35 protein-coding genes and 1 other RNA gene are annotated in these 41,019 nt (G+C 66.0%); 6 read left to right on the forward strand and 30 right to left on the reverse strand.

Going from position 1 to position 41,019, the window contains the following annotated elements; all coding sequences use genetic code 11:
• The 19 genes from XF30_RS30055 to rsmH all read right to left on the reverse strand — a co-directional run.
• A partial coding sequence (locus tag XF30_RS30055) for a DNA repair protein RecN (RefSeq protein WP_109144667.1) occupies positions 1–1,293 on the reverse strand: 1,293 nt, incomplete at its 3' end.
• 13 nt (positions 1,294–1,306) lie between these two features.
• A complete protein-coding gene (locus XF30_RS30060; RefSeq protein ID WP_036003576.1) occupies positions 1,307–2,197 on the reverse strand; it encodes an outer membrane protein assembly factor BamD in 891 nt (296 codons plus the stop codon).
• A gap of 241 nt (positions 2,198–2,438) precedes the next feature.
• Positions 2,439–3,401, reverse strand: coding sequence for a UDP-3-O-acyl-N-acetylglucosamine deacetylase (gene lpxC, locus XF30_RS30065; protein WP_109144668.1), 963 nt, complete (start codon positions 3,399–3,401; stop codon positions 2,439–2,441).
• Between the two features lie 363 nt (positions 3,402–3,764).
• The gene (gene ftsZ / locus XF30_RS30070; protein WP_074447532.1) at positions 3,765–5,552 is read right to left on the reverse strand and encodes a cell division protein FtsZ; all 1,788 of its coding nucleotides are present in this window, start codon (positions 5,550–5,552) and stop codon (positions 3,765–3,767) included.
• Positions 5,553–5,639: 87 nt separating this feature from the next.
• Complete coding sequence (gene ftsA / locus XF30_RS30075) at positions 5,640–6,962, reverse strand: cell division protein FtsA (protein WP_036003557.1); 1,323 nt, start codon at positions 6,960–6,962, stop codon at positions 5,640–5,642.
• Positions 6,959–7,987, reverse strand: coding sequence for a cell division protein FtsQ/DivIB (locus tag XF30_RS30080; protein WP_109144669.1), 1,029 nt, complete (start codon positions 7,985–7,987; stop codon positions 6,959–6,961). The genes ftsA and XF30_RS30080 overlap by 4 nt, the downstream gene beginning before the upstream one ends.
• A 350-nt stretch (positions 7,988–8,337) precedes the next feature.
• Complete coding sequence (locus XF30_RS30085; RefSeq protein ID WP_109144670.1) at positions 8,338–9,324, reverse strand: D-alanine--D-alanine ligase family protein; 987 nt, start codon at positions 9,322–9,324, stop codon at positions 8,338–8,340.
• Positions 9,325–9,471: 147 nt separating this feature from the next.
• Complete coding sequence (gene murB, locus XF30_RS30090; RefSeq protein WP_109144671.1) at positions 9,472–10,389, reverse strand: UDP-N-acetylmuramate dehydrogenase; 918 nt, start codon at positions 10,387–10,389, stop codon at positions 9,472–9,474.
• Between the two features lie 5 nt (positions 10,390–10,394).
• Positions 10,395–11,798, reverse strand: a complete 1,404-nt coding sequence (gene murC, locus XF30_RS30095; RefSeq protein WP_109144672.1) for a UDP-N-acetylmuramate--L-alanine ligase — start codon at positions 11,796–11,798, stop codon at positions 10,395–10,397.
• A 149-nt stretch (positions 11,799–11,947) separates the two neighbouring features.
• The gene (gene murG / locus XF30_RS30100) at positions 11,948–13,048 is read right to left on the reverse strand and encodes an undecaprenyldiphospho-muramoylpentapeptide beta-N-acetylglucosaminyltransferase (RefSeq protein ID WP_109144673.1); all 1,101 of its coding nucleotides are present in this window, start codon (positions 13,046–13,048) and stop codon (positions 11,948–11,950) included.
• Positions 13,049–13,164: 116 nt separating this feature from the next.
• Positions 13,165–14,316, reverse strand: coding sequence for a putative lipid II flippase FtsW (gene ftsW / locus XF30_RS30105; RefSeq protein ID WP_036003534.1), 1,152 nt, complete (start codon positions 14,314–14,316; stop codon positions 13,165–13,167).
• Positions 14,317–14,417: 101 nt separating this feature from the next.
• On the reverse strand, positions 14,418–14,711 hold the full coding sequence (locus XF30_RS30110; protein ID WP_036003531.1) for a hypothetical protein: 294 nt from the start codon (positions 14,709–14,711) through the stop codon (positions 14,418–14,420).
• A 30-nt stretch (positions 14,712–14,741) separates the two neighbouring features.
• Positions 14,742–16,142 carry a UDP-N-acetylmuramoyl-L-alanine--D-glutamate ligase gene (gene murD / locus XF30_RS30115; RefSeq protein WP_057026926.1) on the reverse strand — a complete coding sequence of 467 codons (1,401 nt, stop codon included), beginning with the start codon at positions 16,140–16,142 and terminating at the stop codon, positions 14,742–14,744.
• Between the two features lie 7 nt (positions 16,143–16,149).
• Positions 16,150–17,253: a phospho-N-acetylmuramoyl-pentapeptide-transferase gene (gene mraY, locus XF30_RS30120; RefSeq protein WP_036003524.1), complete on the reverse strand. Its 1,104-nt coding sequence runs from the start codon at positions 17,251–17,253 to the stop codon at positions 16,150–16,152.
• 139 nt (positions 17,254–17,392) lie between these two features.
• Complete coding sequence (locus tag XF30_RS30125) at positions 17,393–18,775, reverse strand: UDP-N-acetylmuramoyl-tripeptide--D-alanyl-D-alanine ligase (protein ID WP_109144674.1); 1,383 nt, start codon at positions 18,773–18,775, stop codon at positions 17,393–17,395.
• Positions 18,772–20,244: a UDP-N-acetylmuramoyl-L-alanyl-D-glutamate--2,6-diaminopimelate ligase gene (locus tag XF30_RS30130; RefSeq protein ID WP_109144675.1), complete on the reverse strand. Its 1,473-nt coding sequence runs from the start codon at positions 20,242–20,244 to the stop codon at positions 18,772–18,774. The genes XF30_RS30125 and XF30_RS30130 overlap by 4 nt, the downstream gene beginning before the upstream one ends.
• Positions 20,245–20,330: 86 nt before the next feature.
• On the reverse strand, positions 20,331–22,097 hold the full coding sequence (locus tag XF30_RS30135) for a peptidoglycan D,D-transpeptidase FtsI family protein (RefSeq protein WP_109144676.1): 1,767 nt from the start codon (positions 22,095–22,097) through the stop codon (positions 20,331–20,333).
• On the reverse strand, positions 22,094–22,486 hold the full coding sequence (ftsL, locus tag XF30_RS30140) for a cell division protein FtsL (RefSeq protein ID WP_109144677.1): 393 nt from the start codon (positions 22,484–22,486) through the stop codon (positions 22,094–22,096). The genes XF30_RS30135 and ftsL overlap by 4 nt, the downstream gene beginning before the upstream one ends.
• A 3-nt stretch (positions 22,487–22,489) precedes the next feature.
• Complete coding sequence (gene rsmH / locus XF30_RS30145; RefSeq protein WP_192893287.1) at positions 22,490–23,479, reverse strand: 16S rRNA (cytosine(1402)-N(4))-methyltransferase RsmH; 990 nt, start codon at positions 23,477–23,479, stop codon at positions 22,490–22,492.
• A 519-nt stretch (positions 23,480–23,998) separates the two neighbouring features.
• Between rsmH and XF30_RS30150 the strand changes: the two genes are divergently transcribed.
• Entirely contained in the window at positions 23,999–24,781 is a 783-nt protein-coding gene (locus tag XF30_RS30150) for an N-acetylmuramoyl-L-alanine amidase (protein WP_036028390.1), read from the forward strand.
• Positions 24,782–24,935: 154 nt separating this feature from the next.
• Here the strand turns inward: XF30_RS30150 and XF30_RS30155 are convergent, their stop codons facing one another.
• Positions 24,936–26,165 carry an RNA polymerase sigma factor gene (locus XF30_RS30155; protein WP_109144679.1) on the reverse strand — a complete coding sequence of 410 codons (1,230 nt, stop codon included), beginning with the start codon at positions 26,163–26,165 and terminating at the stop codon, positions 24,936–24,938.
• A gap of 138 nt (positions 26,166–26,303) precedes the next feature.
• Positions 26,304–26,657 carry a YciI family protein gene (locus tag XF30_RS30160; RefSeq protein WP_158284423.1) on the reverse strand — a complete coding sequence of 118 codons (354 nt, stop codon included), beginning with the start codon at positions 26,655–26,657 and terminating at the stop codon, positions 26,304–26,306.
• 149 nt (positions 26,658–26,806) lie between these two features.
• On the opposite strand from XF30_RS30160, the gene rnpB reads away from it, so the two are divergent.
• Positions 26,807–27,237, forward strand: an RNA gene (rnpB, locus tag XF30_RS30165) — RNase P RNA component class A.
• A 202-nt stretch (positions 27,238–27,439) separates the two neighbouring features.
• Here rnpB and XF30_RS30170 read toward each other — a convergent pair.
• Positions 27,440–28,153 carry an alpha/beta fold hydrolase gene (locus tag XF30_RS30170; RefSeq protein ID WP_192893289.1) on the reverse strand — a complete coding sequence of 238 codons (714 nt, stop codon included), beginning with the start codon at positions 28,151–28,153 and terminating at the stop codon, positions 27,440–27,442.
• Between the two features lie 68 nt (positions 28,154–28,221).
• Positions 28,222–28,659, reverse strand: coding sequence for a DUF983 domain-containing protein (locus XF30_RS30175; protein WP_225151439.1), 438 nt, complete (start codon positions 28,657–28,659; stop codon positions 28,222–28,224).
• Positions 28,660–28,738: 79 nt separating this feature from the next.
• On the opposite strand from XF30_RS30175, the gene XF30_RS30180 reads away from it, so the two are divergent.
• Both XF30_RS30180 and XF30_RS30185 read left to right on the forward strand, forming a co-directional pair.
• Complete coding sequence (locus XF30_RS30180) at positions 28,739–30,109, forward strand: aminotransferase-like domain-containing protein (RefSeq protein WP_192893290.1); 1,371 nt, start codon at positions 28,739–28,741, stop codon at positions 30,107–30,109.
• A 136-nt stretch (positions 30,110–30,245) separates the two neighbouring features.
• Positions 30,246–30,989 carry a sulfite exporter TauE/SafE family protein gene (locus XF30_RS30185; RefSeq protein ID WP_109145905.1) on the forward strand — a complete coding sequence of 248 codons (744 nt, stop codon included), beginning with the start codon at positions 30,246–30,248 and terminating at the stop codon, positions 30,987–30,989.
• 31 nt (positions 30,990–31,020) lie between these two features.
• Here the strand turns inward: XF30_RS30185 and XF30_RS30190 are convergent, their stop codons facing one another.
• From XF30_RS30190 to XF30_RS30205, 4 genes are all read right to left on the reverse strand, one after another.
• Complete coding sequence (locus XF30_RS30190) at positions 31,021–32,421, reverse strand: MATE family efflux transporter (RefSeq protein ID WP_109144683.1); 1,401 nt, start codon at positions 32,419–32,421, stop codon at positions 31,021–31,023.
• A gap of 55 nt (positions 32,422–32,476) precedes the next feature.
• Complete coding sequence (locus XF30_RS30195) at positions 32,477–34,276, reverse strand: ABC transporter ATP-binding protein (RefSeq protein WP_036003502.1); 1,800 nt, start codon at positions 34,274–34,276, stop codon at positions 32,477–32,479.
• A gap of 349 nt (positions 34,277–34,625) precedes the next feature.
• Positions 34,626–36,212: a DHA2 family efflux MFS transporter permease subunit gene (locus XF30_RS30200; RefSeq protein WP_109144684.1), complete on the reverse strand. Its 1,587-nt coding sequence runs from the start codon at positions 36,210–36,212 to the stop codon at positions 34,626–34,628.
• 26 nt (positions 36,213–36,238) lie between these two features.
• Positions 36,239–37,549, reverse strand: a complete 1,311-nt coding sequence (locus XF30_RS30205; protein WP_109144685.1) for an HlyD family secretion protein — start codon at positions 37,547–37,549, stop codon at positions 36,239–36,241.
• A 191-nt stretch (positions 37,550–37,740) separates the two neighbouring features.
• Between XF30_RS30205 and XF30_RS30210 the strand changes: the two genes are divergently transcribed.
• Positions 37,741–38,376, forward strand: a complete 636-nt coding sequence (locus XF30_RS30210; RefSeq protein WP_057026938.1) for a TetR/AcrR family transcriptional regulator — start codon at positions 37,741–37,743, stop codon at positions 38,374–38,376.
• A gap of 41 nt (positions 38,377–38,417) precedes the next feature.
• On the forward strand, positions 38,418–38,759 hold the full coding sequence (locus tag XF30_RS30215; RefSeq protein ID WP_109144686.1) for a DUF6665 family protein: 342 nt from the start codon (positions 38,418–38,420) through the stop codon (positions 38,757–38,759).
• Between the two features lie 18 nt (positions 38,760–38,777).
• Here the strand turns inward: XF30_RS30215 and XF30_RS30220 are convergent, their stop codons facing one another.
• The 3 genes from XF30_RS30220 to XF30_RS38925 form a co-directional block, all read right to left on the reverse strand.
• Complete coding sequence (locus XF30_RS30220; protein ID WP_109144687.1) at positions 38,778–39,359, reverse strand: histidine phosphatase family protein; 582 nt, start codon at positions 39,357–39,359, stop codon at positions 38,778–38,780.
• Positions 39,360–39,459: 100 nt separating this feature from the next.
• Positions 39,460–40,677: an extensin family protein gene (locus XF30_RS30225; RefSeq protein WP_109144688.1), complete on the reverse strand. Its 1,218-nt coding sequence runs from the start codon at positions 40,675–40,677 to the stop codon at positions 39,460–39,462.
• 23 nt (positions 40,678–40,700) lie between these two features.
• The coding region (locus XF30_RS38925; protein ID WP_204524530.1) for a hypothetical protein at positions 40,701–41,019 on the reverse strand (319 nt) is incomplete at its 5' end.

Here is a 41,019-nt window from a genome sequence, read left to right on the forward strand (position 1 = left end):
GGAGGCGACCTTCATCAAGGGCCCCGGTCTGGTGCCCGGATTGGTCTGCACCCAGAACTCGACGCGATCGAAACCTTGCGGCCCGGGCGCAGCCTCGTCGGTCTCAACCTGGGTCATGAACCTCGCGCGTTCGAGCTTGAGCGGGGCAAGCTCGGCATTGACCGCCTTGTTGAGCTTCTCGGCCGACTTCTGCCGCGCCAGCGACAGCTTCTTGGCGGCCGCCGCATAGCGGCTGTCCGCCTCGATCGCGGCCTGCTCCAGCTTCTTCAAGCGCGAGGCGCCGGCATCGATCAGGACGACGTCGGCGGCGTATTTGGCGGCCAGCGCGGCGAGGCCGTCAACCGGGGTCGAATATTTGCGAGACGCCGCACGCAAAGCAAAAAGCCGTTCCTCGATGCGCTCGAGCTCGGCCGGATCGAAATCAGTTGCGGCCAGCGCCGCCTGGAGATGCTGATCGGCCTCCTCCAGCGCGTTGATCGCCGCGTCGATTGCCTTTACCGCGGGCTCGACCAGCGCCGGCGAGTTGACGCCGCGGCGCTCCAGCCGGCGCACCGCCGCCGAGAGCGCGGCAACCGGCGAATGATTGCCGCCGACCGCCTCCTGCGCCTCGCGCAGGTCGGAGGCGATCTTCTCGCCCTGCATCATGGTGGTGCGGCGGGAGGCCAGTGCGGTTTCCTCGCCATCTTTGGGCGCGAGCTGCTTCAGCTCGTCGGAGGCGTGGCGCAGATAATCGGCCTCGCGCGCCGCGCGCTCCATGGCGGCGCGATGCTCCTCCAGCGCGGTGTTGGCGGTGCGGCGCGCATCCCAGAGCGCTTCGACGGCCGCGACGTCCTTCTCCAGGCCGGCAAAAGCGTCGAGCAGGCGGCGGTGGGTGGCGGCATCGACCAGCGCGCGCTCGTCGTGCTGGCCGTGGATCTCGACCAGGGCGGTGCCGACCGCCTTCAGCGTCTGCACGCTGATCGATTGGTCGTTGATGAAGGCGCGGGTGCGCCCGTCGGCGAGCTGCACGCGCCGGAGAATCATCTCGCCGGTGTCGTCGAGGCCATTCTCGGCCAGTATCTTCGTCGCAGGGTGATTCTTCGGGACATCGAACACGGCCGTGACCTGCCCCTGCTCCGCGCCGTGACGCACGAGGCCGGCGTCGCCGCGGCCGCCGAGCGCCAGCGCAAAGGCATCGAGCAGGATGGATTTGCCCGCACCGGTCTCGCCGGTCAAAACCGCGAGGCCGGAGGCGAATTCGATATCGAGCCGTTCGATCAGGACGATGTCACGGATCGACAGACGCGCCAGCATGGAACCAAATTTCCTAGCCGAGACCCATCTTCTTGAAGGTCCGGCTGATCCAGGACCCCTGATTCTCGCTCGGCTCGAGACCGCCGGATTTTACAAGATTATAGGCGTCCTTGTACCAGCGGCTGTCAGGAAAATTGTGCCCAAGCACCGCCGCCGCGGTCTGCGCTTCGCCAACGATGCCGATCGCCATATAGGCCTCGGTGAGCCGGAACAGCGCCTCCTCGACATGGCGAGTGGTCTGGTACTGCGTCACGACGGTCTTGTAACGATTGATGGCGGCCGTGTAGTCGCGCTTCTGGGCGTAGTAGCGGCCGACATTCATTTCCTTGCCGGCGAGCTGGTCGCGCGCGCCCTCGATCTTGGCCTTGGCCGAGGTCGCATATTCCGAGTTCGGATATTTGCGCACCACCTCTTCCAGTGCGGCGATCGCCTTTTCGGTGCGGGTCTGGTCGCGGCTGATGTCCGGGATCTGGTCGTAATGGGAGGCGGCGATCAGGTATTGCGCATAGGCCGCATCCGGGCTGCCGGGATGCAGCGTGACGTAGCGGGTGGCGGCACCGATGCAACCGTCATAATCGCCGCCCTGATAGGACGCATAGGCCGACATCAGCAGCGACTTGCGGGCCCAGTCGGAATAAGGATGCTGGCGGTCGACCTCTTCGAACTTCTTGTTCGCCGCCTTCATGTCCTTCTTCTCGTTCATGAGGTACAGGCCCTCATTGTAGATCTTGTCGGCGGGCTCCTCGACGAAGGTGTCATCCTTGGCGGTGAACTTGTCCCAGAGCGCGCCCGTGCCGCATCCGGCGAGCGGCAGCGCAAGAACGATGAAGGTGACGGCCTGAATCAGCCCCCGGGCTCGCGACGAGACCGAAAAAAATCCGCGCGTCATACGCTGTGCCGACATGAGTTTAAGCCCTGACGCCCTATGATGCGGTGTCCGCCAGCCCACGAACCCCTCATGGGCGCGAAATGTAACCGTGGTGCCTGCCACGCGACCACGCCGATGTATCCGAAAACGATCGTTAACGAACCGGATAGGGAGGCATTTCGCCCGGATTAAGGCGAACCTGCCGCAATGCTAGCCGATCATGGTTATCAGGAGTTTCCCGGGGCCGCCAACCACGTTCCGAAGGCGACAGGCCGCGTCAGGACACATCCGGTCCGAAGGCCGCAGCGACCCGGCCGCCGACGATGCCACGACCGACCTCGCCCACGGCACGCGTGGTGCGGCGGGCAGCCTCGCCCTCGACCACCCGCCAGGCGGTCCGGTCGGCGAGCAGCGCCGTCAAGACGGCGTGGTTGAGCTTATGACCGCCACGCACCGAGCGGTAGGCGCCAAGCAGCGGCAGGCCGGCCAGCGAAAGGTCGCCGATCACGTCCAGCACCTTGTGACGGGCGCATTCATCGGCGTAGCGCAGGCCCTCGGTGTTGAGCAGCCGCTCGTCGTCGAATACGACGGTGTTGTCGAAGGAGGCGCCGAGGGCATAGCCGGCGCTCCAGAGCCGCGCGACGTCGCACATCAGGCCGAAGGTCCGGGCCCGGCCGACTTCACGGCGGAAACCTTCCGGATTGAGGTCGAAGGCGTAAGCCTGCTGGCCGATGACGGGATTGGTGAAATCGATCTCGACCTCGACGCGGAACCCGTTGGTGTGGGGCCTGACCTCGCCGAAGGAGTCGCCGATCTTGACCGAGATCGGCTTCAGAACCTGGATGAAACGGCGCTGCGCCGGCTGGGTGACGATGCCGGCCTGGTCGATTGCCGCGATGAAGGCGGCGGCGCTGCCGTCCATGATCGGGACTTCGGGACCGTCGATCTCGATGGTGGCGTTGTCGACACCCATTCCCCGCAGTGCAGCAAGCACATGCTCGGCAGTGGACACCAGCGGACCGTTGCGGTCGCCGAGGACCGTGGCAAAGTCAGTCGCAATCACTTGCTCGGCGGTGGCCTGAACTTCGCGGTCACTTCCCTCAAGTCCGGTCCGGACAAAAATAAAACCCGCGTCGACAGGCGCAGGCCCAAGCGTGAGAGTGACGGGAAGACCGGAATGAACGCCCACGCCTGCCACAGAGGCTTGCGCACGAAGCGTTGTTTGCCGGCTAAACTTCATCAGGAACCGCCCCACTAAGACCCACTGCGACTTATACGAGACCTGCTTGGCCGGCCAGAGCCGACGCTACCGAATCTCCGTATCCCCAAGTCACGGCAAACCATAGTTGCAGCCTCAAACAGCGCCAACTCACGCTTTTTTACCGATTGTTACCCCAAACCTGCCGTATTCGCGCCAAGGCTTAACCAAATTGCGCCGGGTTTCGGGACCGCTATCGGCAGTTCTACTGAACCACCGAAGCCGTAATTAATCATTTAAAATCAGTTGTTTGGCTGCTCAATCCGGACATGCCCGGGACAAAACGAAAGGTCCCGGCGAGCTCCTCGCCGGGACCTTTTTTCGTCTGCCTTATTGTAACAATCCTCAGGTCGCCTGCCGCCGCAGGAAGGCCGGGATATCAAGATGGTCGTCACCCTGTGGCGCCGGCGCAACAGGCGCGGGGCGGCCATGGACATCCAGACCCTGCGGCGCGGGACGGCGGGCATACTCCGATACCGGCTCGTTGGACGCGATCTGCTGCGCCACGGTCTTCTGCGGCCGGCGTTCGGGCAGCGGCGGCATGGCGGGACCGGCGGTGCGGGCCGCGACCGGTGGCTCGCTTTCCTCGTCGCGACGGCCGAGGCCGACATTGGCGAGGCGCTGCAGCAGCGACAGGCGGGTCTTCTGCGGGGTCTCCTCCTCAGCCTCGCCGCGGGCCTGCCGAATCTCGGCTTGCGCCGGCATCGGCAGCTCCTCGATTCGCGGCATGCGCGGCGCGCGGGCCGGACGCTCGGCCTGCGGCGGGATGAAGGTATCAGGCGTCATCGGCTCCTGCACCGCGACCGGGGCCATGTCGGCCTCCGGGAACAGGGTCGGCTTCTGCGCGATCGGGCGCACGGTGACGTCGCCATAGGTCTGTGGCGCGGGCGGCTGCGGCACCTCGGAAACGGCAGCGGCGATCGCGGCGAGCGCAGCACGCTCGACGTTCGGACGGGGCGCGGCGGCAGCCGGAGCCGGCGCGGCGGCCGGGGTCTGGGCTTCCAGCTTCTGAGCGCGCTCGGCCAGACGCTGATTGTCGGCACGCAGCCGGGCGGTCAGGTCGGCGAGACGGCTCTCGGCGGCGGCGGCCGGGGCGGCAGCCTGCTGCATCTGCGGTGCCGGGTTGGCGACGGGCGCAGAGGTGGCCTGGCTGTTGCGGGCGATCGCGGCCTGCTCGATGCCGGTGGCGACCACCGAGACGCGGATCAGACCGTCGAGCGCTTCGTCGAAGGTGGCGCCGACGATGATGTTGGCGTCCTGGTCGACTTCCTCGCGGATGCGGGTCGCGGCTTCGTCGACCTCGAACAAAGTGAGGTCCTTGCCGCCGGTGATGGAGATGAGGAGGCCCTTGGCGCCCTTCATCGACGAGTCGTCGATCAGCGGGTTGGCGATCGCGGCTTCCGCGGCGGTCAGCGCGCGCTTGTCGCCGGAGGCTTCGCCGGTGCCCATCATCGCCTTGCCCATCTCGCGCATGACGGCGCGGACGTCGGCGAAGTCGAGGTTGATCAGGCCTTCCTTGACCATCAGGTCGGTGATGCAGGCGACGCCCGAATAGAGCACCTGGTCGGCCATCGCGAAGGCGTCGGCGAAGGTGGTCTTCTCGTTGGCGACCCGGAACAGGTTCTGGTTCGGGATGATCAGGAGCGTATCCACGACCTTGTGCAGCTCGGAGATGCCGGCTTCGGCCGTGCGCATGCGGCGCTGGCCCTCGAAGTGGAACGGCTTGGTCACCACGCCGACGGTGAGGATGCCCATGTCGCGCGCGGTCTTGGCGATGACGGGAGCTGCACCCGTGCCGGTGCCGCCGCCCATGCCTGCGGTGACGAACACCATGTTGGCGCCCGAGAGATGGTCGCGCAGCTCGTCGATCACCTCTTCCGCTGCCGCGGCGCCGACGTTCGGCTGCGAGCCGGCGCCGAGGCCTTGCGTGACGGCCGTGCCCATCTGCACGATGCGCTGCGCTTTCGACATCGTCAGCGCCTGCGCGTCGGTGTTGGCGACCACGAAGTCGACGCCCTGCAGGCCCGCCGTGATCATGTTGTTGACGGCGTTGCCGCCGGCGCCGCCGACGCCGAACACGGTGATCCGGGGCTTCAGTTCGTGAATATCAGGAACATTGATGCTGATGGTCATGGTTGCCTCTCGATCACGCGCGCGTGGGTTCGCCCCGGCCGGTGGCCGCGGGAGTTGGTGAAAATCGAAGATTGCGGAAAGCGGTCATCAGAAGCCCTCGCGTAGCCATCGTCCGACCTTTCCGAAATATCCGCCGGTCCCTGTCTTGATCTGCTGCCGCGTATGCCGCGGTTCGACATGTTCGAGGTGAACATATTGCGGGTAGACCAGAAGTCCGGCCGGCACCGCGAACGCGGCGTTCTTCGCCTCGTTGGGAAGCCGGCCGAAACCGAGCGGACGACCGACCCGCACGGGCCGGCCGAGAATCCGGGTGCCAAGATCGACGAGGCCGGTCAGCTGCGAGGCCCCGCCCGAGAGCACGACGCGGCCGTTCGGCTCTGCGGCGAAGGGCGAATCCTTCAGCTTGTCCCGAACCATTTCGAAGACTTCCTCGGCACGGTGCTTGACGATGTTCGCGATGGTGGCGCGGGAGACGATCTGCGGCAGATCCTGCTCGTCACCGGCTGTCGGCACAGACATCAGCTCACGCGAGTCCGATCCGCCGGTGATGACGGTACCGTATAAGGTCTTGATTCGCTCGGCATCGGCAATGGTCGCCGAGAGTCCGCGCGCAAGATCCATCGTGATGTGTTGCCCGCCGACCGCAAAACCCGCCGCATGCACGAAGCGGCCGCCCGAATAAACGGCAATCGTGGTGGTGCCGGCGCCCATCTCGACGACAGCGGCGCCGAGATCGGCCTCGTCGTCGGTCAGCACCGAGAGTCCGGCCACATAGGGGCTCGCTGCCATGGCTTCGACATTGATGTGGCAGCGCTCCACCGCCAGCATCAGGTTCCGCGCCACGGTGGCGTCGCAGGTGACGACGTTCATGTCGACGCCGAACTGGTGCGCGACCATGCCGCGGGGATCGCGGATTCCTTTGACACCATCGAGCGTGTAGCCGACCGGCAGGGCGTGCAGCACGGTCCGGCCTTCGCCGGTGGCGTGGCGCATGCCGGTGGAGGTGACGCGACTGACGTCGGCCGGCGTCACGGCGCCGCCACGAATGTCGGCGGCAGCCTCGACCAGCTGGCCGGCGAGCCGGCCGCCGGAGACCGACAACAGCACGGACTCGACCCGCACCTTGGCCATCTTCTCCGCGAGCCCGACGGCCTGGCGCACCGCCTGCTCGCATTCGCCGAGATCGATCACCGCGCCGGCCTTCATGCCGCGCGCCTGGATCTGGCTGTAGCCGATCAATTCCACCGCATGTGTGCGGCCGCGCAGCGCATCGCTCGGCGGCGACGGCTTCAGCCGCGCGATCATGCAGGCGATCTTGCTGGTGCCGATGTCGAGGCAGGCGACGATGCCGCCGCGCTTGTGCGGCATCGGGCGCGTCTTCGGCGTCTGGGTGCGATCGAGACCGGTCATGCGGAATCCCCGGCCTTCTTTTTCTTTTTGTCCTTGAACAGCTCCTCGCGCGCCTTGGCGGCGTCCTCGGAGAGCTGCACCACCAGCCGGTCCGGCAGGCGCATGTCGACGGCGACGATATCGCGCGAGAACAGCCTGTCCTCCTTGTCGAGCTTCGACAGCATCGCAAGCGCGTTGCCGACGTCCTGCTCGGGCAGGCGAATGTCGAGACCGTCCTTGAGCCGCAGGTTCCAGCGCCGCTCGCCGACGTAGATTGCGGCCTTGGTCACCGAATGGACCTGCGGGTAGCGCGCCAGCAGCGCCAGGAAATCGCGGGCCTGGGTCTCGGCGCCCTTGCCGACCACGAGCGGCAGCGACAGGAAGCGGCGCGAGACATAGGGCTCGAGCACGGCGCCGTCGTCGGCGATGACGGAGAGCCGGCCGGCCTCCTGCCACAGCGCGAACGCCTTGCGCTCGGTGAGCTCGATCATGAGCTGGCCCGGATAGAGCTTCAGCACGGTCGCATCCGCGATCCAGGGATTGGCCTTGAGCTTGTCGCGCACCGCCTCGGCATCGAGGAACAGCAGCGAGGAGCGGCCGCTGACGCCGCCGATCGCGAGGATCTCGTCCTGGGTCAGCTGCTTGCGGCCGTTGATGACGACGGAGGTGATGCGGAAGCCGGCGGAATTGGCCAGCGCATTGCGGGCATCGCTGACCGCGGTGACGAAATCCTGGAGGTGGCCGCCCATGACGATGCCGAAGCCGCAGCTGCCGATCAACAGCAGCACGGTCATGCTGAGGCCGACCCGGCGCGGCAGATAGCGCTCGACCAGCGCGACCAGGCGCGGCGGCGGCTCGCGTTCGACGGCGGCATTGGCCTGGGCTTTGGCTTTGGCCTTGTCCCTGGCGGCAGCGCGCGCCGCTTCGCGCTTGACCTGCACCCACTCGCGCAGAAGTACGACCGCTCCGATAGCGGCCGCCTTCAGGTCAGCTTGGGGCCTCAGCGATCTCAAAAGCGACCGGGTGAGGCGTCCTGCACCATCCATTGCACGAGCTCGTCAACAGTTTGCCCGCGACATCGCGCGGATCCTGGCGAACATGACGTCTCGGACCTGCCGGGCCGGGTGCTGGTCTTCAGCAGAAGAAAACCTCTCCCCTTCAAAGCGTTCGCTGGGGGTGACATCACCCGCGACAGCTCACGCGCCGGCAGCCAAAGCGCCATATGCGCCGCCAGCGTTAACCTTCGGACGTCCTGGTAAACAAAAGGTAAAATTCGTTAACGACCTGCGCATTTTGCCTCGCAATATCTGGCATTTGCGCCGCGATGTCCGGCATTTTACCGGTTTTGGCCACCAAACCGGCCCGTTTCGCCGGTCCGGCCGTTAACCAGTCCTGACTATTTCCGCACGCGCTGGCAGGCGAGCTCGACCAGGCCGCGCAGGAAGTCGACGAATTCGATGCCTTCGGCTTTCAGCGCCTTGGGGTAGAGCGAGGACTTGGTCAGCCCGGGCAGCGTGTTGGTCTCGAGATAGACGAGGCCCTTGTCCGAGACGATGAAGTCAGAGCGGGAATAGCCGGTGCAGGACATTGCGCGATGGGCCAGCATCGCCTGCGCCTGGAGCGCGGCGGTGATCTCGGGTGCGAAGCGGCCGGGGCAGATCTCCTCGGTCGACTTCAGAAGATATTTCGCCGCGTAGTCGAAATTGCCCTCGCCCGGAATGATCTCGATCGGCGGCAGCGAGATGATCGAGCCGTCGGTGCGCTCCAGCACGCCGCAGGTCGCCTCCACGCCGGCGATGTAGGGCTCGATGACGTACTCTTCATGCTTCGCTGCGTTGCGGACAGCGACGAGGTCCTGCTTGGCATTGACGAAGATCAGGCCGTAGCTCGACCCGTCGCGCGCGGGCTTTGCGATCAGCCTTCCATACTCGGCGAAAGCCTCGTCGATATCATCGAGCGCAAGATTTTCCGGCGGCGTCACGCCGCCGAGCGCGGCGAAGCGCTTGGCTGCGATCTTGTCGAAGGCCAGATGCGACGACGCCGAGCCCGAGCCGGTGAAGGGCACGCCGCGCGCCTCGCACATCACCTGCAATTCGCCGTTCTCGGCACGCCCGCCGTGCAGGCCGAGCACCAGCACGCGATCCTCAGCCTTGGCCCGGTCGAGCGCCTGCGCGAGCGGGACGCCGCGCGTGCCCGGCTTGAATTCGTCCTCGAACGGGCGGGCATGCTCGAGCAGCTGCTTCGACTGCACGACGTGCACCTTGTCCTCGACGTCCCACCACCAGAGGTCAGCCTCGGGCAGCGCCTGATGCAGCGCCTGGGCTGTGGCAACCGAGACGAGACGCTCGCGGTTGGAGCCGCCGAAGAGGATGGTGATGCGCATGTTTCTGTCACCCATGTGTATCGTCATTCCGGGATGCGCCGAAAGGCGCAGGCCCGGAATCCATAACCACGATCGTGAGTATGGATACTCGGGTGCGCAATTGCGCACCATAGCTCGCGACTTCGTCGCGCTCCGGAACGACGGTGATCATGAAACCCCGATCCGCTTGATTTCCCAGTGTAGCTCGATTCCGGAATTCGCCTTCACGCGTGCACGTACCGTCTCGCCCAGCGTCTCGATGTCGTGCGCGGTGGCCTCGCCGGTGTTGATCAGGAAGTTGCAATGCATCTCCGAGACCTGCGCGCCGCCGACGCGCAGGCCGCGGCAGCCGGCGGCGTCGATCAGCTTCCAGGCGGAATGGCCGGGCGGATTCTTGAAGGTCGAGCCGCCGGTTTTCTCGCGGATCGGCTGCGCGGTCTCGCGATGGCTCTGCACCTCCGCCATGCGCGCGCGGATCGCCTCCGCGTCCCTGATCTCGCCGCGAAAGCGCGCGGAGGTGAAGATGATGGAGGGATCGACGCCGCTGGAGCGGTAGACGAACTTCATGTCGGCGTTGGAGAAGACGTGCTTGGTGCCGTCGCGCCCGACGCCCCTCGCCTCGATCAGCACGTCCTTGGTCTCGCCGCCATTGGCGCCGGCATTCATGCGCAGCGCACCGCCGATCGTGCCGGGAATGCCGAAATAGAATTCGAGCCCACTGATATTGGCGGAGGCCGCAACTTCGGCCACGCGCTTGTCGAGCGCAGCCGTGCCCGCGGTGACGATGTCGCCGCTCGCAGTCGCCTCGCCGAAGGCGCGCGGCGCGAGACGAATGACGACGCCGGCAACGCCGCCGTCGCGCACTATGAGGTTGGAGCCGACGCCGATAACGTAGACCGGGATGTCGGGCGCAAGATGGGCAAGGAAGTAAGCGAGATCGTCCTCGTCCGCCGGCGTGAACAGCACCTGCGCCGGACCGCCGACGCGAAACCAGGTGAACTCGGCCAGCGACTGGCTCGCCAGCAGCCGCCCGCGCAGATCCGGCATCGCGGCTTTGAGAGCGGGCGTGATGTCGGGGAAACCCACCGCCCTTACCCCAGCGCCTTCAGCTGGTCCGGCAGCGCATACGCCCATTGCGTGATGTTGCCGGCGCCGAGACATACAACGAGATCGCCGCTCTTGGCGATGCCATGGACGATTTTGGCTAGTTCGCCGGCATTGGGCAGCGGGATCACCTCGCGATGGCCGTGGGCGCGCAGGCCGGCGACGAAATGATCGCGGTCGATGCCTTCGATCGGCGCTTCGCCGGCGGCATAGACGTCGGCGACGACGACCGCATCGGCATCGTTGAAGCAGGTGCAGAACTCCTCGAACAGCGATTGCAGGCGGGTGTAGCGATGCGGCTGCACCACCGCGATCACCTTGCCGGTGTAAGAATCGCGCGCGGCCTTCAGCACGGCTGCGATCTCCACGGGGTGATGGCCGTAATCATCGATCACGGTGACGCCGTTCCACTCGCCGGTCTTGGTGAAGCGGCGCTTGACGCCGCCGAAGCCGGCCAGCGCCTTGCGGATCGCCTCGTCCGACACGCCGAACTCGTGCGCGACCGCGATCGCCGCCGTCGCATTCGAGGCATTGTGCCGGCCCGGCATCGGCAGCGCGAGATCGGCGATCTCGTGCGTGGTGCCGTTCTTGCGGTCGCGGATCACGACCTTGAACTTCGAGCCGCCGCCGCCGGCGGTGAGATCGACCAGCCGCGCATCGGCCTGCGGATTCTCGCCATAAGTGATGATGCGGCGGTCCTCGATCTTGCCGACGAGGCTCTGCACGACGGGATGATCGATGCACATCACGGCAAAGCCGTAGAACGGCAGGTTCTCGACGAAGTGACGAAACGCGTCCTGCACCGCCTCGAAGGTCTTGAAGTGATCGAGATGCTCGGGGTCGACATTGGTGACGATCGCGACATCGGTCGGCAGCTTCAGGAACGTGCCGTCGCTCTCGTCGGCCTCGACCACCATCCAGTCGCCGGCGCCAAGCCGCGCGTTGGAGCCGTAGGCGTTGATGATGCCGCCGTTGATCACGGTCGGATCGAGCCCGCCGGCGTCGAGCAGCGTGGCGACCATCGTCGTCGTGGTGGTCTTGCCGTGGGTGCCGGCGATGGCGACGCAGCTCTTCAACCGCATCAGCTCGGCCAGCATCTCGGCGCGGCGCACCACGGGAATGCGCCTCTCGCGCGCCGCCATCAGTTCCGGATTGTCGCGCTTGATCGCGGAAGACACGACCACGACCTCGGCGCCGTCGATATTCTCGGCCTTGTGGCCGACCGAGACTTTCGCGCCCTTCTTGCGCAGCCGGTCGAGATTGTAATTGTCGGAGGCGTCCGAGCCCTGGACGGCATAGCCGAGATTGACCAGCACCTCGGCAATCCCGCTCATGCCGATCCCGCCGATCCCGACGAAGTGGATGGGTCCGATCTCGCGCGGCAGTCTCATTTGGTTTCCTTGGGGTCATCGTCCGCGAAGGCGGACGATCCAGTACTCCGCGACGCCAGAGATTCAAATCAACTGCGTCGGATATTGGATGCCCCGCTTTCGCGGGGCATGACAAGTGACTTTTTTGGCCATTCGGGCCGGAACAGGCGTCAGATTCCCGCGACCTTGACCACGAGATCCGCCAGCCGCTCGGCCGCATCGAGCCGCCCCGCCCCCTTCGCCGCCGCCGCCATGGCGGCAAGCCGTGCCGGCTCGGCGGCGAAGCCGGAAATTTCGGATGCCAGCCGGTCGGAGCTGAACTCGGTCTGCGGGATGCGGATCGCGCCGTCGACCTTGACCAGCACGCCGGCATTGGCGAACTGGTCCTGGTCGATCGAGCCCGGCAACGGCACCAGGATGGAGGGCCGGCCGATCGCGGCGAGCTCGGCCACGGTCCCCGCACCGGAGCGCGATACCACGAGATGATTGGAGGCGAGCCGCGCCGGCAGATCCGTGAAGAACGGCGCGAGCTCGGCCTTGATCTTGAGCTTGTCGTAGACGGCGCGCACGCGGCTCATGTCCTCTTCGCGCACCTGCTGGGTGAGGACGAGACGGCTCCACAGCGCAGGCTCGAGTCTTTCGATCGCGCCCGGCACGATGTCGGCCATGATGCGCGCGCCCTGGCTTCCGCCGACGACGAGCAGACGCAGCGGACCGTTCGGCTCGGGCGCGGCATATTTCACCGCGGCGGCCGCGAGGATCGCCGGACGCATCGGCGTGCCGACGGTCGTGGTCTTGCCTGCCAGCGCCGGATCGCGATCGAGCACGCCGGGCAAGGACGTCGCGATGGCGCGCACGCGGCGCGACAGGAACCGGTTGGCGCGGCCGAGCACCGCATTGGCGTCGTGGATCATGCCGGGAACGCCAGCGAATTTCGCCGCGACCAGCGGCGGCAGCGTCGGATAGCCGCCGAAGCCGACGACGGCGACGGGCTTCAACCGCTTGATCAGCGCGTAGGCCGACAGCGTGCCGGCGGCAAGCGTGAGGCCGGCATAGGCCAGCTGAAGCGGATTGCGGCCGCGCGCGGTCTCGCTTCTGACGACGTCGATCATGTCCTTGCTGAATAGCCCGCTATAGCGCAGCGCGCGCTCGTCGGTGACGAGGCGGACGCGATAGCCGCGCCGGATCAATTCGACGCCGAGCGCCTCGGCCGGGAACAGATGGCCGCCGGTGCCGCCCGCGGCGAGAAGAATCAGGGGGGACGTGTCCATAATGAGGGAGTTTTACAGGGTCTTTCTCGTCATTGCGAGCGAAGCGAAGTAATCCAGACCACCTCCGCGGAGACAGCCTGGATTGCTTCGTCGCTTCGCTCCTCGCAAATGACGGCTCACGCGTAACTGCGCATCGCCTCGGCGTGGCCGCTCGCCTCGACCTCGGTGCGCGGGCGCAGCCGCGTCAGCGCCAGCATCATGCCTATGCCATAGGCGAGCGAGACCATCGAGGAGCCGCCATAGGAGATGAAGGGCAGCGTCATGCCCTTGGCGGGGATGAGCTGCAGGTTCACCGACATGTTGATCGCCGCCTGCACGCCGAACAGGATCGCGAGCCCGGAGGCTGCAAAGCGCGAGAACATGTCCTCGTTGGCATAGGCGCGCGACAGCGTGCGCATGACGACGAAGGCGAACAGCGCCAGCATCGCAAGGCACAGGATGATGCCGAACTCTTCGCCCGCGACCGCGAAGACGAAGTCGGTGTGGCTGTCCGGCAGGCTGCGCTTGGCGATGCCCTCGCCCGGTCCGAGCCCGAACCAGCCGCCGTTGTAGAAAGCCTCCATGGCGGTATCGACCTGGAAGGTGTCGCCGGAGGCCGGGTTCATGAAGCGCTTGATGCGCCCCGCGACGTGCGGAACGAACAGATAGGCGCTGAACAGGCCGGCCGCGCCGAGACCTGCGAGGCCGAACACCCAGATCATCCGCATGCCCGCGATGAAGAACAGCGAGCCCCACACCATCAGGACCAGCATGGTCTGGCCGAAATCCGGCTCCATCACCAATAGCGCGACCAGCATCAGCAGCAGCACCACCGCCATCGAGGTCGCCGGCATCTCGGGGCGCCTCGTCGATTCCGCGAACAGCCAGGCCGCGATCACGACGAAGGACGGCTTTGCGATCTCGGAGGCCTGGATGTTGACGCCGAGCAGCGTGATCCAGCGGCGCGAGCCCTTCACCTCCGGGCCGAAGGCGAGCGTGAGCACGATCAGGACGATGCTCGCCGCGAAGATGATCAGCGCCGAGCGGCGGATCGCGCGCGGCGACAGGAAGGACACCCCGAGCAGCACGATGCAGGACGGCACCAGGAACAGCACGTGGCGGCTGAAGAAATGGAAGGCATCGAGCCCGATGCGGGTCGCAACCGGCGGGCTCGCCGCCAGCGACAGGATCACCCCGGTCAGCATCAGCCCCAGGATGGCGCCCATCAGCGGCTTGTCGACGGTCCACCACCACTCGGAAAAGGGGGTGCGTTCTTCACGGGAGAGCATGGGCGGCCGCTTTCGGACAGAGGTCCGTTCATTGGTCGCCGAGGTTGGTTACCGGGAGGTTAAAGGGACGGGTAACTTTTGAGCGAAGCGTTGGTGCCGGGCTACGAACCGGGAGCCCTGACGAATCGATAGGGTATGCCGCCAAACGCCAGAGTGAGAACGCCATCCTCGGCGAATGAGAACTGGGTTCGTTCAACTTGTGGAGCTGAGGGCTGGTCGGTGACAATCGTCGAGCCCTCCACCCGATATCGAAGATTGATGATTTGTCGCTTGTCGTGCTCACGAATTGTGTAGCGCAGCCCACCGCTCTCATCGAACTCGAGCAGGACATTTCCCAGGCGGGCTAGCGCCAGTTCATCGGTCTCGTCTACAAGCCAGGCGCCTACCAGAGTCATTATGTCATTCAATCGTTGGTGTCGGTGTCCTCACACCACCGGCTCCACACCCGGCAGCGCTTGCACCAGCTCGCGGAACTTGGTGCCGCGGATCTCGAAGTTGCGGTACTGGTCGAAGGAGGCGCAGGCGGGCGACAGCAGCACGACGGCATCGGTGAGGCCAGAGGCTTCCGCATCGCGGGCCGCGTGTTCGACCGCAACGTCCAGGGTCTGGCTGATCTCGTGCCCGACCTGTGTGCCCAGCGTGCCCGAAAACTCCTGCGCGGCTTCGCCGATCAGATAGGCTTTGCGGATGCGCGGGAAGAACCCGGTCAGGCTCGTAATGCCGCCGGCCTTCGGCTTGCCGCCGGCAATCCAGAAGATGTCGGCGAAGGACGACAGCGCATGGGCGGTGGCGTCCGCGTTGGTGCCCTTGGAATCGTTGACGAACAACACGTTGCCGCGGCGCCCGACCTGCTCCATGCGATGCGCCAGCCCCGGAAAGCTGCGCAGGCCGTTCTGCAGCACGTCCTGGCTGATGCCCATCGCGAGCGCGGCAGCAGCCGCGCAGGCCGCGTTTTGCGCGTTGTGCTGGCCGCGCAGCGAGCCGATGCCACCGAGCGCGGCGACCTCGCTGCGGGCGCCGCCCGCGGCGCGCACGATGGTGCCGTGCTCGACGTAAATGCCCGACGCGAGCGGATTCTTGACCGAGATGCGCACGACGTTCTTGCCGGCGCGGTCGAGCCGGTCGGCAATATCGCGGCAATAGCCGTCATCGACGCCGACGATCGAGGTGCCGCCGCCTTGCACGCCGGCCACGAGGCGCTCCTTCACCGCGGCGTAATGCTCGATCGTGCCGTGGCGATCGATATGGTCCTCACTGACGTTGAGCAGGATGCCGACGGAGGGATCGAGCGAGGGCGTAAGGTCGATCTGGTAGGACGACATCTCGATGACGTGGACGCGGCCCATGCGCGGCGGCTCCAGCGACAGGATCGCGGTGCCGATATTGCCGCCCATCTGGGTGTCGTAGCCGGCGACCTTGGTCAGATGCGCAATCAGCGCCGTCGTGGTCGACTTGCCGTTGGTGCCGGTGATGGCGACGAACGGCGCGTCCGGCGCATGGCGGCGCCGCTCACGGCAGAACAGCTCGATGTCGCCGATCACCTCCACCCCTGCCTCGCGCGCCTTCAAGACGCTCCAGTGCGGCACCGGATGGGTGAGCGGCACGCCGGGCGCGAGCACCAACGCGGCGAACTTCGCCCAGGAGACGTTGCGCAAGTCCGCGGTGATGAAGCCGGCCTGCGCGGCCTTGGCGACGTTCTCGGCATTGTCGTCGGCGGCTATCACGTCGGCGCCGCCGGCCTTCAACGCATGGCAGGAGGTGAGCCCCGAGCCGCCGAGGCCGAACACCGCGACCGTCTTGCCGGCGAAGGACGTGACGGGGATCATCGATCGGTCACCGCAGCTTCAGCGTCGAGAGGCCGGCGAGCGCCAGCATCACCGAGATGATCCAGAATCGGATCACGATCTGCGGCTCGGTCCAGCCCTTCTGCTCGAAGTGATGGTGGATCGGCGCCATCGCGAACACGCGCTTGCCCGTGAGCTTGAAGGACACGACCTGCACGATGACCGAAACCGCCTCGAGCACGAACAATCCGCCGATCACCGCGAGCACGATCTCGTGCTTCACCGCGACCGCGATCGCGCCGAGCATGCCGCCGAGCGCGAGCGAGCCGGTGTCGCCCATGAAGATCGAGGCCGGCGGCGCGTTGAACCAGAGGAAGCCGAGGCCGGCGCCGAGCAACGCGCCGCAGAGCACCGCGAGCTCGCCGGTGCCTGCGACATATTTGATCTGGAGGTAGTCGGCGAACACCAAGTTGCCGGTGAGATAGGCGATCATCGCGAAGCTCGCGGTGGCGATCATCACCGGCACGATGGCGAGGCCGTCGAGGCCGTCGGTGAGGTTCACCGCATTGCCGGCGCCGACGATGACGAAGGCGCCGAAGACGACGAAGAACCAGCCAAAATGCAGCACGGTATCCTTCAGGAAGGGAATCGTCAGCGCGGTGGAGGCGGGATCGCGGTTGAGCCGCACCAGCGCATAGCAGGCGACCAGCGCAATCACGGCTTCGATCAGGAGGCGCAGCTTGCCGCCGAACCCGGTCGTGGTCTGCTTGGTCACCTTGAGGTAATCGTCATAGAAGCCGACGAAGCCGAAGCCGAGCGTCACCGCCAGCACGATCCAGACATAGGGGTTGAGCGGATTGGCCCACAGCACGGTGCCGACCGTGAGCCCGGACAGGATCATCAGCCCGCCCATGGTGGGCGTGCCCTTCTTGGAAAGATGCGATTGCGGACCGTCGGTGCGGATCGGCTGGCCCTTGCCCTGACGGATGCGCAAGTGATCGATGATCCAGGGGCCGAACAGGAACACGAACAGCGCGCCGGTCACGATGGCGCCACCGGTGCGGAAGGTGATGTAGCGGAAGACGTTCAGGAAGGTGCGAAAGGCACCGAAGCCCGGAAATGTGTTGGAAAGCTCGATCAGCCAGTAAAACATTCAGACGGTCCTATGGCGCCTTTGCACGTCCAGGTGCTTCACGCGCATTCGCTGGTCTTCGTCATGGGCCGCGCGTTTCGGGAAACGGACGGCTTCCGCCGCAAAGGGTGGGATTCGGGAACGGCGTCTTCCAAGCAGTTTACGCCTTTGCCTGCAAGGCGGCCACCAGCCCCGGCACAAACTTGTTGACCCAGAACATCTTCTTGCTGCCCTTGACAACCACGACGTCGCCTGCCTTCAGCAGCTTTGCGACCTCGTCCGGCTTCAGCGTGGCGGGATCGTCGTGCCAGCCAAGACCCTTGCCCGAGGGCAATGCGTCGAACAGGTGGCGCATCAGCGGCCCGACGCAATAGATGCCGTCGATGCCGTCGAGGTGGCTGGCAAGGCCGGTGTGATAGCTCGTTGCGTCCGCGCCGAGCTCGAGCATGTCGCCGAGAATCGCGATGCGGCGGCCGCCGCTCATGTTGCGCGCCTGCAGGCTTTGCAGCGCCGCGGCCACGCTGGCCGGATTGCCGTTGAAGCTGTCGTCGATCACGGTGATGTCGCCGACCGCCTGCTCGACGCCGCGGCCGGTCATGATGCCGACGCGGTCGAGCTTGACCGCGAGCGTCGCGACGTCGAGATGCGCGGCATGAACTGAGGCGAGCGCTGCCAGCGCATTGTGCACCCGGTGCGGCGCGCCAGGGGTGAGGCTGAAGGCGATCTCCTTCCTGCCGATCGCGGCCACGACCTGCCAGCTCTCGCCGTGCGGCGCGTGCGCGACCTCGTGCACCTCGGCATGCTCGCCGCCGAAGCGCACGACCTTGCCCTTCCACTCGGAAGCCTTGATTCCGGCGGGCAGCACCAGCACGCCGTTCTCGGGCAGTCCGAGCGCGATCGATACCTTCTCGCGCCGGATGGCTTCGAGCGAGCCGAGCTTTTCCAGATGCACCGGCTGGACGTTGACGACGAGCGCGACGGTTGGCTGCGTGAGCTCGCTGAGACGGGCGATCTCGCCCTTCTGGTTCATGCCCATCTCGACGACCCAGAGGCTGGCGTCCCGCCTGGCATTGCACAGCGTCAGCGGCACGCCCCAGAAATTGTTGAAGCTCGAGGGGCTCGCATAGGCGTTCGGATAGGCGGCGATGAATTCCTTGGTGCTGGTCTTGCCGGCGCTGCCGGTAAGCCCGATCACCGGGCCGTTGAAGCGCGCGCGTGCGGCGCGCGCGAGGCCCCAGAGGCCGTCGATCAGCGTGTCCTTGACCACGATCTGGGGGATGCGGATGCCCGCGATCTCGTGCGGCACGATCATCGCCACTGCGCCTGCGGCTTCCGCCTTGTCGGCGAACTCCCAGCCGTCGCGCGCGCTGGCGAAAGCCGAGATGAAGCCGCCGCTCGGCGTGCCGCTCAGCGCAACGAACAGGCTGCCCGGCTTCACCAGCCGACTGTCCTGGGTGACGAAGTCTATTGCCGTGTCCGGGAAAGATCTCGTAACACCAAGCGCGCGCGCGACCTCGGCAACCGTCCATATTGGCCCGCTCATGCAACCCTCGACGCTAGTGCGGCGGCGACCGCCTCGTGATCACTGAAAGGCAGAACCTCGCCGCCGACGATCTGCCCGGTCTCGTGGCCCTTGCCGGCGATGAGCAGCGCATCGCCCTCCTGCAAGTCCTCGATCGCGGCACGGATCGCTTCGGCGCGATCGCCGATCTCGCGGGCGCCCTTTGCGGCAGCGAGGATCGCGGCGCGGATCGCTTCCGGCTTCTCGCTGCGCGGATTGTCGTCGGTGACGATGACGGCGTCGGCGTTCGCCGCCGCGATCTCGCCCATGATTGGACGCTTGCCGGCATCGCGGTCGCCGCCGGCGCCGAATACGACGACCAGCTTGCGCTTCGCATAAGGCCGCAGCGCCTGCAGCGCCTTCGCGAGCGCATCGGGCTTGTGCGCGTAATCGACGAAGATCGGCGCCCCGTTGCGTTCGCCGACGCGCTCGAGCCGGCCCTTGGCGCCTTCGAGATGTTCGAGGCTCGCAAACACGTTTTCAGCATCGCTGCCCGTGCCGATGGCCAGGCCGGCCGACACCAGCGCATTCTCGATCTGGAATTCGCCGACCAGCGGCAGCCGGATCGCGTAAGCCCTGCCGCGATGTTCGACCGTGAGCTTTTGCGAGAAGCCTTCGACCACGGCCTCCGTGACGCGAATGCCCTCGCCGGCGCCATCGCCGTTGCGGCCCACCGCCATGACGCGCAGGCCGCGCGATGTCGCCGCATCGATCGCCTCCGCCGAGCAATCATGATCGGCCGAGATCACCGCCGCGCCATCAGGCGGCACCAGCTCGCGGAACAGGCGGAGCTTAGCCGCGAGGTAATGCGCAACGGTCGGATGGTAATCCATGTGGTCGCGCGAGAGATTGGTGAAGCCGCCGGCCGAGACGCGCACGCCGTCGAGGCGATATTGGTCGAGCCCGTGCGAGGACGCCTCGAAGGCGAGATGCGTGACGCCCTCGCGCGCGATCTCGTCGAGCTGCCGGTGCAGCGCGATCGGATCCGGCGTGGTCAGCGAGCCATAGACCGTGCGCTTTTGCGATACGAGACCGATGGTGCCGATGCTGGCGGAGGCGTGCCCAAGCCGCTCCCAGATCTGGCGCGTGAACGCGGCGACCGAGGTCTTGCCGCTGGTTCCGGTCACCGCGGCAATCGTCGCGGGCTGTGCCGGGAAAAATCTGGCCGCGGCAAGTGCCAACGCGCGGCGTGGATTGGCGACAGCGATGAACGGCACCTTGCAGGCGGCCGGTGCGTGGTCGCCGACGACGGCCACCGCGCCCGCCGCAATCGCGGCATCGACGAAGCGGGCGCCGTCGGTCTTGCTGCCTGCGAGCGCGAAGAAGAGATTGCCCGGCTTGACCACGCGGCTGTCGAGCGCAAGGCCGCTCACCTCGAGCGCCGCAGCGGCGGGCTCGATCGCGGCATCATTGCCCTTGACATCCTGACCCAAGAGGTCGCGCAGCTTCATGGTGTTCCAGTCGACATGCCGTGCCGGAAAGCCGAATCCTCCGGGGAAAATCCCGACTCAGCAGCGGCGATGGCCCACCCGGTTGATTACTGGGTTGTCCTGGATGCTGCAAGAATAAGGCGCTCCGCAGGCGGCAGCTCGAACCGCGGCTCGACCCCCAGAAGCGGCGCGATCCGCTCGATCACCTTGCCGCCGGTCGGCACCGCGTTCCAGCCCGAGGTGATGAAACCGTGCGTTTCGGGCAGTGCCTGCGGCTCGTCCAGCATGATCAGGACGTGATATTTGGGATCATCGCAGGGCAGGATGGCGGTGAAGGAATTGAGCACGCGCTTCTTGGCGTAGCGGCCGTTGACGACCTTCTCGGACGTGCCGGTCTTGCCGCCGACGTAGTAGCCCTTGACGTCCGCCTTTCTCGCCGAACCGACTTCGGCATTGAGCCGCATCAGGAACCGCATCTTGTCGCTGGTCTCCGGCTTGATGACGCGCTTGGCCATCGCCATGGCTTCGGATTCGCTGCGCTTCAGGAATGTCGGCGGAATCAGATGGCCGCCGTTCACCAGCGCGTTGATGCCCATCACCGCCTGCAGCGGTGCCACCGACAGGCCCTGGCCGAACGCGGCGGTGACCGTGTTCAGCTCGCTCCAGCGCCGCGGCAGCAGCGGCGCCGCGCTCTCCGGCAATTCGGTGCGCAGCCGCGTCGTCTGGCCCAGCTTGGCGAGGAACGCCTTGTGCGCCTCGACACCCTGGTTGAGCGCAATCCGTGCCGCCCCGATGTTGGAGGAATAGGTGAACACTTCCTTGGTGTTGATGAAGCGCCCGACCGGATGGCTGTCGTGGATCGTGAACTTGCCGTAATGCAGGTTTCCGCGCGCGTCCCACATCGAGTTCAGATTGATCTTGCCGGAATCGAGCCCCATCGCCAGCGTAAACGCCTTGAAGGTCGAGCCCATCTCGTAGACGCCGGTGGTGAGGCGGTTGATGCGATCGGGGTCGTGCGCTTCCTTCGGATTGTTGGGATCGAAGTCCGGCAGCGAGACCATCGCCACGATCTCGCCGGTCTTGACGTTGGAGACGATGCCTGAGGCGGCCTTGGCGCGGAACTTGTCCTTGGCCTTCAACAGCTCGTCGCGCAGCGCATGCTCGACCCGCAGATCGACCGCGAGCTCGATCGGCTTCTGCAACCGGTCGGTGGCAAAGCCGGCGCGGTGGAGGTCGGCGAGCCCTTGATTGTCGAGCCACTTCTCGAGGCCGGCGATGCCCTGGTTGTCGATATTGACGAGACCGATGAGGTGAGCGACCTCGTTGCCGGTCGGATAGACGCGCTTATTCTCGCGCAGGAATCCGATACCGGGAATGCCGAGCTTGTGGACGGCCTGCTGCTGCGCCGGCGTGACCTCGCGCTTGAGCCAGACGAAGCCCTTGCGTGTCCTCAGGCGCTCGCGCACCTCGGCCTCGTCGAGGTCGGGAATGGTCGCGGTGAGGAGCTCGATCGCCTCGTCCTTGTCGATGATGCGGCGCGGCTCGCCGAACAGGCTCGCCGCCTTGACGTCGGTCGCAAGGATGGCGCCGTTGCGATCGACGATGTCGGGCCGCGCGGTCGCAACCACCTCCTGCGCTGCGGCGCGGCGCGCGCTGTGGGCGTCGGCGCCGATCGCGAACATCACGAGCCGCCCGCCGATCAGGGCATAGACCGAAGCGAAGGCGAGCATGGCGAGGCCGACACGCGCGCGCGCCTTCGCGGCGCGATCGACGTTGCGCCCGTAGAGCAGGCTTCGGATCAGCCGCCGCCGCCACGGCTCAGTCGGCTTTTCGGCCAGCTTTTGGGCGGGTTTTGCAGGCGTTGCCGGGTTCATTGCTTGTCCTCGCGCTGAGGCACGGAGCCCGTCACCGTGTCGGGATCGCTCGCGGCTTCGATGGTCTTGAGCATGGCCCCGATCGGATCGGGCTCGCCCGGCCTGAACATCCGCGGCGGACGCTCCGGCAGATTCTTCAGCGAATCATATTGCGTGCCGTTGACCGGCTTGAGGTGCAGATGCCGGTCGGACAGGCCTTGCAGGCGATGGGGCGCATCGAGCTTAGCCCATTCGGCCCGCAGCGCCGCGATCGCATCGCGCTGCTCGCGGATCTCCGCACGCAGCCGCAGCACCTTCTCGGTGCGCGCCGTGGAGTCCATCTTGATCCGGTAGACATGGGCGGCTGCGAAGATCAGCGCCCCGATGACGAGGAGGTGGATGATGCGCATGCGCTAGCCGCCCCTCATCACGTCGGCGAGCTTCGGCCAGGACGATGCCTCATCAGTCTCATGCGCCGGCGCCGAGCTGCGCTCGGCCGCGCGCAGCTTTGCCGAGCGCGCGCGCGGATTGTGCGCAACTTCGTCCTCGCCGGCGACGACCGGCCGCCGCGTCAGCAGCTGGAAGCTCGGCGCAACCTGCGCGACTTCCGGCAGATGCCGCGAGCCACCGCCGGTCTTCGAACGCTCGGCGAGGAAATTCTTGACGATGCGGTCTTCCAGCGAATGGAACGAGACGACGACGAGGCGGCCGCCGGGCTTGAGCACGCGCTCGGCCGCAGCGAGCGCGGTCTGGAGCTCCTCGAGCTCCTCGTTGACGAAGATGCGCAGCGCCTGGAACGTCCGTGTCGCCGGGTGAATGTCGCCGGGCTTCGATCGCACCACCCTGCCGACGAGATCGGCGAGCGCGCGCGTGGTCGTGAACGGAGTTTCCTGCCGGTCCGCCACGATGGCGCGGGCGATGCGACGCGAATGCCGCTCCTCGCCGAAGAGATAGATGATGTCGGCGAGATCGCCTTCCGAGGCGCGCGCGACGATTTCGGCCGCGGTCGGCCCTGTCTGCCCCATCCGCATGTCGAGCGGACCGTCGAGGCGGAAGGAGAAGCCGCGGCCGGCCTGGTCGAGCTGCATCGAGGACACCCCGACATCCATCACGACGCCGTCGACGCCATCGACGCCTTGCCCCGCGCAGACTTCGGCGAGGTTGGAGAAGCGGTCCTCGACCAGCGTCAGCCGGCCCGCGGCGCGTTCGACCAGTTCGGCGCCGCCGGCAATCGCGGTGCGGTCGCGATCGATGGCAATCAGTCGGGTTCCCGGCACGTCCAGGATCGCGCGGCTATAGCCGCCGGCGCCGAACGTGGCATCGACGTAGACGCCGCCCTCGCGCGGGGCGAGATGCGCGATGGCCTCACGGCCAAGAACGGGGATGTGCGGAACCGAACTCATGCGCGACGCCTGCCGGCCGCCGGCCGAGATACCCAAGCGGAATCGAGGCCGAACAAGCCCATAACGCCTCGAATCATTGCGCGTCGCGGCGGTTCCACGACAAAGCCCTCGTCCAGCATGGTTACCGAGCCCGATCGTCCCGGGCCACAAACCCAGTGTTCCCAGCGGAATTTGTCGGGCAGCCATGGGATTTCGAGCCAAAATACGCTTTGGCCGCCTCCGGACGCGGGTCGGCTCTTCATCTCTCAGTAACGGCCCTTAGCGTTAAGAAAGCGTTGCTCGGTTCGTGACAAGTGAAAAAGGTGACGAGGGGAGTGATGCGTCATCCACACACATTGCCAAAATGAATCCGTTAACCGCGTCGCGCGATTGCGCGCGATGGAGGGTAAAGGAATAGTAAAGAGAAGGGCTTGCCCCACTCTCCGTCCGTTTGAGCTGCTCATGCCCTCGGGTTCGTCCACGGCTGGATCTGATTCGAAGCGTCAACGCGTTCTCCCGGTTCCCAAGACCGTGGCGGGCCTGCGCACCTTCGAGCCCGATTCCTCGATCGTCTCCGACATCATCCCCTCCCCGAACCATGGCGAGCGCAACAAGGGACGGCAGCCGGACATGATCGTGCTGCACTACACCGGCATGCCCGACGTCGAGGGCGCGCTGGCGCGCCTGTGCACCGCCGGCACCGAAGTGTCGGCGCATTATGTCGTGCTGGAGGACGGCCGCATCGTGCAATGCGTGCCTGAGGCCAAGCGTGCCTGGCACGCCGGCGTCTCCTCTTGGGCCGGCGAGGACGACGTCAACTCCTGCTCGATCGGAATCGAGATCATCAATCGCGGCCATGACTGGGGCTATCCGGAGTATCCGCTGCGCCAGATTGCCGCCGTGATCGCGCTGTGCCGCGGCATCATGCTCCGCCGCAAGGTGCCGGCGCACCGGGTGCTCGGCCATTCCGACGTCGCGCCCGCCCGCAAGAAGGATCCCGGCGAGAAATTTCCGTGGCATTCGCTGGCCAATTCCGGCGTCGGCCACTGGGTGACGCCCGCGCCGATCGTGCGCGGTGAGACTCTAATGCTCGGCACCATCAGTGACGCGGTGCTGAGCATGCAGCAGGCGCTCGCAAGGTACGGCTATGGCGTGCCCCTGAACGGCAAGTACGACGCTGCGACAATGGAAGTCGTCACCGCCTTCCAGCGCCATTTCCGCCCGGCGCGGCTGGACGGCGTCGCCGATCACTCGACGCTGTCGACCTTACAGGCGCTGCTGTCGAGCCTGCCGGCGGAAGGAACGCCGGTGGCGTCGAAGTGACGGAGTAGCCGTACACGCCGTCATTGCGAGGAGCTCTTGCGACGAAGCAATCCAGACTGTCTCTACGATGACAGTCTGGATTGCTTCGCGGAGCCTGTCATCGGGCCGCGCTTCGCGCGGACCCGTTGGCTCGCAATGACGGCGTGTGAGGCTCCTACCCCATCTCCCTCATCCTTCGCGCATAGAGCCTTCGCAACGGCTCGAGCTGCGTCGCCGCCGTCGCTGCACGATAGGCCTCGCGCGCCTCCTCCATCCTGCCGAGCCGCCGCAACAGATCCGCGCGCACGGCGGGCAACAGCTCATAGCCGCGAAGCCCGCCGCGCGCGGCGATCGCATCGACGAGATCGAGCGCTCGTGCCGGCCCATCGACCATCGACAGCGCCGCGGCGTGATTGAGCTCGATCACGGGCGACGGATTGATGCGCAGCAGCACCTCGTACAGCCGCGCAATCTGCGGCCAGTCGGTCTCCTCGAAGCTCGGCGCACGCGCATGCAGCGCCGCGATCGCGGCCTGCACCGCATAGGGTTGTGGCCGGCCCGGCACGCGCAGCGCGTGCTCCACCAGCCGCAGCCCCTCGTCGATCTGCGCGCGGTGCCACAGCGAGCGGTCCTGCTCTTCGAGCAGGACGATGTCGCCGGCCGGCGTCTGTCGCCCGGCGCGGCGCGCGTCGTGCAGCAGCATCAGGGCCAGCAGGCCCTTGATGCCGGCGCGGTCGGGCATCAGCCGGTTCAGCAGGCGGCCAAGCCGGATGGCTTCGCTCGCCAGATCAGGCCGCATCAAGTCCGCGCCCTCGGTTGCGACATAGCCTTCGGTGAAGACGAGATAGATCACGGCGAGCACGCCATCGAGCCGCGGCGCCAGCATCTCGCGTTCCGGCACCTCATAGGGGATTCCGGCAAGCCTGATCTTCTGCTTGGCGCGGACGAGCCGTTGCGCCATCGCCTCCTCGCCGACGAGGAAGGCGCGCGCCACCTGCATTGTCGACAGTCCGCACACGGTGCGCAGCGTCAGCGCGACCTGCACCTCGGGCGCGAATGCGGGATGGCAGCAGGTGAAGATCAGCCGCAGCATGTCATCGTCGAGCGTTGCTGTCGGCTCGTCCGGGCCCAGCGCGTTGAGCTCGAGCTCGTGCACCAGCGCCTGCTGCTTGCCGCGGAAGACAGCCTGACGGCGGATGCGATCGATCGCCTTGTGCTTGGCGACGTTGACGAGCCAGGCGCGCGGATTGTCGGGGACCTCACACGCCCAGCGTTCCAGCGCGACCGCGAACGCATCCTGCAGCGCGTCCTCGGCGAGATCGAAATCGCCGACGAGACGGATCAGCGTGGCTAGCGCCCGCCCCGCCTCGTCGCGGAAGATTTTGTCGATCTCGCCAGGGGTCATGTCACGCGATCACCCCCCTCTCGTCATTCCGGGGCGCGGCAAAGCCGCGAGCCCGGAATCCATAACCACGATTCGGGGATATGGATTCCGGGCCTGCGCCTTGCGGCGCATCCCGGAATGACGAAGGTGAGAGAGCCGTCACTTCTCATAGACCCAGATCGGCCGCACCTCGATCGAGCCGATGCGTGCGCTCGGAATCCGCGCCGCGATCTCGATGGCGGCGTTGAGATCCTTGGCTTCGATCAGGTAATAGCCGCCGAGCTGCTCGCGCGTTTCCGCGAACGGACCATCGGTCGTCAGCGTCTTTCCGTCGCGCACGCGCACCGTTGTCGCGGTCGTGGTCGGCTGCAAGCGGTCGCCGGCCTTGAAATTGCCGTTCTGGATGATGTCTTGCGTGAAGGATTGATAGTCGGCCAGGATCTTCTGGCTGGTCGCCGCGTCGATCTTCGCGTACTCGACCTCGTTCTGATAGATCATCAGCAGATATTGCATTGCTTCACTCCTGTGTTCGGCTGTGTTGCCGACAACCAGTCGAACGGGCGGCGCGCCAAACGACATCTTCAGGATAAAATATTTCGGGCGGGCCGTGCGCGGCGATATCGGCTTGACGAAACCGTCACAAATGCCCCATGCGTTATCAGTCAGTCGGCCGGACGGCCGCTCCGGCAGGTGCCGAAAGGCCGCCGGGGAGGAAAGTCCGGGCTCCCTTGACATGCGGTGCCGGATAACGTCCGGCGGGGGTGACCCCAGGGAAAGTGCCACAGAGAATGAACCGCCCGCCTTCGCCCTTCGGGGCTTCGGCGCGGTAAGGGTGAAAAGGTGCGGTAAGAGCGCACCGCGGGTCCGGCAACGGAGCCGGCATGGCAAACCCCACCGGGAGCAAAACCGAATAGGGACGGCTTAAGCGGGCTGTTCGCGAAAGCGATAACGCCGCGGGGCGATGTCAGGCCCGCCGTCCGGGTAGGTTGCTCGAGGCCGTGTGCAAACATGGTCCCAGAGGAATGGCCGTCACGTATCGTTCGCGCAAGCGGACGGTGCCCTACAGAACCCGGCTTACAGGCCGGCTGATGTGCGACGAGGGGTTCGGTGCCAACGCATCGGACCCCTCACCATTTTGGCCGATCACCTCGCCAGCCAACCGCCGTCATTCCGGGGCTCGCGAAGCGAGAGCCCGGAATCCATCAGGCGGCCGGCGCGGAGGAGAAATGGATTCTCAGATGCGCAATTGCGCATCGTAGCTCGTGCTGCGCACGCCCCGGAATGACGGCTGCGACCTATGCGACGATCTCGTCCAACACCGCCATCAACGCCTCCGGCGCCGTCACATTCGGCGCGTGGCTGGCGTCGAGCTCGACATAGCGCCAGCCCTCCTCGCTCTTCGTGCGCTGGGCAAACTGCCCGAACACATCGCCGGGCGGAAGGCGCGTGCAGTAGATGTAGCTGCGCGGCATCGCCGGCTCGCCATGTTCGAGCCTCAGGCGCGTCTCGAAGCACTTGATCGGCATCGGAACACGGCGCGCGTTGAGCCAGTCGAGATCGGCCGGCGAGGTGTCCGGCGGCGGCGGGTTCGGAGGGATGCGATAGCCGTCGCCCGAGCTGACTGCCTTGCGCATCGGCTCGCGCCCGCCCTCGTTGAGGTCGAACAGCGACTGGCCGTCACGCGGCACGAAGGCGTCGAGATAGATCAGTTGCGTTACGCGCTCGCGCGCGCGGTCGGCGACGCCGGTCGCAACCATGCCGCCATAGCTGTGCCCGAGCAGGACGATGTCGCTGAGGTCCTCGAAAGCGATGACGTTGAGGATGTCCTGGATATGGGTGCCGAGATCGACCGACGGATTGGCAAGATGCGCGCGCTCGCCGAGCCCGGTGTAGGTCGGCGCCACCAGGCGGTGGCCGGCCTGCACCATCAGCGGGTGCATCTTCTTCCAGGCCCATCCGCCGGACCATGCGCCGTGACAGAGCAGGAAGGTCTTCGCGCGCGGGGCCATCGGCGTTTCCATCGTTCTTGCTTGATACGATGGAGTGTAGCGGCATGCCGCGCGATGTAAACGCCGCCTCAGGCGGCGCGCGTGTCCTTCACCAGCACCGGCGCAAGCTCGCCGGCCTCGCGCCGCAGCTTGCCCGCCTCGAAACCGTGCATGCCGAGCTGCCATTGCAGGCCGACGATGGCGCCCTTGGTCGGTTGCAGCAGCGCGAGGGAGGCGAACAGCGTCACCGGCAGCCACACCGCGAGCTGCAGCCATTCCGGCGGCGCGTAGGCGGTCTCGACCGCGAGGATTGCCGGCACCACGAGATGGCCGACCACCACCATCACGAGATAGGCGGGAAAATCGTCGGCGCGCTGGTGGAACAGCTCCTCGCCGCAATGGTCGCAAGCCTGCGTCACTTTCAGGAAGCGGCCGAACATGTGCCCTTCCCCGCAATTCGGACATCTGCCGCCGAAGCCGCGCCACATCGCCTTGGCCAGAGAGACCGTCGCCAGAGAGACAGACATGACCACACCTCTTCCTTTTCGATGATCCATGCAATAATATCTTGCATCCATACATTCAAAGGTTATGGGCCTGGATTGCATGGAATGGATCCCTACAATCTCGGAGCTTTCGGGCCCGCGCTACCAGCGCATCGTCGACGCCATGGAGGCCGACATTGCCGCCGGCAGGCTGGTGCGTGGTCAGCAGCTGCCGACGCAGCGCGCCCTGGCAAAGGCCCTCGGCATCGACCTCACCACGGTGACGCGCGCCTACACCGAGGCGCGGCGCCGCGGCATCATGGAAGCCAGGGTCGGACAGGGCTCGTTTGTCTCGGAGACCAGCGCGCGGCGCGCGGTTGACCTGCCGCACCCGGTCGCGATCGACCTGTCGATGAACGTGCCGCCGCACCCGCTGGAGGCGCAGCTCGACGAGCGCATCATCGCCGGGCTCGAAGCCCTCCGCGCGCAATCGGGCCTGACGGCGTATCTCAACTACCAGCCGCCCGGCGGCAGCGCGCATGAGCGCGAGGTCGCGACGCGCTGGATGCGCGCCCGCGTTCCGCATGCACAGGCCGACCGGCTGGTGATCTTTCCCGGCGCTCAGACGATCCTCTTCAACCTGCTCGCCCATCTTGCGCGACCCGGCGACACCGTACTGACCGAAGCGCTCACCTTCCCCGGCATCAAGGCCGCCGCGGCACTGCTCGGTGTCAAGCTCGTCGGTGTCCCCATGGATGAGGACGGCATCCTGCCGGATGCGCTGGCAAAGGCGTGCCGCGTGCATACGCCGAAAGCCGTCTATCTCATTCCGACGCTGCACAATCCGACCACGGCGACGCTTTCCGCCGAGCGGCGCGGCACTATTGCGAAGATCATCCGCGATGCCGGCACCATCCTGATCGAGGACGATGCCTACGGGCTGCTCGACCGCTCGGCCTCGCCGATCGCGAACCTCATTCCGGAGCGGACTTATCTTGCAACGACGCTGTCAAAATGCATCGCGCCGGCGCTGCGTGTTGCCTATCTGGTGACGCCCGACAGCGGCGCCCAGCGGGACATGCGCACCTCCTTGCAGGCGACCGTGCAAATGCCGGCGCCCTTGATGGTCGCGCTGGTGACGCATTGGATCGAAAACGGCATCGCCGATCGCATCATCAGCGCCATCCGCAACGAAGCGGTCGGGCGCCAGCAGCTCGCGCAACGCGCGCTGAAAGGCTTTCAGTTCCTCGCCAGGCCCGCGGCGCATCATCTCTGGCTGCGGCTGCCGGAGGAGCGGCCCGATCTTGCCGCACATCTGCTGCGGAACGGGCTTGCCGTCGTCGCCGGCGATGCCTTCACCGTCGACGGGGCACCGCCGCATGCGGCACGCGTCTCGCTCGGCGCGGCCCGAAACAGATCGGAATTGACGGAAGCGCTGCGTATCCTGGTCGGCGCGCTGCACAAGCCTGCCGATACGAGGCAGATCGTCTAGTCTTTGACGATCGCGGCGCTGGAAAGCCGCAGATCACGCTTGCATGCGGCATGGATTGACCTCGATGCCGGCAGGCATGTTATGCGAGCCGTGCGATCAACCGTTCAGGGTCGCCCCTTGCGACAAGGACAATCCGTTGGAAACGCTCACCTACGTCCTGCTGCTGCTCGGCGCGCTCGCCGGCGGCTTCGTCTCGGGACTGGCCGGCTTCGGCACGGCGCTGATGGCACTCGGCATCTGGCTCTACGTGCTGCCGCCCTCGCTCGCGGTGCCCCTGGTGCTGATCTGCTCGGTCATCGCGCAGACCTCGACGCTGCCCTCGATGTGGAAGAATTTCGATCTCTCGCTGGTCTGGCCGTTCCTGATCGGTGGACTGATTGGCGTGCCGCTCGGGACCATGATGGTCGCCTCCGCGGACCCGGAGGTGTTCAGGCTGAGCGTCGGCGTGCTGATCCTGATCTTTTCGAGCGCACTGTATCTGAACAAGAGGCCGCTCGCGATCAAGATCGGCGGCCGGATCGCAGACGGTGCGATCGGCTTTGCCGGCGGCATTCTGGGCGGACTTGCCGGATTGTCCGGCCCGCTGCCGATCCTGTGGGCCAACATCCGCGGCTGGAACAAGCACGAGCGGCGCGGCATCTTCCAACTCTTTAACTTCACGGTGCTCGCCACCGCGCTGGTGTTGCAGACGGCATCAGGTCTCGTCGCCCTCAAGGTGGTCTGGCTCGCGGCCGTCGCGTTTCCGGGCACGCTGATCGGCGCATGGGCGGGCGCGCGCGTCTACCATGCGCTGAACGACAAGCATTTCGGCGATGTCGTGCTCGGCCTCTTGTTTCTGTCGGGCCTGACGCTCGTCTGGAACAGCCTTGGCGCGGATTAAAGCGCCGCGAACTCGCGGGAGGTCACTTTCGCTACGCGGGAGCACGGGCGGAAGGCGCGACCGGCTTGGCTTCCATCGTCTCCGCGGCCTGGTCCCGCGGCGCGAAGCGCTTGCCGAACTCGCGGCGCAGCAGCCATAGGCTCAAGCCGGCCTGCAGCGTCGTCGCCGCGATCGAAAGATACCAGACGTGCTCGATGCGGAATCCGGGTCGCGTCGACAGCCAGAGCACCGGCAGCGAATAGGTGAGCACGCGCGTCATCGAGCTCAGCAGCACAGGCTTGGTGTTGCCGAGGCCCTGGAACATGCTCGAGCAGGTGAAGATGAGACCCTGCGCCACCATGTTGAGCGAGATGATCCGCAGGAATAGGTAGGCGATCTCCATCGTCTCCCGGTCGTTGGAGAATCCGGCCAGCAGCAGCTCCGGCTTCAGCTGCGCGAGGATCATGAAGCCGACCGCCACGATGGAGGTGATCAGCACCGATTTGACAAAAGTCTCTCGCACCCGCGCGGCGTCGCCAGCGCCGAAATTCTGGCCGGCGATTGGCCCGGCCGCCAGTGCAACCGCGAGCGCCGGCATCTGGATGAGGGCGAGGACGCGCTGACCGATACCGAATCCTGCCTGTGCCGCCGCGCCGAAGTCGCGCAGCACGTAGTAGACTACCGCCATGAAGATAAACATCATTGCGAACTCGCCGCCGGCCGGCAGACCGACATTGAGGATGCGCTTGAAGTGGCGTGGTTGCGGACGCCACTGCACCGGATTGAATGCAACGTAGCGCTCGACCTTGCGAAAATACGCCAGCAGCATCAGGACGCCGGCGCCCACCGCGATCGTGCTCGCCAGTCCGGCGCCGGCAACACCGAGCGGATAACCCGTGCCCCAGCCGGAGATCAGGACCGGCGCCAGTGCAATGTTGATGATGACGGCAAGGACCCGCACCAACATGGCGGGGCGCACGATGCCGGTCGCGCTGAGCGCGGAGGCAATGACTTGCATGACGAATTCCAGCGCGAGCGCCGGCATGAACCACAACAGATAAGTGGTCCCCGCCTCGATCGTGGCCTGGTCAGCGGCGATCGAACGCATGTAAAGACGCGACAGCACCGCTCCCGTGACCAGGGCCAGCAGGCCGAACAGCACCGACAGCGCGACCGCCTGATTGAAGATCAGATTGGCGTCCCGCCGGTCCTTGCGTCCCACCGCATGCGCAATCAGCGCCACCGTCCCAACGCCGAGCACCTGTATCAGGCCGTTGACGAGAAAGCCGGCATTGCCCGCCGCGGCCACGCCTGCCACTGCGGCATCGCCCAGCCCCGACACAAAGTAGAGATCGACCAGCTGGCAGATCATGATCGAGATCATGCCGGCCATGATCGGCGGCGCCATGCTCAGGATGTGGCTAGCGATGGAGCCGCGCGTCAGGTCTTTCATCTCATTCCATCCCTCGACGCCGTGACGGCGGGACTTCGCCCCGCCGCCGCGCGCCTCACTCCGCTGCTGCGATCTGTCCGAGCTCCACCACCTGACGCTCGAACAGGCCGCGATAGATGCCCCCTTGCTTGGCTGCGAGCACCGTATGCGTGCCCTGCTCGACGATCTCGCCGCGGTCGAACACCAGGATGCGATCGAGGCTCCTCACCGTCGACAGCCGGTGCGCGATCACGATCGAGGTGCGCCCCTTCATCAGTCGCTCCATCGCCTCCTGGATCAGCGCCTCCGATTCCGAATCGAGGCTCGAGGTCGCCTCGTCCAGGATCAGCACCGGCGCATCCGCCAGGAAGGCGCGCGCCAGCGCGACGCGCTGCCGCTCGCCGCCCGACAGCTTGACGCCGCGCTCGCCGACCAGCGTGCCGTAGCCCTTCGGCAGGCGCAGGATGAAGTCATGCGCGTTGGCGAGGCGGGCCGCCTGCTCGATCGCTTCAAGGCTGGCACCGGGCCGGCCATAGGCGATGTTCTCGGCGAGCGTGCGGTGAAACAGGATCGGCTCCTGCTGCACGATCGCGATCTGGCTGCGCAGCGATTGCTGCGTGGCGAGCGCGATATCCTGCCCGTCGATCAGCACGCGGCCGCCGGTGACGTCGTAGAGCCGCTGCACCAGCTTGACGAAGGTGGTCTTGCCGGAGCCGGAGCGGCCGACCAGGCCGACCCGCTCGCCGGCGCGGATCCTGACCGACAAGCCGTCGTACAGCGGCACGCGATGGCCGCCATAGTGGAACGTGACGTCGTCGAACACGATCTCGCCGCCCTCGATCGCGATCGGCCGCGCGTCGGCCGCATCGGCAATGCCGATCGGCTCGTCATGGATCGCCACCAGCTCGTCCATGTCGTTGACCGAGCGCTGGAGGTTGTTGATGTGCATGCCGACGTCGCGCAAATAGGCGTGGATGATGTAGTAGCTGGTCAGCACATAAGTGACGTCGCCGGGCGAGGCGTGACCTGACATCCACAGCAGCACCGATCCGCCGATCACGGACGCGCGCAGGCACAGCAGCAGCGAGAGCTGCGACATCGCCGTGTAATTATAGCGGTACCAGGTCCGCCGCACGCGCACGCGCCAGCGGTTGATGACACCGGCGAGCCGCGTGTCCTCGCGCGACTCCGCGCCGAACGACTTCACCACCGCATTGCAGGTCAGCGCGTCCGCCAGCGTGCCGCCGACCTTGGTGTCCCAGGCATTGGAGACGCGGGCGGCCGGCGCGATGTAGCGGGTCGAGAGCACCACCGTGATCGTGACGTAGAAGATCGCCCCGATCGCGATCACCACGCCGAGCGAGGCCCAGTGCATCCCGATCAGGATCATCGAGCCCACCAGCACCAGCAGCGAGGGCGCCAGCGCCATCAGGATGGTGTCGTTGAGCAGGTCGAGCGCCCACATGCCGCGAGTGATCTTCCGCACCGTGGAGCCGGCAAAGGAGTTCGCATGCCAGTCGGTCGAGAAGCGCTGCACGCGGGTGAATGCCTCTTGTGCGACGTCCGACATGGTTTTGAGCGTGAACGGCACGATCGCCTGCAACCCTGCGAGCCGCAGCACCACCGAGGCCGCGCCCAGCGCCACGATGGCGCCGAACGCGACCAGCGCGGCATGGCGCGCATCGGGATCGGACGGTCCGCGGGTCAACGCATCGACCAGATGTCCGGAGAAGACCGGCATGAACAGGTCGGCGACGGTTGCGCCCAACAGGCCGCCGGCCACGACGAGGCCGCGCACCGGCTGCTTCAGCCAGTGCCGGAAGACGAAGGGCAGCACCACGCGAATGGCGGCGGGCTTCTTTGACAGAGCGGTCATGGCATCATCCGGCCGCTTCGCGCGGGCCGGCTCCATCGATGGACGCGAGTCGGCCCGAAGGCCGCGACGGCGTCACGTAAGACTGACTTTGACTTGGGAAACGAAGCGATCGGGACGCTTGGCCAAAACCTTGGCCCAATCGAAGCTGGCGGAAGAGGCCTCTAACAGGCCGCGTACATACCGAGCCAGAACGTGATCGAGGTCATCATCGAGCGCGGGCGTACGATCTGCGATTGCGACGACATCATGCAAATCTCTCCCCGGTTCGAATGAATGAGGTGCGCTTTATAGATGTGTCGCCAGCCGATTGCAACGGGGCTCGCGCGAGATCACGCACGAGTGTTGCAAATTAGTGCGCGTCGCCGGCCGCGCCGAACGGGGAAGCCGGCTTGTTCAGCAGCGCGACCAGCAGGCTGAGACCGAGATAGAACAGCGCCAGCATGAGGAAGACATCGCCGAAGCTCATCACTACCGCCTGACGATGCACGATCTGGCTGAGCTGCTTCATCGCCATCAGCGCGGAATCGCCGAGCCCCTGGAACTTCTGCATCAACATGGTCAGGGTTTCAGTCGCGGTCGCGTTGCCCCAGGTCACCCGCTCCTGCAGGCGGACGATGTGCAGGTCGGTGCGTTCGTTGAGCACGGTGTTGATGACGGCGAGGCCGACCGCGCCGCCGAGATTGCGCATCAGGTTGAACAGGCCGCTCGCGTTCTTCACCTTCTCGGGCGCGAGCGTGCCGAGCGCGATGTTGTTGGTCGGCACCATCGCGAACATCATGCCGATGCCGCGCAGGATCTGCGGTACCAGCAGCTCGTAGAAATCGTATTCGCGCGTGATAAAGGTCATCTGGTAGGAGCCGATCGCGAACACGATGAGGCCGAATGCGATCATGTAGCGCATGTCGACCTTCGCCATGAGCCGGCCGACCAGCGGCGCGACCAGGAACATGGTGATGCCGGAGACGAACATGGTCTCGCCGATCATCAGCGCGCTGTAGCCGCGCACTTCGGCGAGATAGCGCGGGTAGATGTAGGTCAGGCCGTAGAGGCCGATGCCGATGCAGAATTGCAGCGTGCATCCGACGGCGAAATTGCGATCGGAGAAGGTGCGCAGATTGACGATCGGCTCGGCCGCCGTGAACACGCGCCAGAAGAAGGCGATCGCCGAGAGACCGCTGATCCAGGCGCAGATCGCGACCGACGTGTCCTGCATCCATTGATGTTGCGATCCTTCCTCCAGCACGTATTCCAGCGTGCCGAGGAAGCTCGCCATGAACAGCAGGCCCCACCAGTCGAAGCGGTCGAGCAATTCGAAATGCGGCTCGTCGAAATCGACCAGCGCCAGCACACCTAATGTAATGCCGATGCCGGGCACGACGTTGATGAAGAACAGCCAGTTCCACGACATCAGATCGGTGATGTAGCCGCCGACCGTCGGCCCGATGGTCGGGGCCAGCGTCGCGACGAGGCCGATGATGGGTCCGACGATGTGGAATTTCGTGCGCGGGAAAACCGTGTAGGCCGAGGCGAACACGGTCGGGATCATGCCGGCGCCGAGAAAGCCCTGCAGCGCACGCCAGAGGATCATCTCCTCGATCGTCGTGGCGAAGCCGCAAAGCAGGCTTGCGGCCGTGAAGCCCGCCGCCGAGATCGCGAACAGCAGCCGCGTGCCGAAGGCGCGCGACAGGAAGCCCGACAGCGGGATCGCGATCACCTCGGCGATCAGATAGGCAGTCTGAACCCAGGACACCTCGCTGGAGCTCGCCGACAGCCCGGCCTGGATTTCGCTCAAGGAGGCCGAGACGATCTGGATGTCCAGGATCGACATGAACATCCCGAACACCATGATGATGAACGCGAACAGCCGCTTCGGCGCAATGCGCTCCGAAGCGGGATCCGCCATCATGTCGGGCGAAGCGGTGGTGGCGGTGGCCATCGTCGATCTCGCAGTGCTTGGGTTGGCTACTGCGGATGGACCGTGGGATCGTCGAGATCGACCTCGCTGTCGGCGTCGGCGGCGCCCTTGTTGGTGTCGACGGTGGCGTAGACCGACATGCCGGCGCGGAGCAGGTTCTGCCTCGCCACCGATTTGGGCACGCGAATGCGGACCGGCACGCGCTGCACGATCTTGGTGAAATTGCCGGTGGCGTTGTCAGGCGGCAGCAGCGTGAATACCGAACCCGCGCCGGCCGCGATGCTGTCGACCACGCCGGAAAACTTGCGCATGCCATAGGCATCAACCTTGATCGTCACCGGCTGTCCCGGGCGGATGCGCTTGAGCTGCGTCTCCTTGAAATTCGCATCGATATAGACCTCGTCCAGCGGCACGATGTTGCCGAGGCGCTGGCCGACCGCGACGAGGTCGCCGGTGTTGACCAGGCGGTTCGAGAACGTGCCGTTGACCGGCGCGCGCACCAGCGTGAAGCCGAGGTCGCGCTCGGCCTTTGCCAGCGTGGTCTTGAGCTCGGCAAGCTGGGCCTGCGCTTCGGCCTGCTGCGCCCTGGCGACGTCGACATTGCTGACGGCGACCTCGTAGGCGGCCTTTGCAGCCTTGACCGCGGCGGCGCCCTGGTCGCGTCCGGCTTCCGAGCTTTCGAAGGTGGCGCGCGAGGCAAAGCCCTTGCTGCTCAGCGCCTGCTGGCGCTCGTAATCGAGGTCGGCGCGCTTGAGGCCCGCTTCGGCGGAGACGAGCTGCGCCTTGGCCTGGGCGACCTGGCTGTCGAGTGCGGCGACCTGGCGGCCGATGCGATCGATGGTGGTCTGCTGGGTCGCGATCTTGGTCGCGGCGGCTTCGACCGCGATCTTGTAATCGCCGTCGTCGATGCGGAAGATGATGTCGCCGGCCCGGACCGGCGTGTTGTCGCCGGCGAGGATCGAGGAGATGTGGCCGGCAACGCGCGCGCCGAGCATGGTGTTGTTGGCGCGGACATAGGCATCGTCAGTCGAGATGTAGAAGCGGCCGACCAGCGTGTAATAGCCGGCATAGCCCGCAACGGCGAGCGCGAGCGCGAGGCCGACGCCGGTCAGCACGAATTTGCGCCTGCCGGATTTGGGCGCAGCGGCGGCGGGCGCTTCTGCCGCGGTTGCCGGCGGCTTGTCGGTCGCCGGACTCTCCGGCGCCTCGCGGGTCGGACGCTTCGTTTCCTCAGCGACATGAGGGCGCAACTGCTCGGCAGGGAGTGCGGATGCCTCGGAGACAGCATCACCACCCGCCTGGTCCTCCACCGCTTCCTGGCGAAGGACGCGAGCCGTCTGGTCTCTCGATGCGGCCATCCAGGCCTCCCCAAAAACGCAACCGAGGGCGCCCGCTGCTGCGGGCGGTCTCCTCGCTGGACCTCAAATACCATTGACCGAACGGTTCGGTCAATATAGAGATCGTGTCCTGCAGACCTTACTGCCGCGAAGCCTTCGTTGGCGTTTCATGGCCCTGATCCGAACCAAAAAGCTTCCGAGACCCTAAACCAATGGTTGTAGCTGCCGGCGAACAATTGCACGTCGTCCCGGACGAGGACAATTCCAAGCGCCGCCAGATTCTGGACGGTGCCCGCAAGGTGTTCATGGATCTTGGCTTCGACGGCGCCAGCATGGGCGAGATCGCCCGCGCCGCGCAGGTCTCCAAGGGCACGCTCTACGTCTATTTCGCCGACAAATTCGCGCTGTTCGAAGCCATCGTCGAACAGGAGGCGCTCCAGCATGGCCAGGTCGTGTTCAGTTTCGATCCCGAGCGCGAGGCCGAGACCACGCTGAAGGAGTTCGGCCTCGCCTATCTTCACCTGGTCTGCCGCCCCGGTGGCGGATCCGCGATCCGCACCGTGATGGCGATCGCCGAGCGCATGCCTGATGTCGGCCGCCGTTACTATGCGCGCGTGCTGGACAAGAGCATCAAAAGCCTCTCCGCTTATCTGAAGGCCCGCGTCGCCTCGGGCGATCTCGCGATCGACGATTGCGATCTCGCCGCCTCGCAGTTCATGGAGCTCAGCAAGGCCTCGCTGTTCCTGCCCTTCGTGTTCCAGGCGGCGCCCGCGCCGTCGGAACAGCGCATGAGTGCGGTGGTCGAGAGCGCAACGCGGATGTTCCTGGCGGCGTATAAGGCGAAGTAGCCGCGCGTTGCGCCTGCGGGCCGGGCGGCTATATTGCGGCCATGTCTCGTGATCTTCGCCCGCCGGTCGACATCCTCCACTACGAGATCGTCCAGGAACAGGCTTCCGCGCTTGGACGGATGGGCCGCGCCCTCGAACAGAGCCTGTCGCGCTTGCGCGAGTTCGACGCCGCCCACGCAGCGACCGATGTGCCGGAAGCGATGCAATCGGCCAGGCGCAAGCTGGTGCTGGAAGCCGGCCAGGCGCTTTGGATGTTCGTGGTGCAACGCGAGGCGTCCGGATTGCGCGACAGCCGCCACATCATGCGCACCTACAACGTCCCGGGTGAAGTGCAGCGCTGCATGGGATTGGCACCCGCGCCGCGGAAGCCGACCGCCGGATGAACTCCGGCTCCGCTGAGCTCAAGTCCCGACTTCTTCCATTGCGCGCCACCCGTGCAGGACGCGCCGCCCCTCCCGCGCGAACGCAAAGCAGTTGCCGCCGCCGGCGGGCTGATCGTGGATGCGGGCGATGGGATGGCCCGCAATGTGGCAGAACAGCAGCGTGCCGACTGCGCCGTGGCCGACGAACAGGACGTCGCCGGGACGATGTCGCGCCAGCACCGCCTCAGCCTCGCGCACGATCCGCGCCTGTGCATCCGCGGCACGCTCCCAGCGGCGCACGCTGAGATGAGGCGCGGCGAAGAACTGGTCGGCGACGGCTTCGAACTCGGCCGGCTTCAGGAAGCCGGTCGCCGAACGGTCGTTCTCGTGCATGGCCTCGCGGATCTCGATCATCAGTCCGAGACGAGCGGCAATGATGTCGGCGGTCTCGATCGCCTTCCGCTCGCCGCTGGAGACGATCTGCGTCGTGCTTGCGAGCCAGCCTGCATTCGCCAAAGCTTCGGTGCGCGCGCGACCCACCGCGCTCAGGCCCCATTGCGGCACCGGCACATCGGGATCGATTTGCACCTGCGGGTGGGTGAGATAGCGGACGATAGACATTGCCTTTGACGCGATCGTAGCCCGCATGGAGCGAAGCGGAATGCGGGGACAGTTTTTCCCGGATTGCGCTTCGCTCCATCCGGGCTACTGGCAAATCGGGCTATTCGTCGATGTAGTCGTCGTCTTCCCGCTTGTGCATCGTGCTCTTGCGAGCACCGAGCGAACCGGTCACCGACGGCTCGCGCCCGCTCGCATAGGGTCTGCGCGATTGCGCGCGCGAGGCGACCTCTTCGCCCGACACCGCGGCCGGCTGGCAGATCAGGCGGCGGCTGGCGCGGCGCATCAGATCGACATGGATGTGATCGTAGTGAAAGACGTTGGAGCCCGGCGCCAGCACGGTCGTGAAGTGCGCGCAGGCCCCAGCCTGCACGTCGCGCAGGAAGCCCTGCTCTTCCGGCATGCCGCGCCAGCCGTCCTTGATGGTGATGCGGCGGCCGTCGGCGAGCACGAAGGCGGAAATGTCGAGGGCGTTGCCGAAGGCGTGCTCCGAAATATGGGCCCGCGAATTGCCGTTCATCCCGCGGCAGGAATAGGCGGAGATCTGCTTGATCTCGGCGACGCGCACGCCGAACCAGCGCATCGCCGACGGCTGCACCGTGTCGGCGAGCCAGCGGTCGAGCTCGGACACGATCGGACAGGCGAGCGTCGCGGTCGGCTTGATCGCGACGGGACCGACGCTCGTGACGGGATTACCCTGCGCAGGACCAAGACGCGGCAGCGGCTGCTGCGCCGGCGCCTGCGAGTAAGGCGCCGGACGAGCCGGATAGCTCGGTGTGTTCATGTAGCGCGCCGCCCCCGCGGCATCGGTGCCCTCCGGCGGCAGATCGATCTCGTCCTCCTGCGCGGCCACGCCGGGTGCGTTGAGCGACATCGGCCCGGACGACGTGCCGTAGCCGGCGGGCTGGCGCACCGCGCTCTCGGGATAGTTCGAGCGCTGCGGATAGGACGATGCCGGATAGGACGATGTTGGATAGCCTTGGCTCTGCGGATAATTCGACTGCGGCTGCACCGGCCAACGCGGCTGGTTGCCGATGCTGCCGGGCGGACGCAGCGCCTCGTCGGCAAAGCCATAGGTGCCGGAGGCTTCGCCGATGGCGGCGACCTTGAGCGGAAACTCGGCGCCGCAGCTGCCAGGCCCGGAGATCGGGTCGATGCGGACGATGTCCGCACTTTCCTTGACTGCGCCCGATTTCAGGCATGCGGCTTCTGCCTCGGCCCGCCAGGGTTCGCGTTCGGCCTGGAAGAAGCCGCGACCGCAACCCGCTAGCGAAACAAGGACGATGGAGCCGACGAGATACAAACGAACTCCGCGCGTCATGCACGCACGTTCGATGAATTTACTTAAAGACTCTTCAACGTGTTGATTTCAGTGTTCTTTAACCATACCGGGCGCGGCGGCACCGGTTGCTGCCGATGACGAGCGACAGCGAGCCTGACTTTTTCGAAAAGAGACTTTCTGTTAACCATAAGGGCTGCGCGCCAAGCAGCGCGCACCGAGGGAGCGACCTCATGACGTTCGCCGGCAGATTGAGCGTGATCACCGCCTACCTCGCCATGGCCTTCGTCGGCGCCATCGTGCTCGGGATGATTTAGACTCAAAGCACACAGTGACTCTCTTCCCTTCTCCCCTTGTGGGAGAAGGTGGCGCGCGAAAGCGCGA

Source organism: Bradyrhizobium sp. SUTN9-2 (assembly GCF_003122645.1).
GTDB classification, from domain to species: Bacteria; Pseudomonadota; Alphaproteobacteria; order Rhizobiales; family Xanthobacteraceae; genus Bradyrhizobium; species Bradyrhizobium yuanmingense.

Excerpts from the sequence above, each read along its gene's own strand:
- XF30_RS30060 (WP_036003576.1), bottom strand. The coding sequence starts at position 2,197 with ATGTCGGCACAGCGTATGACGCGCGGATTTTTTTCGGTCTCGTCGCGA.
- lpxC (WP_109144668.1), bottom strand. The coding sequence starts at position 3,401 with ATGAAGTTTAGCCGGCAAACAACGCTTCGTGCGCAAGCCTCTGTGGCA.
- ftsZ (WP_074447532.1), bottom strand. The coding sequence starts at position 5,552 with ATGACCATCAGCATCAATGTTCCTGATATTCACGAACTGAAGCCCCGG.
- ftsA (WP_036003557.1), bottom strand. The coding sequence starts at position 6,962 with ATGACCGGTCTCGATCGCACCCAGACGCCGAAGACGCGCCCGATGCCG.
- XF30_RS30080 (WP_109144669.1), bottom strand. The coding sequence starts at position 7,987 with ATGGATGGTGCAGGACGCCTCACCCGGTCGCTTTTGAGATCGCTGAGG.
- XF30_RS30085 (WP_109144670.1), bottom strand. The coding sequence starts at position 9,324 with ATGCGCATCACCATCCTCTTCGGCGGCTCCAACCGCGAGCGTCTCGTC.
- murC (WP_109144672.1), bottom strand. The coding sequence starts at position 11,798 with ATGAGACTGCCGCGCGAGATCGGACCCATCCACTTCGTCGGGATCGGC.
- murG (WP_109144673.1), bottom strand. The coding sequence starts at position 13,048 with ATGGACACGTCCCCCCTGATTCTTCTCGCCGCGGGCGGCACCGGCGGC.
- ftsW (WP_036003534.1), bottom strand. The coding sequence starts at position 14,316 with ATGCTCTCCCGTGAAGAACGCACCCCCTTTTCCGAGTGGTGGTGGACC.
- XF30_RS30110 (WP_036003531.1), bottom strand. The coding sequence starts at position 14,711 with ATGACTCTGGTAGGCGCCTGGCTTGTAGACGAGACCGATGAACTGGCG.
- murD (WP_057026926.1), bottom strand. The coding sequence starts at position 16,142 with ATGATCCCCGTCACGTCCTTCGCCGGCAAGACGGTCGCGGTGTTCGGC.
- mraY (WP_036003524.1), bottom strand. The coding sequence starts at position 17,253 with ATGTTTTACTGGCTGATCGAGCTTTCCAACACATTTCCGGGCTTCGGT.
- XF30_RS30125 (WP_109144674.1), bottom strand. The coding sequence starts at position 18,775 with ATGAGCGGGCCAATATGGACGGTTGCCGAGGTCGCGCGCGCGCTTGGT.
- XF30_RS30130 (WP_109144675.1), bottom strand. The coding sequence starts at position 20,244 with ATGAAGCTGCGCGACCTCTTGGGTCAGGATGTCAAGGGCAATGATGCC.
- XF30_RS30135 (WP_109144676.1), bottom strand. The coding sequence starts at position 22,097 with ATGAACCCGGCAACGCCTGCAAAACCCGCCCAAAAGCTGGCCGAAAAG.
- ftsL (WP_109144677.1), bottom strand. The coding sequence starts at position 22,486 with ATGCGCATCATCCACCTCCTCGTCATCGGGGCGCTGATCTTCGCAGCC.
- rsmH (WP_192893287.1), bottom strand. The coding sequence starts at position 23,479 with ATGAGTTCGGTTCCGCACATCCCCGTTCTTGGCCGTGAGGCCATCGCG.
- XF30_RS30155 (WP_109144679.1), bottom strand. The coding sequence starts at position 26,165 with ATGACCCCTGGCGAGATCGACAAAATCTTCCGCGACGAGGCGGGGCGG.
- XF30_RS30160 (WP_158284423.1), bottom strand. The coding sequence starts at position 26,657 with ATGCAATATCTGCTGATGATCTATCAGAACGAGGTCGAGTACGCGAAG.
- XF30_RS30170 (WP_192893289.1), bottom strand. The coding sequence starts at position 28,153 with ATGGCCCCGCGCGCGAAGACCTTCCTGCTCTGTCACGGCGCATGGTCC.
- XF30_RS30175 (WP_225151439.1), bottom strand. The coding sequence starts at position 28,659 with ATGTCTGTCTCTCTGGCGACGGTCTCTCTGGCCAAGGCGATGTGGCGC.
- XF30_RS30180 (WP_192893290.1), top strand. The coding sequence starts at position 28,739 with ATGGAATGGATCCCTACAATCTCGGAGCTTTCGGGCCCGCGCTACCAG.
- XF30_RS30190 (WP_109144683.1), bottom strand. The coding sequence starts at position 32,421 with ATGAAAGACCTGACGCGCGGCTCCATCGCTAGCCACATCCTGAGCATG.
- XF30_RS30195 (WP_036003502.1), bottom strand. The coding sequence starts at position 34,276 with ATGACCGCTCTGTCAAAGAAGCCCGCCGCCATTCGCGTGGTGCTGCCC.
- XF30_RS30200 (WP_109144684.1), bottom strand. The coding sequence starts at position 36,212 with ATGGCCACCGCCACCACCGCTTCGCCCGACATGATGGCGGATCCCGCT.
- XF30_RS30205 (WP_109144685.1), bottom strand. The coding sequence starts at position 37,549 with ATGGCCGCATCGAGAGACCAGACGGCTCGCGTCCTTCGCCAGGAAGCG.
- XF30_RS30210 (WP_057026938.1), top strand. The coding sequence starts at position 37,741 with ATGGTTGTAGCTGCCGGCGAACAATTGCACGTCGTCCCGGACGAGGAC.
- XF30_RS30215 (WP_109144686.1), top strand. The coding sequence starts at position 38,418 with ATGTCTCGTGATCTTCGCCCGCCGGTCGACATCCTCCACTACGAGATC.
- XF30_RS30220 (WP_109144687.1), bottom strand. The coding sequence starts at position 39,359 with ATGTCTATCGTCCGCTATCTCACCCACCCGCAGGTGCAAATCGATCCC.
- XF30_RS30225 (WP_109144688.1), bottom strand. The coding sequence starts at position 40,677 with ATGACGCGCGGAGTTCGTTTGTATCTCGTCGGCTCCATCGTCCTTGTT.